The organism is Ruminobacter sp. RM87 (assembly GCF_000701925.1).
Lineage (GTDB): Bacteria > Pseudomonadota > Gammaproteobacteria > Enterobacterales > Succinivibrionaceae > Ruminobacter > Ruminobacter amylophilus.
The window spans coordinates 1-57,671 of the sequence record NZ_JNKD01000008.1 but is presented as its reverse complement, the minus strand read 5'-3'; the positions used below and the strand labels follow the sequence as shown (position 1 = coordinate 57,671).

Sequence of the window (57,671 nt, the reverse complement as noted above, 5' to 3'; positions counted from 1 at the left end):
GGTTTTAAGCTGCTCATCGGAAAGCAGGCCGGTTTCATGCCAGTAGTCCAGAGCAGAACGCAGTACTCTGGCATGTCTTATATTAACCTCCAGAGGTCTGCAATCCGCAGCCTCGCCGGGATTCTTATCTTTGTTTCCGGATTCTGAAACAGTGTTTTCCGTCATAAACTCTCCTTCCTGCGGTTACGGATACGGTAAATCCATGCTCACTCAGGCCGTCAGTGCGCAAAAACCTGACTTTCCGGAAAGCCCGTCAGGACTCTTCCTTAATATAAAGTTTATTGGAAAAAACCTGATTTTCAAAAACATTTATCCCGAAAATGCATGTTAAGTCCGATTTAACCGGAGTCTGCGAAAAAAAGCCTGAAGTGCAAACTTCAGGCTCTGAAAAAATCATCCTTAAACCAGACGTTATCCTACCGCATTCCGACAGAGTTTCCGGTTCCCGGCAGAAGATCAAGGAGATCTGAAAGAGTGTTAACCACCGCATCGGCGCCGGCATTCATCAGAGTGTTTCTGTCATGAACCCCGGTAAGCACTCCGGCGGTACGGGTATGAGCGTTTACGCCCATGCAGATGTCAAGACTTGAATCCCCCACCATCAGACAGCCCTTCGGCGGAATTCTGAGTTCATCACTGAGTCTGTTCAGCATCTGCTGATCCGGCTTTGATCTCACTTCATCCCCGGTTGATGAAACGTCTATGAACGGAGCAATGGAAACATAGCTCATCACCCTGTCATAGCCTCTGCGGGATTTACCGGTGGCGATACCTATCTTGTAGCCGCGCTTCTTGAGTTCAGATATCACATCGTAGGCATCTCCGAAAAGAGTGGTAGGATTTTCGGCTTCAAGACGCAGGTAGGTATCCTTGTATACCTCAACAGCCTTTCTCACCTCTTCCTCATTTCGTCCCGGAAGGATACTGGCAATGGCCTCGCCGAGAGACAGCCCTATAACCGATTTGGAATCCTCGTTTGATGGAACGTCGGCTCCGACCTCTGAACAGGATATTCTAATACATTCAACTATACGGCTTATGGAATCCATTAATGTACCGTCTATATCAAATATAACTGCTTTTACGTCATCAAACATGTTGCTCTCCATCCTCATCTTCCTTACGAATATTTGAAAGCAGATTTTCCAGATCCCCGGGTAAAGGCGCGTAAACGGTTATTTCCCTGTTGATTACGGGATCGGTAAAGGTTATGTGTTCGGCGTGAAGGAACATGCGGTCAAGCCCGAGAGCCTCAAACCTGCGGTCAAACTCCCTGTCGCCGTATTTGTCGTCACCGAGTATCGGATGACTCCTGTAGGCAAGATGCACGCGAATCTGATGCGTACGCCCGGTATGCGGATATGCCTCCACCAGGGTCACGTCCCTGAAATTCTCCCTGATTTTAAAATCGGTAACCGAAGGTTTCCCGTTGACTTCGTCAACACGAACCAACCTTTCACCGCTCATCAACACGTTCTTGGCAAGAGGAGCTCTTACCGTGGTTATTCTTTTGCTGAACACGCCGCGAACCAGGGCAAGATACTGCTTCTGCATGTTCTTTTCCCTGAACTGTTCATGCAGCTGACGCAGCACGCTGCGTTTCTTGGCCACAATCAGACAGCCGCTGGTTTCCCTGTCCAGACGGTGGGCAAGCTCCAGAAAATGAAGTTCCGGTCTTATGGAACGCAGAGCCTCGATTACCCCGTAGGAAACCCCGCTTCCGCCGTGAACGGGCATGAAGCACGGCTTGTTGATCACCATGAGACCGTCATTTTCATAAAGAACGGCATCCTTCAGGGCACTGACCCTGTCAAGATTGGCTGACGGAAGAATCACTTTGGCTTCAGACATTCTCAGAGGAGGAATTCTGATTTCATCCCCGGCCTGAAGCTTGTACTCCGGTTTGATTCTCTTTTTGTTTACTCTTACCTCACCTTTACGAAGGATACGGTAAATCATGCTCTTGGGCACTCCCTTGAGCACTCTTATCAGAAAATTATCAATTCTGGCGCCGGCCTCATCCTCATTTACGTTCTGAAAACTTACGCCCCTGTGTTCTTCACGAATATCCTGCACGGTAATCTCTCTTTCATCACCCTATTTATCTACGGTTCGTATTTTAACTTATTTTCGTGACATTCTCCACATGACAGGAATAAACATTACATGCCTGCCAGAATACATGTTCATAAAGACTTCAGAAAATACAACAGAAGAATAAAGAAACAATTCCGCCCATGCCGTGATCACGCGGAAAAAATTGATCTATAATACTTTCCGGAGGACTTAGACGTCTGCAGATGATTCACCGGCAACACCCCGGAGACGCCGGCACGAGGTTCCTCACCGTAAAAGATAACATCACGGGCTTTACCGCCCCTGCCGGATAATCCGGTTTAAACCATAACTATAACAATCAAATTCCAGAAACGGACTGATAAACGCATTCAGACAAAACCATTCAGCCGGAGCGCCGCGTGAACGAAAAAAACACGCGCGCAAATCACCGGTCGGGCTTCAGAGATTACAGATTATTACAGAATTAAGAGTACAGTTATGTCCGTTACACTAATACAGATGGTCATGATGGTTGCCACCATCAGTCTAATCATTGGCGCAGGCATCTGGTCCGCCAGAAAAATCAGATCCGCAGAAGGCTTTTCACTTAACGGACGCAGGGCATCGGCAGGCATGGTGGCCGGAGCCATAGCCGGAAGCTGCATCGGCGGAGGCGCCACCATAGGCACTTCGCAGATGGCATTCTCCTTCGGATTCAGCGCCTGGTGGTTCACCATCGGCATCGGTACCGGATTTCTCTTCATGGGCCTGTTCTTCGCCCGCAGGTTCCGTGAAAGCGGCAGCGAAACCATCACCCAGCTGCTGATAAACACCTACGGTTCCGGCAGCGGTCCCGTAGCCTCCGTCATTTCCTCAAGCGGCATATTCTTCGCCGCCGTCGCCTCCGTACTTCCGGCCATCTACCTCATATCCCACCTTATGGATATAAACATCTACGCGGCCGGTGCCATCCTGTTCTTCCTGATTATCGTTTACATATACTTCGGCGGAATCAAAGGAGCCAGCGTTTCAGGTCTTTTCAAAAGCGTGATTCTGTGGCTGATGCTGACGGTCATCGGCTATACCGCGTCAAAGGGCCTGCATGAGGTGAAGGACATAGAGTATTTCATTCCCCGCGGACTGGACATGTTCGGACAGGGATACTGGCAGCCTCTCGAAACAGTGATATCCATGTCTGCCGGACTTCTGTGCGCCCAGAACTATGCTCAGGCAATATTTTCCGCAAGGGATGTGAAAGCCGCCAGAATCGGCTGCTTCGTGGCTTCCGCACTCAGTTTTCCGGTGGGAATTCCGTGTGTACTGGCTTCAATGTACATGAAATCCATGCATCCGGAGGTAACTCCCATCATGGCGCTGCCGGAATTCATCATGCGCTATCTTCCCGAACCGCTCGCCGGCACAGCCCTCGGAGTTCTGATTATCGCCCTGATAAGTTCCATTGCCGGACTCACGCTGGGCATCAGCACCCTGCTCACCAGAGATATATGGACCAGGGTATTCAGAATTACCGAAAGCGGAAAGATACTGAGAACCAACCGTCTCACCGTTATTCTGATTTCCGTACTCACCATCACCTTCTCCCTGTGCAATCTTGAATCACAGATACTGACCTGGAACATACTGGCGCTGGCTCTCAGAGCCGGTATCTTCATACCTCTGGTTCTGGCACTGTACCGTCCGAAACTCATTCCCCCGGCCTGGGCCGTTCCCACCATGCTGGTGGGCACTCTGGTGGCGGGACTTGCCAGACCGGTGCTTCACAGCACCGTTCCGCCACTCTTTCTCGGTTTTGCGGCCGTAATCATCATGATTGTCATCGCCCGTATCCTAAACAGAAAAACACTGTCACCGAGTGTGGAAAAAGCAGTCGAAAGGTAACCCGGTTTTCAGGAAGCAGGTCTGAACAGACTGAGTCTGCGGCCGGTCCCGAAACGCCCGCACTGTCCCGCGGCGGTTTATCCGCCCGTGCCTTTAATATTGCGTTCGGCTGTTTACGGTTTCACCGGCGGTGAATAAATTGTGGATAACAAGTGTACAACCTGATTATAAATAAAACGGGATTTCCGGAACCGCCGTAATTTTTTCCACTCCCGGAAATAATGCGTTTTTCATAATCCGACATAATTATTCCTGATGTCCGTTTCTGCATAATTATGCAGAATAAGTGTTCAATATTCGCCTAAACAAACATTTTTTAACATTATTTCTGCTTTTTTTATTGCCACTGAGTAATTAATAATGAGATAATTAGCGCGGATTATTTCCAACCAGAAAGGTACCTTCCGATACCTTCCGGAAATATCCACAGGACATGCCTCCAGGTGATTCACACCCTGCCGGCGTGTTAAATGAAAAATAGATGTATACAGGTACGGATTAACTCTTAGAGACGTATGAAAGGCAGAGTAATCGACCCGAACTAAAGATTGCATAAGAACCGGGATAACATCCGGGTTCACATTAAGACACGGTATAAGACCAGGAGATTCCGGTTTTCCGATGGATTTTCAGGCAACCGTGAAAATAAGTTCAGCATTCCCCCTTTTACGGGCCTTCAAGTGAATGCGGTTGAGATATAGATAAGACTCAGGCATGTGCCATGTTCTGATAAGACTTGCTATTAATTCTAGTACAAGCTCGGACGGCATATTCTACGTATTCTGCTGTTAATACTGTACCATAACCAGATAAGAGCAGTAATTAATGAAAAGAATGCTAATAAACGCAACTCAGGAAGAGGAGATGCGTGTTGCCCTGGTTGATGGTCAGAAAATCTATGATTTAGATATCGAATCAGCCGGACATGAGCAGAAGAAAGCTAATATCTACAAAGGCGTAATCACCCGCGTTGAACCAAGTCTGGAAGCCGCATTTGTTGATTACGGTACTGACAGACACGGTTTTCTTCCACTCAAGGAAATAGCCAGAGAATACTACAAGCCTGGTTTTTCTTACACCAACAAATCCACCCTGAAAGATGCGATCGCAGAAGGTACCGAAGTTATCGTTCAGATTGAAAAAGAAGAACGCGGACTTAAGGGTGCCGCTCTAACCACCTATATTTCCATTGCAGGTTCATACATCGTTCTGATGCCAAACAATCCTCGCGCCGGCGGTATTTCACACCGCATTGAGGGTGATGACAGAACCGAGCTCAAAAAAGCCCTTGATTCTCTCACCATTCCTGAAGGCATGGGTGTTATCGTCAGAACAGCCGGTGTAGGCAAGAGCCCTGAGGATCTCAACTGGGACCTTAATATTCTTGTAAAGCATTGGGAAATGATCAGGCAGGCTGCCAACGACAGACCTGCTCCTTTCCTCATCCATCAGGAAAGCAACATTGTTCTCAGAGCCATCCGAGACTACCTGAGACAGGACATCGGTGAAATTCTGGTTGATGTGCCTGAAGTATTTGAACAGGTCAAGAAGCATGTTTCCATGGTTCGTCCTGACTTTATTTCCAAGGTTCATCTGTACGAAGGCAGCGACCCGCTGTTCAGTCACTACCAGATTGAATCACAGATTGAATCCGCATACCAGAGAGAAGTTAAACTTCCTTCAGGCGGTTCAATCGTTATCGATCCTACCGAAGCAATGACCTCAATTGACGTTAACTCGGCAAAGGCCACCAAGGGCGGAGACATTGAAGAAACCGCACTTCAGACCAATATTGAAGCAGCCGAGGAAATCGCCAGACAGCTCCGTTTACGAGATGTCGGCGGTCTGATTGTTATCGACTTCATCGATATGAAGCCTGTTAAGAATCAGCGTGAAATAGAGAACAAGATGCGCGAAGCAACCAGACAGGACAGAGCAAGAATCCAGTTTGCCAGAATTTCCCGTTTCGGTCTTCTGGAAATGTCCAGACAGCGTATCAGACCATCACTCGGTGAATCAACCTCTCACGTATGTCCGCGCTGCGCAGGCCTCGGTTCAATCAGAGACAACGGCTCTCTCGCCCTCTCAATTATCCGTATCATTGAAGAGGAAGCCATCAAGGATTTCACTGCCTCAGTATGTGCAAGAGTTCCTCTTGAAGTGGCAGCCTACCTGATGAACGAAAAGAGACATTCTCTCGACGGTATTGAAAAGCGTCACGAAGTACGCGTTTACATCATACCTGACAGAACTCTTGAAACTCCTAACTACGAAATTGCCCGTATCAGAAGCGGTGAAGATGCTGAAATCAATACCTTCAACTTAATGAAGCGTAACGCTCCTCAGTTCAACACCCCTGCTCCAAGCAATTTCCCTGCGGCACATGAAGACCAGACCGTAATCAGCAGCAGAAACCGTTACGAACCGCAGAAACCTGCCGTAAACCTTGAAGCAATCAGCGAAAGCATTGCCAAGCCGGCTCCTGCGGTAACTCCTGTTCAGTCCGTAGGTATATTCAAGCGCATGCTTAACAGCATCGTCGGTCTGTTCCGTGCCGAAGACAAGGACATCAATGACGCTACCGTCAGCAAGCCTTCAATCTCCAAGGTAAACGTGAACAGAAAGGACAGCTCTACAGCCAAGCGCGACCGCAACGGCAAGAACCGTCCTGCCGGAAATCAGGCCGGAGCAAAGAACCGCAGCACCCAGGCAGGCAGAAAACCTGCTCAGAACACTGCTGTTCAGGCACAGAAACCTGCAGGAAACAAGTCCAAGAACAGACCTGTTATCGAGGAAGAAATTCAGGTTAAGGGAAACCGCAGCGCCAAGAAGAATCATCCTCAGGAAGGAAAGAACGCCAACCGCAGGGAAGAAGCAGTCAAGACTGAACATACCGCAGTTGAAAACACTGCTGAAGTTCAGCAGACTCAGAAGTCTGAAAAGCCTGCAAGAAACGGCAAACAGCAGCAGAAGAGAAACCAGAACGGTGAAAACCAGAGAAAGGAACGCAAGCCGCGCCAGAATCAGCAGGCTGCCAAACCTGAAACCGCGGTTGAAACCGAAGCTGCGGCAGCAGAAACCGCTGTGACGGCACCTGCAACTCCTAAGGCTGTTCCGTTTGAATACAGAACTCCTGCCAGGATCGGCTGTATCTCCAACGTAAGTTTCGTGGCTGTAGCCATGACTGAACCTGCACCTTGCGATCTTGACGAGGTTGCTCCTTCAGCCGGTATTGAAACCGAAACTCCTACCGGAGCATGCGGCAGACATGCAGGCTTCAGTTCCATCAGCAATCTGGCTCACGTTGAAATGACCGAACCGGAAGCAGGTGAACTTCCTGTCGTTGAACCTTCATCAGGAACCGAACAGAATGAGCTCTTCAATGAAGCAGCCGGTTTTGCCGGAGTAAGCTCCATCAGAAACCTCACCACTGTTCCAATGACCGAAGCCGGAGCCGGAGCAAAGGAAGAATCAGTACCTGAAGTTTATGCTGAAGCAGAAGTTAAGACAGAAGCTCAGGCAGAAAACGTTCAGAGTGCTGTCGAAGTCCAGCAGGAAGTAAAGGCAGAAGAAGAACAGGTAAAACCTGAAGCGGCTGAAAGTTCAGAAGCATCGGAACCGCAGGTTCTTCCTGAAGAAAACGGCAAAGCAGAATAATTAAACGCAGACGCGTTTATTTAATCTGACACAAAAGGCATGAATCATATTCATGCCTTTTTTATTTCATTTCGGGAAGAATTCAGAAACAGCGGTATTCAGCTCTTTTGACGGTCTGCCGCATCTGATGTTCATTCTCCGTGAGACACTGTTAAACTTAAGGCATGAACTCTGCTTTATGAATCATGGACTTTCAGCTTCTTTACCGAATGAACATGAAAATCCTGTCTCCGGACAGTTTCATCCCGGATTATCCTTACGGATATCCGGGGAAATCATTTTTACTGTTATGACAGAACCTTACTGAACCCAGTGATAATCAGGGCATTTACGAAATCAATAATAAGCGAGCCCACAATTGAGACTACAAAAAAGGCTCTCGGTGCCTGACCGTAAAATCCCGTAAGAGTAGACATGTTGGCCAGGGCATTAGGTGTGGCTCCCATGCCGAAACCGCACTGTCCGCAGCAGAGTACGGCGGAATTATAGTTTCTTCCCATTATTCTGAAGGTAACGAAATAAACAAACAGTATCAGGAACAGACACTGAACAGCCAGCGTTACCGCAATCGGACCCGCCAGAGACTTGAGTTCCCATAAATGGAGATTCATCAGGGCAAAGGCCAGAAAATACTGCAGAGCCAGATTGCCGGATGTTGCTATCGCATGATCGGGAACGCGGTGTCCGGTACAGTCAACGATATTTCTGATGAAACAGGCCACAACCATCGGTCCCAGATAGGCGGGCAGTACAAATCCTGCTGATTTCAGCCAGTCCATCAGCAGAGTTCCAACTGCCACCGCTGAAAAAATATATATCAGTGCAGCTCCCAGCGTATCCTCGCGAAGATGCTTTACGGTCTGTTCCTGTTCACACTCATCTGATAAAAACTCCCTGCGTCCGGGATATTCGATGCTGTGCCTTTTTATAATGAATTTTCCGAGAGGTCCGCCGATGAGAGAACCTGAGATGAGACCGAAGGTGGCGCAGGTTACGGCTATAGAGAGACCGCCGGCAAGCCCCGCCTTCTCAAGTTCAACACCGAAGGCCGCCGAAGTTCCGTGTCCGCCCACAAGAGAAATGGATCCCGTCGCCAGTCCCAGCAGAGGATTCTCATTGAAGAGGCAGGCCATACCGATGCCTGTAAGATTCTGTCCCGCAATCATCAGTACCGTACACAGAGTAAACAGCAGAACCTCCTTTCCTCCCCGGAGAAGCAGTCTGAAGGATGCCATGTAACCTATTCCGGTGAAGAACATCATCATTGTCAGATCCTTCAGCTGGTTATCAAAATGCAGTTCATGATTCCAGTATTCATGAGCAATCAATGACATTATCGCGAAAAAGATACCTCCGGCAACGGGTCCGGGAATGAAGAATTTTCTGAGAAAAGGCAGGATACTCTTGACCGCATGCCCCATTATAAGAACCAGAGTGGCGCAGATAAGAGAGTTCATCATGTCAAGACTGTAAATTACGGTTTGAGATTGCATAATCGTATGGATTTTCTGTAAATGAAACACTTTTTTAAATTACCCCGTAATCATACAGTAAAATGCAGGAAATATGCTAATCTGATGTCACGCTTAAGACAAAGATCCTTAATAAAACGACATTACATGCTCATGAATATGTTAATATACATGACCGGTTATGAACCTAGTCGATATAAAGGGATAAAACAATGACTGACAGATTATTGAAAGGCTGTTTTACCGGCCTCATTTTAAGTTTGTTCACCGCAGGCATCGCCGAAGCCGCACCCAACATCTGGAGCAGCGAATTCCAGCAGCAGTGGTGGGAATACACTATTCATTCTCCAAAGAATAAAATCAAAATCGCCATCGGCTGCATGGGTGAAGTCAATAAAAATGCCGATGATGAAGATGAAGGTGAAGAGATTCATCGCAACCTGTACGTTTACGCGGACGGTGAGGATTTAATCGAGAAGGAACATGCCAACAAGGTTGAATACTACAAAAACGAAGAGGAAAACACTCGGGACGGCTATGATCAGGTTGAGTTCTACATAGACGGCAAGCTCTACACCTTTGATACCGAGATGAAAGACAATTTAATTGAGATTCCTACGGAATACAAATCCACCGGCCTTGCCTGGACTGAATTTCTGGAGAAGCTGCAGAAAGCCACAAAGATTGAAGTTTTCTTTGCTGAAGAAAAGATCGGTGAACTCAATCCAAGAGAAGACAGTCTGAAGAATCTCAAGGACATCACCACCACCTGTGCTTCCGTATACTAACGGTCTGCACCGGCATTTCCGACATGCGCGGTCTTTTTCCCCCGACGGGCCGAGAAAAGGGCCGCGCATAATCCTTACCGTTTTTCCTTCAGCGTCATATGACGTCTTACGGCCAGAGTGAGTCGTGCGGTATTTACCTGCTGATTCCGGCTGTTGAAGGCATCAATCTGCCATACCTGAACGGTATTTCCTATGTGAACCGGTCTGGCAACCGCCCTTACCGTATCCCCGATTTTTACGGCTCTGATGTGATTTATGTTGAGATCAAGTCCGAGACATGAGTAATCCCTGTCGCAGGCGTAGTTACCCGCTATGGAGCCCACGGTTTCCGCAAGCACTGCTCCGGCGCCTCCGTGAAGCAGTCCGAAGGGCTGGCATGTTTTCTGATTCACCGGCATGACGGCCTCAAGATAATCATCCCCAATGGAAGTGAATTTGATTTCCAGAAATTCCACCATGGAATTCTTTCCGAGAGCGTTTACCGCTTCCAGGCTGCACTGTTTTTTCCAGATCATGTTCCTGTCCTGCTATTATGAATACTTATGAAATGATGTTATTTTACTATCATTGAGCCGGGACCGTAACCTGACGCTCTCAAATAATCGGCATTCAGCACCTAAACGCTGTGTGCTGATGCTGATTACCGGAGTCTGAAACGGAAGAAGCCTGATTCATGGCATGAATCAGGCTTCCGTAATCACGAACCGTGAAGACTAGGTTCTCTGATTGTTTGAGGACTTGCTGTTTCTGTTCGCTCCCAGCTTGTTCTTAATCAGTGCGTCAATAAGTGAGGCGTTGCTCTTGGTGTTTTCCGAAGAAACGGTACCCACCTTGGTATTGTCACTGTTCTCGCTTTCGGCAGGTGTTTCAGGCAGATGGGATATGAGCTTGTAGTTTCCTTCCTTGAGCTTCTGTCCGTATTCCTCGATTACCCCTTCGAGATCGTCAAGCAGAACCTTGAGGGTCTGAGTGGTAACCGGCTTGGAGGCAATGCTCACCATGCCTACCTTGCGGCATTCGATACGTTCCTCATCCGAGTTGTTGGCGGTAAGAGCCACAATCGGCAGCGGAGCAATGGTACCGAGAATCTGGCGCGTTGCCTCGATACCGTCCATAACCGGCATGCGGATATCCATAAGCACCAGATCCGGAAGTTCCTTTCTGATGGCGTCTATGGCCTCCTGACCGTTGTTGGCCAGAGTCACTATGTGGCCGAGTTTTTCCAGCATGGTCTTGATGACAAACTGGTTGATCTGTGAATCTTCAACCAGCAGGATGCGGTAGTTGTGGTCGCGGTGCTCGGTCTTGTCGCGTCTTACGGAGTTGGCGCCGATAAGAGGAGATGAAGGCACCTTGCACGGTATTTCAAACCAGAAGGTTGAGCCCTTGCCCTTTTCACTGCGGATACCGATCTTGCCGCCCATGTGTTCCACCAGGCGCTTGCATATTGAAAGTCCCAGGCCCGTACCGCCGTACTTGCGGGAAATGGAACTGTCCACCTGCACAAACGGCTTGAACAGGTTGCTGAGATTTTCCGGTTCGATGCCCGGACCGGTATCGGTAATGGAAAACTTCAGACGGTTCTCGAAACGTTCCGCATTCACGGTTACGCCGCCTACCGAGGTGAACTTGATGGCGTTGTTGATGAGATTGAACAGAATCTGTGACAGTCGGTGCTGGTCCCCGTAAATGAGTGTAGGGAAGTTGTCGGCAATGTTGAGCTTTAGGCTGATGTTCTTTTCCAGAGCCTTGTCGCGCATCTGGATGATGGTTGAGTTGAGGGCGAACTTGATGTCGAAGCTCAGATTTTCCAGAGTCATTGCCTTGGAGGTTATGCGTGACAGATCCAGTACGTCATGCAGAATGGTCTGAAGCAGTGAGGCACTCTGATGCACGTGCCTGATGTATGAGGTCTGAACCTCGTTGAGCTGAGTCTGCTCCAGAAGGTCAATCATCCCCAGGATGGCCTGCAGCGGAGTCTTGATTTCATGAGACATCACGGCCAGATATTCAGTCTTGGAACGGTCAGCCTGTTCAGCTTCAATCTTGGCATTCTCAAAATCCTGACGTTCCTTGTGTTCTCTGGTTATATCCTTGACTATGCCGCGGTATCCGAGATATTCGCCGTTCTGGCCGTAGTATGGTTCGCCGCTGATGGCAACCCACAGGGTTCTGCCGCCCAGTCTGAAAGGCAGTTCAATATTGGAGATGAAGGCATGATCCTTTACCAGCTTCACCAGATCCACCATGGACTGACTGTGCTTGTTAATCTGTTCACTGTCCAGAAGATCGTATACCGTCTTGCCTATAAAGCTTTCGTATATCGGAAGATTGCGCTTGTCGTTGGAATCCAGAAAATGGATGTTGCCTGATTCCACGGACACCTGAACCAGCTTGTGCTCGGTATCGGTCTGCCAGAATATTTCATGGGAAAGATTACGGAATGACTGGAGTTTGCTGTGATAGTCCACCATTTCATTGGTGTGTTCGGTAACAATCTTTTCAAGCTGTGTTCTGTAGCTGATACAGGCTATGGACTGTTCAATGAACGGAAGATAGTTTTTCACGTCCACGCGACTGCGCATGTCAAGACGCAGAGGCACGTGATGAGTGCACACGAACAGCAGATGCTGATGTTCGAAGATAATCGGAATCACCATCACAGAACGCACCAGACTTGAAAATTCCGGATCCGTGCTTTCAAATCCCCTGGCGACGCCGGGGTTGGAAAGAATGATGATGTCCTGGGTTTTCAGGGCTATGCTGAGAGGTCCGGCAAGCACCCACTGATGATCTCTGAGAACCTGATGGGAGGCATAGATAATCTCCATGTTGTCCGAGTCCTCGGCCTCCATGCTGTGACTGATGAGTACGACCTCTTCGAAAGTGATTATGTTGTGCAGGGCGGCAATCAGGGTGGCAAACTGCTGTTCCTGGCCGTTGGCGGTAAACAGTTCGTAAAACACGTTAAAAATGTTTTTACGGTTGTCCACCAGCTTCATTTCACGGTCACGCGCAAGTTCCACCTCAAGTCTGGCCTGACGTAATTCCGCTTCAAGTTTGGCTATGCGTTGCTCTATGGAAATCATAATCAATTACCCAACCTGTTCTAAAAATGATACGGTGATTACGGTACAGTTCGCCAGCCGGTATTCCTCGTCCACGGTACCGACGTTTTCCCCGGCAACGGAACAGGTCATGAATTCAGCGCCGGAATGATAATTTCTGACACGTTCAACAATGCTGTTGAAATTCTGAGCCTTGGAACCCTTGCAGAAGGATTCGCACATGAAGTGCAGTCCCCCTATCGATCTGTAATTCAGGGGATAGTGGATCATGAAGCAGTTGGCCATGTCCACGTTGTGAGCCTTCATCAGATATACCTTCTCTCCCTTCGGAAAGGCCGAATTCAGTTCAACCCCGCGGTTTCTGGTAACGCTGTTTACCACTGACACGTTATAGCGGTTGCCGTACTCCACGTCATAGGAATCATATGCCAGGAAGTAATCCCTGTTTACCCCGGTAAGCAGTCTCTGCATTTCATCCGTATCCATGCAGGTACTGTCAATATCGATATTGGTGAAAAACATGTCGGCAGCCGGCTTGTTGTCAATTTCACTGATTACGATGTCATCGGTGGATGTAATCTGCCCCAGTTCCCCGAACAGCTTAACCTCGCTGAGGGAATTAATCTGGATGGTGCTGTTGGTATAGAAGGATACCACCAGATACGCCTCCTCGGCGGTAACCGATTCCCTGTCGGTAAAGAAGGATACGTGCTCATGGGAATTGTCTATAATTCCCCCCACTATGGAGGCTGATGATCCCAGAATATTCTTCACCTCGTTGCCGAATGCCGAAGTTACCTTTTTGGTGTTGAACAGCACGATGAGGTTGGGCATGATTCCGGCTCTGTCCGCCTGATTCTCCACCTCATGCAGTGTTTCATCAAGATTCATCGGCACACCGGGACTGAAAGTCTTGCAGGCACAGCCGAAAGCCGATGTCGGATCGTAATATGCCTGAACAAAGAGAGTTTTGCTCAGACTGGTGTTTTCAGAAAACTTTTTTACTGAAAATCTGGATTTGGCGGAGCCTGATCCGCTGCCGGCACCGCCGTTTCCTGAATTCTGAGTCTGTTCAAAACCTACCGAAAGCGTATTGCTGAAACAGCCTTCCTTTGCCGGAATGCCGGCAATCACGGTATCAGGGAATGCGGAGACAAAAGCCTGACGCAGTTCCTCGACCTCGGAAACGGATGAAAAATAAACCATCAGAAAGTTCGGTGCTTCGGAATCAAAGGACCGGAGCTGGGTTCTGATGTCCGAAACCGCTCTGGCATTGTCTTCAACCTTTACACTTACAACCTTTATTTTCATATCCGTTTCCTAAAAACACCTGACTTTCACGTCTTTTAAACTTACAGTCCGGGGAATTTCTTCAGCCGAACCGTTATGAATTCTCTCTATACAGGCTTTCCTTCCAGCACATCGGACTGAATCTGCCTCATTTCCACGTTGGTGGCCCTGATAACTTCTATAAGCCGCATGATCTCACTCTTTAACTCTGAAAGCTCTTCACCTTTCTTGAACCTTCCGTCAAGCTCAACGGCAAGCTCCCTGATTCTGGTGGCTCCGTAGGTACTGCCCACGCCCTTTAAGGTATGCACTTCCCTGGCCAGGGATACGTAATCACCCGATGCCACGGCATCCGTGATTTTCTGAATGGTATTCTCTGAATCTGACAGATAAACATCAATAAGTGACGGAAGGACTTCCGGTCCGAGATCCCCTAGAAAAAACATCAGTTCTTTTTTGTCAATCAGCATTTTATTATTATCACTGTCTGTTGTTAATTATTTATAATCGTCATTTTCCCACTAAAGATTATACAACAGCCTCAGAGATAATATATATTCCTCTATCGCAATTTTGAAGACTGCCTTTTTCAGCCGGAAACAGGTCCGCTGAAGCGGCTTTTATACAGTAACTTATATTCTGGTATACTGACGTTACGCGAAACACTCTTCTGAACATTCGCCAAATCAGAACATATAAGCGCCGAGACCGGTACGATCCGGTTAAAGCCATAAAATTTTCGGTTATTATTTACTCTTTCCGCTCATAAGAAGTTTAAATTCAACTTGTTCTGATTCACATTCATCTGCGGTCAGAGCCATATTATTATGTGCTCTGCAGCGATCTCAGCGTGCTTGACAATATTCATCAGAATAAACAGACTCTGACACTGGTTTTGATTCGCCGGGACTGAGTTTTTTCCTCAGGTCCGACTGTCTGATTTTCGACATAAACACCTCAAAAAACCCAAAAAGAATACCCGAATATTTTATAAATTCCGGGAGTCTGCATAACATCAGTTTTTTGGTGATATGTAAACTCCTTGATTTTTCAAGGTGTCATGCCGTTTTTACAAAAATGTTCTAATTACCTGCTCTTAACATCAATGAAAGGCAGGCTGCTTCCCGGAACCATGGTTGAAGGAAGTTTGCCGTCCCACTTTTCCGCAACGGTGAGTCTTACGATTTCACTGTTTTCGCGTAATGCCTCACCTCTTAATCTGATGGCTGCGGCATTTGCCTCTTCAGTCTTGAGGATGGCATAAGCCTGAGCGTCGGCACGCTTCTTTACAGCTTCTGATTCAGCCTCGGCAATCTTTACCTTCTGCTGGGATTCAAGCTGCACGCGTTCAAGTTCAGCCTTGGCCTTTTCAACATCGGCTCTTGCCTTCATGGCATTTTCAACAGAAGTTTCATAAACCTTGGAGAATGAAATATCTTCCACCTGAACGGAACGGATCTGCACCGGAATATCAGTCATAAGCTCCTTGAACTGAGTGTTCAGAAGATTTACGAATTCAGCTCTCTTCTGAATTACCTTCTCGGCGTTGTACTGACCGAAAATAGTCTTGGCACAGTCAATAAGCTTCGGAGCAATCACGTATTCGTAAATGTATTTTTCATCACCCTTGTAGTTTACGTAAATATCCTCAGCCTTGGTGCCTACAAAATTCCAGATTACGTTGATTTTAAGAGTGGCGTTCTGCTGATCAAAGGTATATGCCTCTGTTTTCACGCTGCCGCTGTTTGACTTGAGGTCAATAAACTTCACCTGCTGATAGAAAGGCACCTTTGAATGCATGCCCGGCTGAGATACGGATGAAATCTTACCGCCTGACAGTACCACGCCGACCATTGACGCGTTTACGGTGTAAAACAGTTCGGCAAAAAAGAAGACAACAAAAAATATTATTGCCGCGCCGATCACTGCCGCGAAAGTGAATCCTCTGCCGTGTCCGCTGCTATGACTTACCTGACTCATTTGATAATCCTTTTATTAAGTTCATGTAACATATAAAACAATTTTCTGCTAAATGTATCACATGTTCGCCCGTGACATTGAGTATTATCTCAAATAAATTCAGATCCGCTCACTGTTTTTTTGCATCATTTAACGGCTCATTTTCTCCCGACCTGATTTTTCGGAAAAAGTGCGTTACGCATTGTAAGGTTCCACCTATTTTTTAGTTAAATATCCTTTTTTATGGTAAAGTTATGCTATGTGATTCATTTTTTCGATCTGATGTTCAATGACCTCATTCAATGTTAATCAAAACGAACTGAAAACCCGAGTGCTGGTGGTGGAAGACTCCCGGCCCCTTAATTTTTTCTATAACGCGGTAGTCAAAGGGCTGAATACCGAGGTTCGTTCCGCCTATACCGGCCGTGAAGCCATTGAACTTCTGGACACCTTCGCGCCGGACATCGTACTGCTTGACCTTAACCTTCCGGACATTCCGGGAATGGAAATTCTCAGCATGCTGGGACAGCAGTATCATCAGGTCATCACCATCGTGATCACCGCAGATGAAAGAGCCAACCTCCCGGCTGAAGCCATGCGCCTCGGTGCCTATGACTTTCTGGTAAAGCCTGTTGACAGCAACCGTCTGCGCACCACAATCAACAACACCATCGAAAAGCTTGAGCTCGACGCCAAGGTCAACGGTGAACCCGACAGCTCAATCCATCTCGGAAACTTCATCGGCGCTTCAAAGGTCATGCGCGACATCTACGACAAACTCTGCCGCATCAGAAACTCCAAGGCTTCCGTATTCATCACCGGAGAGAGCGGTACGGGCAAGGAAGTGACCGCCAACACCCTGCATGAGCTCAATACCGAACGCAAAGGCAAGTTCATGGCCATAAACTGCGCCGCCATACCGAAGGAAATAATGGAAAGCACCATCTTCGGTCATGTCAAGGGTGCGTTTACAGGTGCCGTGGCCGACCGTACAGGCGCCGTGGCCGAAGCTGACGGCGGTACCCTGTTCCTCGACGAAATCTGCGAAATGGATCTGGAACTGCAGTCCAAGCTTCTCCGCTTCCTGCAGAGCAGCAAGTACCGCATGGTCGGTTCTCAGAAAACACTGTCGGTTGACGTAAGGGTAATCTGCGCCACCAACAGGGATCCATTCAATGAAGTCAAGCTCGGAAATTTCCGCGAGGATCTGTTCTACCGTCTTTTCGTAATTCCGATTCACCTGCCTCCTCTGCGTGAACGCGAGCATGACGTACTGCATATCGCCATGCACTTTCTGAAAAAATACGCCGAACTCGAACACAAGGATTTTCTGTACATTTCCCACGAAGCTTCGGAAATCATGCTGAAATATCCATGGCCCGGCAACGTCCGCGAACTGCAGAACGTCATCCACAGTACCGTGGTTCTCTTTGAAGGTCCGGTAATCACCGGAGAGATGCTTCCTGCCAATATTCTCAAGGCTGTCGAGGACATCGTGAAGAATCCGGAGCACTACCAGAAATACGTGGGCCGCAATTCAAGATTTCTGATTGACGGTTCAGACGCGGTCATGCCTCCGGCTTTAGGCGCTCCTTCCGTCGCCGCACCTCAGCCGGTACCAGCCGAAAACAGGGTGCCGGGTTCCCGGGCCCCCGAAGAAAACAGGGCCGAAAAATCCGAACCGGCAGGCAGTGCCGTCCCTGAAGCCTCCGCTGATGCGGATGACTCGTCATCACCGGGGCTGACCGTTTCCCCTGCCGGAATGATAAATCTTCCGGTGAAAGAAGATGAAATCCAGACTCTCGAAGACGTGAAGCGCATATACACCGTGGCAGCCATAAACGCCTGCAACGGCTCGGTGGCTCTGGCTTCAAAACTTCTCGGAATCAATGTCACCACCCTTTACAGACAGATGGAAAAGTGGAAGGAAGACGGTTTTATCGAAAAGTGCAGCGTATTCATGAAGCCGGCAAAACGCGGACGCAGACCTTCAAAACAATCCTGAGCATTCATCCGGCACTGACCGTTTCCGGAAAATCTTACGCTTTGAAATCATACCGGTGCAGTCAGAACGCACCGTTCATCCTCCGGATATTGAATTGTTTTTTTCCGGTATTATAATTTCCTGAAATAAGCCTCCGTGAAAGCCGCTGACTTTCCTGACGGCATCTGACGACTGATACTGAAAATGACGACAGGAAACAGAATGAAATCTTCCATCCCCAGAAAGATAATTGCGGTATGTCTTACGGCAGCCATGGCCGGACTGGTACTCGGCATAGACATAGGCGTAATAGCACAGGCCAAGGACTTCATACAGTCCGATCTCCATGTAAGCGATACGGTTTTATCGGTCATTGCAGGAGCCATGATGGGCGGAGCCACCATAGGAGCACTCTGCGGAGGCGTTCTGACCAGAAAACTCGGCAGAAAATATTCTCTCATCATCAGCACCGTCTGCTTTGTCATCAGTGCTGCCTGCGGAGCCCTGGCATGGAACGGCACCGTTCTCGTCACTGCCAGAATCCTTGTGGGTATTTCACTCGGCGTGGCGTCATTCACCGCACCGCTGTATCTCTCCGAGGTGGCGCCAAAATCAATAAGAGGCACCATGATTACGCTCTATCAGCTCATGATAACCGTCGGTATCCTGATTTCATTCATCGTCAATACCATGATCCGGTATGGTACCTTCACCGGAGCAGAAGGACAGATCGCCTCGGAAATGATGTTCGGTTCAGTCTCATACGGATGGAGAACCATGTTGGGCGTCACGCTGATTCCCGCCACGGCATTCCTTATCGGCCTCATGTTTCTGCCTAAATCACCGCGCTGGCTGATTTCCACAGGCCGCATGGATGAAGCGCTTGCGGTTCTTGAAAAAATCAGAGGTTCCGGAGAGGAGGCCCGTGAAGAAGCTGAGGAAATCATCAGTACCGTTGCGGCACAGACCGGCGGAATCCGCGGCTTCGGGCTGTTCCGCGGTAGCGTATTCTTCAGAAAAGCGGTTTATCTCGGAATTGCCCTTCAGCTCATGCAGCAGCTCTGCGGCATCAACGTAATCATGTACTTCGGTCCGGAGCTTATCAAAAACGCGGGGTTCAGTTCTGAATTCGCCACCAATCTCGGGACCATCATCATCGGCCTTACCAATGTGCTGGCAACCTTCATAGCCGTGGCCTTTATTGAAAAATGGGGACGCAGAATCATCCTGCTTGCAGGATACTCCATCATGTCTCTGTCCATGATCTGCGTTGCACTGTTCATGCATCTGAACATGAGTATGGCGGCCATAGCCTCGGTGCTGGTGTTCATCATCGCCTTTGCCTTCTCCGCCGGCCCGGTTGCCTGGGTTCTCTGTTCCGAAATTCAGCCTATTGCCGGCCGTGACTTCGGCATAACCTGCTCCACCGTGGCCAACTGGCTGTCAAACATGACCGTGGTGGCGACCTTCCTTCCTCTCATAAAAGCACTGGGCAGCGCTGAGACCATGGTCATATATGCTGCCGTATCGGTAGTATCAGTGATCCTGATTCTGCTGTATGTTCCCGAAACACGCGGCGTGTCACTTGAACGCATTGAGGATAATCTCATGAAAGGCAGAAAACTCCGTGACCTCGGACAGACCGGAGAATAACCTTTCCGCATAAGGAACGGCGGATCGGAAAAGGCAGCCCGTAATACTTTACGCGACTGCCTTTTCCGTTTTTTCAGATAACACCGTTACAGTGTAAGTCTGGCAATGACCAGTCCCACAAAACACGCTACAAAGGTTCCTATAAGTCCGGGGATCATGAAGGAATGGTTGAAGTACCATTTACCGATTCTGGTGGTACCGGACATATCGAAGTTCACGGTTGCTATGTCTGACGGATAGTTCGGAATAAAGAAGTAGGCATAGGTTGCCGGCATCAGACCGATGACGGTATGCGGAGGAAGTCCCAGAGCCACTGCCACCGGAAGCATAATCTTGGCGGTTGCGGCCTGTGAATTGACCACGACAGATACCGCAAAGAGGGCAAAGGCAAAGGTCCACGGATACTGGGTAACCATACCCTTAACCGCATTCTCAAATGACGGCATGGCATAATTGAAGTAGGTATTGGACATCCAGGCGATACCGAATATGGCCACACAGGCGGTCATTCCCGATTTGAATACCACCCCCTTGGGTACTGCGGAGGCCGGAGTTTTGGAAACAATCATCACCACGGCTCCGAATGCCAGCATTATCATCTGAATAATGACTCCCATGGATATCGGCTTTGCACCTTCGCCAATGGTTCTCACGGCAGGAAATGCGGCGATTATCAGAATGGTCACGATGGATATCAGGAACATTACCACTGACAGTCTGGCTCCGAACGGAAGCTGTTCATTAAGGGTGGTCTGTGACGTGGCGTTTATCATCGCCCGAAAGTCCGGATTCTTCATGCGTTCGTGAAATTCCGGATCGTCATCAAGCTCCTTTCCTCTGAAGGTTGAATATACCGACATGGCAAGAACCCCCAGCAGAGTAGCTGGCAGAGTCACAATCATGATATTCATGAGACTGAGATTTTCAAGTCCGGGAATGCTTAAAACATCCCTGCCGAGATAACAGGCGGTAACGGCTGATATCGGTGAAGCGGTAAGAGCAATCTGCGAGTCCACTGAGGATGCGGCCATCGGACGTTCCGGACGAATTCTGTTTTTCAAAGCGATGTCGCCTATAATCGGCATAATGGTATAGACCGCGTGTCCCGTGCCCAGCATCAGGCTGAGGGTATAGGTTACCAGAGGTCCTAAAAAGGTAATGCCCCTGGGATGTCTGCGCAGAATTTTTTCAGCTATCTGAAGCATGAATTTCAGGCCGCCGGCCGCTTCAAGCACGGAAGCACAGCCCACCACGGCTATAATAATGAGCATTACGTCAACCGGAGGCGTACCCGGCGGCATTCGCAGAACAAAAACTTCCACCGCCAGACCGATTCCTGATACCAGACCGAGGCCAATGCCTCCGTATCTGCTGCCTGCGTAAAGTATCAGCAGCATGAAGATAAATTCGGCTATCAGCATGATTTCCTCCTTTGATGCGGAAATTTTCGGGAATTCCGGATATTCTCCTGAAAAAGCACTCTGAAACACGTTCATTCCGTGACCGGAACGGCCAGCCCGTCGGCTTCCCGAAAAAAAAACGGAGACGACATACCTTCATTCTATGATCTTTGCCGGATAAAATATCGGCGGTGATTAACAAAACACCGATCACCGGACCGAAAGCTTCCCGGAAGAAATAATGACATAAAAAAACGGCCTGAACATTCAATGCTCAGGCCGTACCGTTCATTACCGGTATTTTAGAATACCACGGTCTTGTTTCCGTGAATGAATACCTTGCCGTCAACCACGCGGCTCAGGGCTCTCACCAGAACCTGACGTTCCACGTCCCTGCCGGCCTTGGCCATGCTTTCGGCACTGTAGTTGTGATTAACCTTGATTACGTCCTGAGCGATAATCGGACCTTCATCCAGATCATTGGTAACAAAGTGAGCGGTTGCACCGATAATCTTCACACCGCGGTTGAACGCCTGCTGATACGGCTTGGCACCGATGAAGGCAGGAAGGAATGAATGGTGAATATTGATGAGGGAACCGTTAGGAAAGCTGTTCACGAAGTTAGGGGTAAGAATACGCATGTACTTTGCCAGCACCACGTAGTCGAACTCGAACCTGCTGATTGCTTCAAGCATTCTGGCTTCGTGTTCTTCACGGCTCAGGCCTTCATGACTTACGGTCACGAAAGGAATATCAAACTTTCTGGTAAGATCCTCAAGCTTGTCGTAGTTGCCGATAACACCGACAATGTCAATCGGCAGAGCACCGGCGTAGCTCTTAATCAGCAGATCACCGAGCACGTGAGCTTCCTTGGTTACCAGAACCAGAACTTTCTTTCTCTGAATTGGCATCAGCTTGCAGATACCTCCATCAGGGATAACGTGTCTGAGTTCTTCAATGAAAGAATCTGCAGTACCGAAATCCCCTTCAAGCTCGGTTCTCATAAAGAATCTGCTGTCATCGAAGGTTGAAAACTGATCGTTCTTGATAATATTGTACTGATATTTAAAACAGGTACCGGTAATACCGGCAATAAGTCCTTTCGCATCAGGACATTCAGTACGAAGAATACGGCGTTCCATTTATTAAAAACCCTACTTTATGTTCAATGTTGACATGCCAACTCAAAAAACCGTCAGAAGTGTATCAAATATATGAGATTTTATCAATGACGGAGCCTAAATTCACCTCCTCAGGCCGTAATTTTTTACCGACTGAAGCCGATAAGCGTCAGCCTGACGGACACGGGCTCAGAAAGTTCTCCGTAAACTCTCTCCGGGTTTTATCCGCAGGCCCGTATTTCCGGTAAAAATTTAACCGGTAATTTTTTCAGTAAAGCCCCCGAAAAAATTGCAAACAGCATGTTTTTTGTATATATTTCACATAGAAAAAAAACAGCATACAGGTGTAAAGTCATGGATAAAAAGTTACTTGTGCTTACCGGAGCTTTTCTGCTGGTGGGATGTTCAGTCACATCAAGCTCTTCACAGCAGAAAATCGACATAAAAATGGCCAAAGACAAGTATGAACAGTCTCTTGCCAACCATATAGAAGTAGTCGTTGACGACAACGTTAAATTCGTCGGTCAGCGCAGTATCAACGTTCGACGCACAAAAACCGAACTTAAGGTGAAATACGGTTCTCTGCCGGGAGACAATCCGCAGTGTATAGTTACAGACACCATGGTGATCCAGCAGCATGACAAGCAGAAAAAAGGTCTGCTTCAGCCTGCAAACGCCATTGTGAAAACCGGAGCAGCAGCAGTGGACACCACCAGCCGCTTCCTGATATCCACACCTTCAAGTTCCATGACCGGCAGTGCAACCCAGTTCTCATCAACCTCTTCGGAAGTATCCAGCGCGGAAGACACCAACTGGTTCTACGGCTATGATCATAATGAATACATGTACTCTCCGCGAATCGTTGACAGTGACGAATGCCGTGAATGGATCAAGCCTTACCTCAAGGACGGCACCTCTCTTGACGCCAGCGTTGATCTGATAAGCCCTGAAACCGTAAGGGACCTCAACTTTGCCGATCCTGCCGAACAGATTAAGCAGTTTGATCCAACTGAGCAGATAAGACAGCTTGATCCGACTGAACAGATAAGACAGCTTGATCCGACTGAACAGATTAAGCAGCTTGATCCGACTGAACAGATAAGACAGTTTGATCCGGCTGAACAGATAAGACAGCTTGATCCGACTGAACAGATTAAGCAGCTTGATCCGAGTGAACAGATTAAGCAGCTTGATCCGGCTGAACAGATTAAGCAGCTTAATCCGACTGAACAGATTAGACAGCTTGATCCGGCTGAACAGATTAAAACAATCAATCCGGTCAATCAGATTAACACGATTAATCCTGCCGGTCAGATTAAGAAGATTAATCCGGATGACCTGAATACCGCCGCGGATCCTGCCGACGGCATCAGAGTCATCAACCGCCGGTAAGGTGCTGATGACAGGGTCTTTTCTCAGAAAAAGACGTATCTGTTTTATTGAACGGAAAATGTTCCGGAAGAAGCCTTCAAGGCTCTCCTTACGGAACATTTCTGATATTTATGGCTCTAAATTTTCCTTAGGATTAGATTAAACGGTTAACTTGCGGTTACAGATAATGTTGAAGTACGGTACTCTCTTACTTTGTATTTATGCCTCCATGCTTTCATCGGCGGCGACTGCCGGTGATTCCTTTCAGAAAGTATCTGAACTTAATGATTCCGAAGTAACGGTTACGGAAGCCGTCTCCCCGAAAGTCCCCGGAGAACCTGTTCCCTACGACAGCCTTTCACCTCAAAAGCGGCATCTCTGGAAAAAGCTTCTTCACTATGACATGAGCACGGACACCAGCATCATTTCCGAAGACAGCAGCTTCTTCCTGTCAGAAAAAGGCAGAACGGATCCCGAAGCGGAATACGAAGAGACCATAAAATTTTTCCGAAAGGATCCCCACAACGCCTGTTACTACCCTGCAAGATTCTATCTTATTCACGACGGTGACATTCCCGAGGAAATCATTAAAGATCCGGAATGTAAAATCTTCAGTGATTTTCTTGACAACGTGGGACTTGACACCCTGAAAATCATTTTTGTGGCCGAGGATGCCCTGGTGCCGATTTCCGCAGCCGGACATATTTTCGTGAAAGCGGAAGGCGTCAACAGAAAGGGAAAGTTCCGTGAATACTCCTTCACCTTTGCCGCCTATGAGGAAAATGAAATCAATCTGGTGCTTAAATTCTTCAGCAACGGCATCAACGGCATCTACAGTCTGCAGCCCTACTACATGAACGTGTCCGAGTACATGGCCACCGACAGATCCCTGTGGGAATTCGAACTGAATCTTACCGAAGAACAGAAGAAGATATTCTACCTGCACATGCTGGAGCTTAAAAATCACGGAACTCTGTATTCCTTCTTCAGCATCAACTGCGCCTCGGGCATGGCCAAGGCCCTGGCAGTTGCCGATGACCGTCTGGACAGCCGTGACATAGTGTTCTTTGAAACCCCTCTGGAATACATATCCGAGGTCTACCATAAAAAGGGAATTATATCGGACATTGAACTCATTCCGTCAGAAAGTGAGAATCTGTACTTTTCCTGGAACAGATTATCCACGCCTATAAACAGCTATCCGAGCAACCGTCTGGAAATCACCGGTCTGTACAATTCGAGATATCACGCCGGAGCTCTCTTAAGATACGCTCCGACCCTGAACAACCTCAAGGATGACAATATTTCATCCCCTTCACTTTCAGAATCAAAGCTCATTGAAGTATCGGCTAAATACATGGACGACCATTTCTATCTGAATGAGATTGAACTGCTGAACCTCAACCCGCTTCCCGATGCGCGACTGGGCAGATTCACCTCCATGAACTACCTTGTCGCCCTGCACGGCAGCGTGGACTCCACTCACGTGGGGCTCTATCCGGAATTCTCCCTCGGCAATGCGGTATCCTTCCGCATGGGCGACTTCATTCCGTATGTTCATCTGCGCTACGGATATACCGTTCCGCACAGCAACAATCACGTTTTCGTAAGACCTGAAGGAGGCATCTTCTTCTGGAACCGGGACATCGGCAAAATAAATCTCTCATACGAAATTCCCCTGACCACCCACCGGTACTACCGCAACTACATGTACAGGTATCAGGCAACCTGGAGCAGATACATCTCCCACAACTTTTCAGCCAATGTCGAATTCACCGATTACAGGCTCGGGAACAATGACGGCAGCCACAGTCAGCAGCGCCACGGAGGGAATCACATGACCGAGGCCGGAGCCTCCATAGTGTTCTATTTCTAAAAGGAACGGAACCCGCAGTCTGGCGGAATTCCGTCATGATTCATACAAAGAAAAAGGCATAACCGCCTGCGCGGTTATGCCTTTCCTTATAAGTCAGTAATCAGCTGATTACTTCTTTAACAGATACTTGCGGAGAACAGCGAAGTCTGCATCCATGTTGTCTGATAAAATCCTGAGATCAGCTCTTGAAGCCAGAGCTTCCGGTAAAGGTAAATCGATACCGAGGATTTCATCAACGCTTTCCTTGAACTTGGCCGGAGCCGCGGTACATAAGAAGATACCGGTATCGCCGGCTTCCATGTTGTTCTGGAGAACCTTGTAAGCAATGGCTCCGTGAGGTTCAGTGATATAACCCTTGGCATGGGTTTCCTTCATTGCTTCTCTGGTTTCAGCGTCGGAAAGCTTGCCGTAACCTAATTCGGCGAGATTCCAGCCCTTAACCCTGAAGAGTTCTTCTACGCGAGGCCAGTTGTTAGGCTTGGAAACGTCCATTGCGTTTGAAAGGGTTGCAACGGTTGCGTGAGGATCCCACTTGCCGGTTGCAAGGTAGCGAGGTACTGTATCGTTGTCGTTGGTTGATACCACGAACTTCTTGATGTTGAGACCCAGAGCCTTGGCGATGAGACCTGCGGTGATGTCACCGAAGTTACCGCTTGGTACAGACACAACCACACTCTTGCGCTTTTCGGCAGGAAGCTGGGCTACTGCTTCGAAGTAGTAGCATACCTGAGCCAGCAGACGGCTGATGTTGATTGAGTTTGCACTGTTAAGACCGATGGCCTGCTTTAATTCTTCATCATCGAAGGCAGCCTTAACCAGAGTCTGACAGTCATCGAAAGCGGCGTTAACGGCTACGGTACGGATGTTACCGCCTAAAGTACAGAACAGCTTTTCCTGAAGGTTGCTGATCTTTCCCTTCGGATAGAGTACTACAACTTCAATGTTAGGAAGGTTGTAGAAGGCGTGAGCCACGGCGGCACCGGTGTCACCGCTGGTTGCGGTCAGAATGGTGATCTTCTTGCCGTTGGCAACCGCACCGAGGCACTGAGCCATGAAACGGGCCCCGAAGTCCTTGAATGCGAGTGTAGGACCGTGGAACAGTTCAAGAGCGTAGTTGTTTTCGTCAACCTTGTGTAAAGGAGCACCGAAAGCGAAAGCGTTCTTTACGAGTTCTTCAAGATTTTCGATTTCGTCGGCACCGATGAGGTGACGGAGAATTCTGGCAGAACGTTCTACGAAAGGAAGAGCCAGAAGAGCATCAACGTCCTTCAAAGGTTCGATTGATGCAGGGAAAAACAGACCCTGATCCTTTCCCAGTCCCTGCTTTACGGCCTGAGCATAAGAAACTTTTTCTTCATTATGTTTAATGTTATAAAGCTGCATATAAATCACCACTTAATCTGACACGGGCTTTCCCGTGAATTTTCAAACTCTGTTTATGCCGGAATTTCCCTGTTCGCCCTTTCATGACTTTTCCGGAAACTCCGATTATTCATAAAAGCTTAAAACACCGGTCTCGACAGACCGGTGTTCATCTCAACAATTAGATACTGGTTACCACGGTACCGTCAGTATCGATTCTGCAGATATTGCAGAAGCCGTCATCATTCTGGATGAAGTTCTTCTTGAGATATTCCTGAAGTTCTTCAGCCTTGGCAAGATCCTTCATTACCACGAAGATTGAGGGACCTGAACCCGAAATACCGCCGGCAAGAGCGCCTAATTCCATGCCCTTGGCCATGGCATCGTCATATCCGGGAATAAGTTCCTTGCGGTAAGGTTCGGCAAGGACGTCCTTAAGAACGGCGGCTGCCAGCTTTTCGTTGCCGGTATGGGATGCCTGAATGAAAGAAGCAATCTGACGACCGAAGGTGATACAGGTTGAACGGCTGTATTCCTTTGGCAGAATGGCACGTGCGGCAGCGGTGCTTACGGTGATTCCCGGATAGCATGACACCCAGTACCAGTCAGCAAAGCTTGGTACGGTTTCAGTGATGATGCCGGCTTCCTCAACCATCAGCTGGATACCGCCGAGGTAGCATGGAGCCACGTTGTCAAAGTGAACTGAACCTGAAATCTTGCCTTCAAGTCTGCCCATCAGCATTAAAGCTTCATCCTTTGATAAAGGATAATCATGGAAGGCATTGAGAGCTTCAACGGCTGCCACGATTGAGGCGGCAGATGAACCTAGGCCTGAACCGATAGGAAGATTCTTCTTGAGAACCATCTTTACCGGCTTAACGGCGATCCCCTTTTCAACAAGAAGATCCTTAAAGCCCACATAGGCGTCGTAGCAGATGTTCTTCTTCGGATCAGCAGGAAGCTTGGAGGCGAACCAGCCTTCAATACTTAAATCAAATTCACTGTCCCCTGGATAAACATCAACGTTATCACCCAGAATCTGACCGTCAATCGGCTTCAGGGCAGCGCCGAGAATATCAAAACCGACGCTTACATTACCGATTGAAGCAGGAGCGAATGCACTAACACCCATTTTTAATTAAGCCTCTCTCTTCCAATTTAAAGTACGTAAAATATCTGCGAATACACCGGCTGCGGTAACTTCAGTACCCGCGCCATAACCGCGGAGAACCAGTGGAATCGGCTGATAGTATGCGGTAAGGAAGGCAAGCGCGTTTTCGCCGTCCTTAACCTTGTATAACGGATCGCTTTCCGGTACGGCCTTGATGGCAACGTGACACTTGCCGTCAACGATGCTGCCTACGTAACGGAGAACTTCGCCTCTTTCTTTGGCTGCTTCAATTTCCCTGCGGAAATATTCATCGGCCTGAGGCAGACGTGCCAGGAATTCTTCAGTGGTACCTGATGCGTCAAATCCCGGTGGTAAAGCCATCTGAACATCGATATCGGAAAGATCCAGTTCCATGCCTACTTCACGGGCAAGGATAAGAATCTTTCTTGCAACGTCCATGCCGTTTAAGTCATCACGAGGATCCGGTTCGGTGAAGCCCTTGGCTCTTGCGGTAAGGGTTGCTTCGCTGAATGACAGACCTTCTTCGAGCTTACCGAAGATGAATGACAGAGAACCTGAAAGGATACCGTTGAATTCCTGAAGGTTATCACCTGCGGCAATAAGATTCTGCAGGTTTTCGATTACAGGAAGACCTGCACCGACGTTGGTTTCGTAAAGGAACTTGCGACGGCGTAACTGTGCCGCCTTGCGCAGGTCACGATAGTATTCCATGGTTCCGGTGTTGGCCTTCTTGTTAGGAGTTACAACATGGAAACCTGCCAGCAGGAATTCCTTGTACTGTGAAGCCACGTTAGGATCTGAAGTACAGTCTACAATCACCGGATTGATCAGGTGAGTATCGGTGATGAACTTCTTGGCTTCAGCCAGAGAGAATCCGATAGGAGAAGCGTTGAGGGCGGTCTTGTAATCTGAATTCAGATCGATGCCTTCCTCGTTGAGCAGCATGTGCTTTGAATTGCACATACCTACAATACGCATCTTCACGCCGTGCTTCTGCTGAAGAATCTGCTGCTGTCTTCTGATCTGGCCGACAAGAGCACCGCCTACACCGCCGATACCGATAAGAAGCACGTCGATGAACTGCAGTGAACTGAAGAAGTTCTGGTGGCAGATTCTGATGGCTTCACTTACCTTGTTCTTGGAAACAACGGCAGAAATTGATCTTTCTGATGAACCCTGGGCAATGGCGTTAACATTGATGTTTGCAAGTGACAGTGAGGTAAAGAACTTAGAAGCGATACCTCTTGCGGTGAGCATGCCGTCACCTACTACGGAAATAATGGCCTTGTCATGGGTAATGTCGATACCGTCAAGCAGACCTTCCTTGAGTTCGAGCTTGAATTCATCGTTGAGCACCTGCATTGCCTTTTCGGCATCACTGGTATGGATACAGAAGCTGATGCTGTATTCTGATGAAGACTGGGTAATCAGGGCAATAGAGATCTTGGCGCGTGATACACAGTTGAAGATACGGCCGGCCATACCGACCATACCCTTCATTCCGGGACCGCAGATGTTTACCAGAGACATATTGGTAAGATCGGAGATACCCTTGATAGGAATATTGAGGTCGCCTTCTTCCGCAATGGTGGTGCCTTCGTAATCAGGATTCATGCTGTTCTTGATTACGCATGGAATACGGAACTGAGCAATAGGAGCAATGGTACGAGGGTGCAGAACCTTGGCACCGAAATATGAAAGCTCCATGGCTTCCTTGTAGCTTAAACGCTTGAGCAGCAGAGCATCGTGAACGATTCTTGGATCACAGCTGTATACGCCGTCAACGTCAGTCCAGATTTCGCAGCACTCGGCGTTCACGCAGGCGGCGAGACATGCGGCTGAGTAGTCGGAACCGTTACGGCCGAGAAGAACCAGCTCACCCTTTTCATTACCGCCGGTAAAGCCCATCATTACATAGATGGTGCCGTCGTTTCTGGGACGCTTTGCGAAAAGGCTTCTTGATAAATCGATGTTAACGGTTGATTCAAGATAGTCACCTTCGGTGGTCTTGAGAACTTCAACCGGGCATAAACGGGTAACATTTTCGCCTCTTGCCTTCAGCAGGTTTTCCATGAATACGGCTGAAAGCTTTTCACCGCGGCTTAAAATGGTAGCCTGAACATTGTCAGGGCACTGACCGAGAAGCATGATACCCTGAACTCTCTTTTTGATGAGAGTGAATTCGTCATTTAAAATCTGATGGAGAGCCACATCGTCAACATTAGGGTACTTCATCTTGATACCCTGAATAAGTTCAACGTAAATAGCTTCAATACTGTCCAGAATATTCTGAACATCATTACCCTTGACAGCTTCGGCAACAAGTTCCACCAGGAAGTTTGTCACCTTTGCAGGAGCTGACAGAACCAAAGCCACCTGCGACTTTCTATGGGTTTTCACAACAATGTCTGACACATTTAAAAAACGTTCAGAGTTAGCTAAAGAGGTACCACCAAACTTTAAAACTCGCATTAAAATCTCCATTGCAACAAAAAAAGCCCGTGATTCACAGAATCCTGGGCTTTCTGAATGTCAATCACGTAACAGAAACTAAAATTAACAGCCCTTTCCAGAAAATGCTGTTGTAATTGTTGTAATCACGATAGTTTCTGTTGTAATCGACATAAATATCCTATGTATGTGCACCATGCAGTAAAATTTTTCTCATGATCCCAAATTCAAGGTAAAAAGTCAAGTACTACAGCCATTTACAGTATATTTTTTAACCAAAAAATCAGTCATTACGGTAATAACCGGGAAGAAGCCTGAAAAAGCATTTTGAAACACTGTTCCGCAACTGCCGCGCAGTTCATTCCGGATCAGCCGCTACCGTTTTCCTGAAGCGATAAGTTCCAGCTTTTCACTGCGGCTGAGCCGCTTTATGTGCCACTCACGGCTCATAGCCTCGCTTCTGCTCTCATACTCTTCAGAATATACGAGTTCCGCCGGCAGACGGGAACGCGTGTATTTTGCGCCGCGGCCGCTGTTATGGGCCGTCACTCTCGCCTCAAGATCATTTGTCCATCCGCAGTAAAGCGTATCATCGGAACAGCGCAGGATATATACATAATTCATTATCACCTCGGATAGCGGGAATCATTTCTGAAGTTTATTTTACGTAACTCAGACATACGTTACGCGGCCGTCAATGCCGGAAGCGGAGAGCGGAACTCAGGTTCACTGAGTTTTTCAGAGCGGATGAAAAAAAACATCCCGAAAATACTGCCAGGAGTCTTTCCGGGATGTCACGCGTAAACTCAGTCTTTTCAGTCTCTACAGTGAAATCTTGTTGGAAAGACTTATGTATTCGTTTACGTGAGAATGCTTCGGATTATTGATGGCTTCCTCAAAATCGGTTGCTATCAGAGTGGTACCGTCTATACCCACGCACTTGCCGTATACTCCGTCTATAAGAAGTCTTACCGCATAATCTCCCAGACGGCTGGCCAGAACCCTGTCATATGCCGTTGGAGATCCGCCTCTCTGAATGTGTCCGAGAACGGTGGCGCGGCATTCAATGCCGGTAGTGGCTTCAAGCTCTGAAGCCAGGGCATCGGCATTCACGATATTCTCACACAGACAGATAAGTGCATGTCTCTTGCCGGAGGCAAAGGCCTGGGCAATCTTGCTGAACAGATCTTCTTTTACAAAAGGCTCTTCCGGAGCAATTATGTAATCCGCCCCGCCGGCAATTCCGCCGACCACGGCCAGGTCACCGCAGTGACGCCCCATAACCTCCATGATGGTTACACGGTGATGAGAACTTGAAGTGTCTCTTAAACGGTCCATGTTCTGCATGATGTTGTTCACCGCGGTGTCAAAACCGATGGAGAATCCGGTTCCGTGAACATCATTGTCAATGGTTGCAGGGATGCCGATACAGCGTACTCCCATTTCGTGAAGACGCAGAGCACCAGTATAGGTACCGTCTCCGCCAATCAGAACCAGGGCGTCAATGTTTCTCTTCTTCAGATTTTCAATGGCCTCGCGACGTACCGACTCTTCCTTGAACGCGGTAAATCTGGCCGTTCCCAGAAAAGTACCGCCTTTGGTGATAATGTCATTCACGCCTGCTCTGTCGAGATCAATAATTCTGTCCTGATGCATTCCGAGAAATCCGTCGCGGATACCGGAAACACTAATACCTTCATTTATGGCGGCTCTTACTACAGATCTTACGGCCGCATTCATACCAGGGGCATCGCCGCCACTGGTTAAAACACCTATGCGCTTAATCATATATTTAACACAAACAAATAAATCCGTATAACGTATACACTGCCCGGACGACGAAAATCATAACCGTGTCCGGCCAGACCGCACTCACACAAAACGACATTAAAGAAGGCGTTTACGGAACCTTCCTTAAAATAAGCGGCGGTTAATCCGTCCGGCAGTTTCCTTTTACAACTCAATAAACTGGAATCTTTTCTATCACGCTCCGGTTATTTTTACAATAGAAATCCGCCTTTTTAACCATAAGTTAACGTTCATGTCATATATTTAGCGTTCTGACTGATAATGCAGGCTTTTCAGGAAAACCGCTGATTTTAAGAAAAATCAATGTTTACGGCGACTTCAGGCAGCATATGTTTCATAAAAAAAGACCTCCTGATTTTACTCGGGAGGTCCTTCCGTCATAAACCGGATTTACCGGAATCAGACTGTATTACTTGGCAGCTTCGATGATAGCAGCGAAATCAGCAGGCTTTAATGAAGCACCGCCAACTAAACCGCCGTCGATGTCTGGCTGCTTGAAGAGTTCAGGAGCAGTCTTGGCATTGCATGAACCGCCGTAGAGAACCTGAACCTTTGCAGCAACGTCAGCATCGAATGAAGCAAGGAATGCTCTGATCTGTGCGTGTACGTTCTGAGCGATTTCAGGGGTAGCGGTCTTACCGGTACCGATAGCCCAGATTGGTTCGTAAGCGATTACAGCCTTTTCGAAAGACTTGATACCGCACTTGTCGATAACAGCCTTGAGCTGAGTCTTAACTACATCAGCGGTTTCACCTGCTTCGAACTGAGCTAAAGATTCACCGATGCAGAGTACAGGGATGAGGCCTGCAGCCTGAGCAGCTTCGTACTTGGCAGCAACAACTTCGTTGGTTTCGTTGTGGTATTCACGACGTTCGCTGTGACCAACGATAGCGTACTTACAACCGAATTCCTTGATCATAACAGGTGAGTTTTCACCGGTGAAGGCACCGCTGGTGTGAACGTCACAGTCTTCTGAACCGTACTGAAGAGCAGAACCCTTGGCTAAAGCCTCTACAGTACCGATAAAGATTGCAGGAGCGCATACTGCAACTTCAACGTTGGTAGCAGCATTTACTGGAGCAAGAAGAGCGTTAACAAGAGTATTAACTGATTCTTTGGTACCGTTTAATTTCCAGTTACCCATTACGAGCTTTTGTCTCATGATTTTGACCTTACATTAAATATTTGTGAAATTGATTAAAACACGAAAAGAGCCGTCTGAACCCGAATGAAGTCTACTGAAAAAAAATAATCCGTGTCAGAATGCAACTTTTTACCACCGCTAAATATATCACAAAGCTCAATCCGTGGCAATTACAGACAGTGAATGGTTCAGATACAGCTCCGCACCGTGATGAATCCTGCTGACACACCCGTCACCGGAACAGGCTTCTCTTGAGTTCATTAAAACACCTGCTCCGCCGCTGCCCGTTTTCATCCCAAAAAACGCAAAATGCTCCCCATATGTATCACACCTCACTGATTTTCAGGTTCTTCTGCTAAAAAAATAGACAGAAGACTCTCAAAAACAAATAATACAGCTGTAAATATTGCTTATCATCACTGTTTTCACATCCGTGAAAGTTGCATACACGTTTTGCATGTGTGAATTATTTAAGCTAAAATTAAAAACGTTAATTTACAGTGTATTCTGCATAATTTACGGATATTTAGGTTTTATTCAATCTGAATTTTCAAAAGCCGTGCAGAACACGGGAAACCGTGCTTTCCAGATTCAAAACGTTCTTTTGAAAATTCATGCATCAGGAGAAAAAACATGGCTGTTGCTGAAAAAGGTATTTCCTTATTAAAAGAATTCAAAGACTTCGCAATGAAGGGTAACGTTCTCGATATGGCTATCGGTGTGGTAATCGGTACTGCATTCGGCAAGATCGTATCATCACTGGTTGCCGACGTTATTATGCCTCTCGTGGGCGTTATCTGCGGCAATGTCGATTTCAAGGATCTTGCCATCACCCTTCAGGAAAAGACTGACACTGCCGAAGCGGTTGTACTCAAGTACGGTGCTTTCATTCAGACCATCGTTGACTTCATCATCATTGCCTTCGCAATCTTCGTATCAATGAAGCTCATCAACAACCTCAAGCGTTCAGTTGTTAAGGAAGCCAAGGAAGAAGCCGCAGAAGAAGCTGCTGCAGAACCGGCTGCCGACATCAAGCTTCTTACTGAAATCCGTGACCTTCTCAAGGAACAGAAGAAGTAATGAATCATCTGCCGGACAGATATTCCGGCTTCAGCTCAAAGCCCCGGATCTAGCATGAACCCCGTTATCAATCAGGTGATCAATAACAGGGTTCATACTAGATCCGGGGCTTTGTTTTTTTAATTTCCGCATTTTTCACCCGAAACAGGAAACAGAAAACGGCACATTAGCATGGCCGCATGACATCCTGACACGACAGCCGTTTTTTCTGCCGAAAAGAATTTCTATTTTCTCAAAATGTTACCTCCGTACATTCCTCCGCAATCAATAAGACACTCACATATGATTAAATTCACGTGAATGTGCTAAAATCATGCAAACGATTATTGAACAAATTATGCTGTCCCTTTCAGAAAATTATTATAACTATGCGCAAATTATCAATTCTGCTTTTTTCATGTCTGTCCTGGATGATTTTCACCGGCACTGCAGCCTTCGCCGATGAAATTCAGGCGTCAATGTCAGCTCTGGCACCTGAAGCCGAGATTTCTGCGACCGTGGAGGAACCTCATTATCTTGACGTCGAGGATGCCTTCATTCCGAGTCTGGAACAGAACGAACGCGACATATCAATAACCTTCAGAATCGCCGAAGACTACTATCTCTATCTTGAAAAATTCAAAATCACCCCCGTAAACTGTGAAATCACGGACATCTCCTTCCCTGAAGGCATCTACCATGAAGACGAATACATGGGGCCCAGTCATGTCTTCTACAAGGAAGCAACCGTAAACCTGAAGGTTCAGAGCACGGCTCCGTTCCCTAAAATCAACGTCCAGTATCAGGGCTGTACCGAAGGCATGTGCTATCCTCCGGTGGTCAAGAAAATCGCCATCGACCGCCTTACTGAAAACGTGGATTCCGACGCAGACTCCCCTGCCGGAACTTCCGGCACCGGCAAAGACGTTAAGGATTCCGCTGAAACCGACGGCGACGTTGACAGAATTCCGGGAGCCGACTTCACCAGTCTGGTGGATGTAAACAATGACAGCAGTTCCATCTATAGACTTGTCGGAGGAAACATTCTTTTCGGGCTGTTCGCCTTCTTCTGTTTCGGAGTTCTCCTGAGTCTTACTCCATGCATGTTCCCGATGTATCCCATCTGGAGCTCCATCATTCTCGGAAGGAAGCAGAAGAGCATGAAGACCACCGCCGTCTATACCATGGTATACATTTTCGGCATGGCCATAGCCTACATGCTCGCGGGATTCGGTATCGCCTATGCCGGAGCCCAGTTCCAGATGTTCATGCAGCAGCCGGCCGTACTGATTGCCATGTCGGTAATCTTCCTGATTCTCGCGGTATCCATGTTCGGTCTTTTTGAAATGACTCTGCCGACCGCATGGATTAATAAACTGCAGCAGATTAATGACAGACAGCAGGGAGGCACCGTCACCGGTGTATTCCTCATGGGCGTAATCAGCGCCATCATCGCATCTCCATGCACCACCGCCCCGCTGGCCGGAGCCCTGATGTTCATCATGAAGGACGGCAACATCCTCAGAGGCGGCGCCTACCTGTTCATTATGGGACTTGGCATGGGAGTGCCTCTGGCCATCATCGCCGTTCTGGGACAGAAATTTCTGCCTAAATCAGGCATGTGGATGAAGAACATCAAGGTAATCTGCGGATTCATCATGCTCACCATTCCTCTGTATCTTCTGAGGGCTTATCTTACTCCGAGCATCATCACGGCCATCAGCATTCTCATGAGCGGTTCCATTCTCTGTTACATAACCCTGCTGGTGCTTAAAAACAGAAGAACCCTGTTCGCCATGACCACCATGATTATCACCGCGGTAATTGCCGTTGCCTCGCTGTTCATCACCACCGACGCGAAGAACAGCGACATCTTTGAACCTGTTGAAAACCTGACACAGCTTGAAGACCTGATAAAGGACAACAAAATCGTAATCGTGGATATCAGGGCAGACTGGTGTGCCTCATGCAGAAAATATGAAGAGACAACCTTTGCCGACAAAAACGTTGTCGCCTACATGTCTCCATTTAAAAACGTATATGTGGACATCACGGATCCCGATGCTGAAACGGGAGAAATCGTCAGCAGATACAAGAAGGAGATCACCGGGGCCCCTACCATTCTGATATTCAGGGATCACCGTCTGATTTCTTCCGTAAACGGCTATCTGCCTGCTGATGCCTTTATAAAGAGAATCAGCCGGGCACTGGAAAAGTAGACAGCCGTTTCCGGCAGCGTGAGACTGTCAGAGTATACCGGCGTAATGCCGGTATACTTTTTTTGAGGTTTTGAGAATACATGCATTACGCCTGAAAACCAGAATCAAAAAAAGGGCAGCTACCAGGGAAGTAACTGCCCATACTAAGAAGGAAAAGTTTTCCTCATCTCATCAGTTCTTTTCTTCAGCGAATCATGTTCTTCAGTTCTTCCTCGGTAAGAGGAGTATCTGAAAGAATACACAGATTCAGGGTTCCCTGAGCCCATTCGGCTGTCTTATAGCCATCACCGTTTCCCTTTACGAGAATGCTTCTGCCGTTTATCATCAGAGTGCGGTTGACAGCATATTTGTTGTAGTCACCGTTAAGAAGCTCGGGGGAGAATTTTTCCGAAACGCGGTAGACAATGCGTTCACCGCTGTCCAGGGAGCTGTAGATGAACTGAACCATTTCAGTCTCGTTCATCATAAAGATATCAGGGCTGGGATTGTACATCGATGGTATGAATTTCAGTACCGGAATCTTCTTTCCAAAGGCTTTCTCTACATCTTTCAGGGAATCCACCTGAACAAACGGATTCGGTAATCCGACAAAATTATCTCTATCACTCATAATATCATCATCAACAGTTATACCGTTTAAATTCATCTTCTGATCATTGTCTCTGTGACACCCGCCGAGCATCACCAGTGCTGCCGCCACCAGCACCATTCTGCCGAATCCACCACTCATCTTATTACCTGCACACCAAAACAACCTACCTCCCAGAGAATGATAATCTTCTTATCATCCAGTGCCTTTAATAAATATTATGAGAGCAGAAGTCGTTTCTAATCAAGATATGACAATCAACATTTTTCATAAAAAATAATTTTTTTATAAAAATCGTTAACCACATCTAAAAACATCCAAGATATTTTTAATACTTTCATTTATTTACATACACATCATGCTTTTACGCATCACACTTTCAGACAAATATCAGAAGAAAACATACTTAATTTTATTAATAGTACTCTTATCATTGCAAAATATAACTTTTTTAAATCTTATATATACATTCAATATTATATTATAAAAACATCTCCGCGTACGATATATAAAAATCATGGTTATTAAGAAATAATAAATTTCTCAATAATTGGATAAAAGCCCCGGCGAACATCATGTATAAATTTAACACTCTGTTTTGTCCGGTTTGCCTGAAGCATGAAAAAGTCTGATGCTCCATGTTTAAAAAGCACAAAAAAATCCCCGCCGCAGCGGGGATTAATATGTATTCTCCGGACACACGACATCCGGAAACATCAGGAGGATCCGGCCTTAGATCTGAGCCAGAGCCTGATCAATATCAGCAATCAGATCTTCCGGATCTTCGATACCGATGGTAAGACGAATCAGCTCTTCACCGATACCGGCATTCTTAAGCTGTTCAGAGTTAAGCTGTCTGTGAGTGGTGCTTGCAGGATGAGTTACGCAGGATCTTGAATCACCGATGTTTACCACACGCTTGAAAAGTCTGAGCGAATCATAGAACTTCGCACCGTCTTCCTTACCGCCCTTGAGACCGAAGGTTAAAAGACCGCTCTGGGCCCCCTTGGTGTATTTCACTGCCAGTTCATGGTATTTGCTGTCAGGGAAGTGAGCACTGTTAACCCATGCCACCTTAGGATGCTTCTTAAGGAATTCGGCGATGGCAATGGTATTTGATACGTGCTGTTTCATTCTTAATGACAGGGTTTCAAGACCTACCAGAATCATGAAGCATGACTGAGGAGGAAGAATTGCACCGGTGTTGCGGAGGAATACGGTACGGATACGGGCTGCATAGGCAACGTCACCGAAGGAGTCGCAGTAAACCACGCCGTGATATGACTTTTCAGGAGCGGTGAACTGTGAGAACTTGCTGCCGTACTTCTTCCAGTCGAATCTGCCGCTGTCAACAATGATACCGCCCATGGTGTTACCGTGACCGCCGCAGAACTTGGTCAGACTGTGAACAACTATATCGGCACCGAAACTGATTGGCTTGCAGAGTGCCGGACTGGCCACGGTGTTGTCAACAACCAGAGGCACGCCGTGTCTGTGAGCCACTTCGGCAAGAGCTGAAATATCAACAATGTTGGCAGCCGGATTACCGATGGTTTCACAGTAAACGGCTCTGGTGTTTTCATCTATGAGAGCTTCAATGTCTGCCGGACTGTCACTCTTTGCCAGACGGCCTTCAATACCTAAATCAGCGAATACGCTGGTAAGAAGAGTCAGAGTACCGCCGTAAAGCTGAGGAACGGAGACGATGTTGTTACCGTTTTTGGCAAGGTTCAGCAGAGCATATTCAATGGCTGACTGACCTGAGGCAACTGCTACCGCAGCCTTACCGCCTTCAAGAAGAGCCATACGCTTTTCCAGCACGTCGGCAGTAGGATTCATCAGTCTGGTGTAGATATTACCGGGTTTAACCAGATTAAACAGATCGGCGGCATATTGGGCATTGTCGAATTCATATGCAACGGTCTGATAAATAGGAGGAACAACAGCGTGTGAAGTAGGTTCGGTGGTATAACCGCCGTGAACCTGTATAGTCTGATCTTTCATGTTTAATTCTCTGAATATCCGGCTGAAACCGACTTTTAGTCAGATTAACAGCCACCTAAAAAATCCGTCTGCCGCCGGCCATGCCGGAAAACAGACCTCTCATAAGCCTTCCGCTAAAAAATAAAAAATCACCAGAAAAATGATGATTTTTTATTAATGCAGTAATCCGGCGGATCACTGCCGGCAACGATATAATTATATCATAATGAGTGAAAACGGAAACACCGGTTTTCTACCGGTGTTTCCGCACAGTCAGACCTCAGACTGTCGGAGTGGAATTAATCCACTTCGATAATCTTGAGTTCGTTGGTCATACCTGCCTCTTCGGTATCACCGTGGGTTACGATTACCCAGTCACCGTGAGAAAGATACCCCTTTTCCTTCACTACCTTAACGGCGGCTCTGGCAGCGCTTATCATGTTGTCATAGTTGCTGGTTTCAAACTTAACCGGATAAACACCGCGGTACAGATTACACCAGTTAAGAGTCTTTTCGGAATGAGCCAGGGCGAAAATCGGCAGATTTGAATGCAGACGGCTCATGAGAAGCGGAGTCTGTCCTGACTGGGTAAGGGAAATGATACCCTTGATTCCTGGAAGATGGTTGGCTGCGAACATGGAAGCCATGGCGATGGTTTCCTCACTGTTGGAGAAGGTCTTGTCGGTTCTGTAGGAAGATACCACCATTACCGGATTCTTTTCGGCACCGAGACACACCTGAGACATGGCTGCCACGGTTTCAACAGGATAATCGCCGGCTGCGGTTTCGGCGCTGAGCATTACGGCGTCGGTACTGTCGAGAACGGCATTGGCCACGTCCATAACTTCGGCACGGGTCGGCATAGGAGACTTGATCATTGATTCCATCATCTGGGTTGCGGTGATAACCGGACGGTTCAGCTGACGGGACTTCTTGATAAGTCTCTTCTGAACGCCCATAAGTTCACTGTCACCTATTTCCACACCGAGGTCACCGCGGGCAACCATTACCGCATCGGAGGCTTTGATTACGTCTTCCATGGCTTCGTCTGAAGCCACTACTTCAGCTCTTTCCACCTTGGCGATAATCTTGGCGTTTGAACCGGCGGCTCTCAGGAGAGAACGTGCAAGATTGATGTCCTGGCTGGTTCTCGGGAATGATACTGCCACGAAATCCACACCGATTTTGGCGGCGGTGATGATATCAGCCTTGTCCTTTTCAGTAAGAGCCGGAGCGGAAAGACCGCCGCCCTGCTTGTTGATGCCCTTGTTGTTTGAAAGCGGGCCGGCAACAATAACTGATGTCAGGATTTTGGTACCCTTTACGGAAACTACTGAAAGCTGTACGCGACCGTCGTCAAGCATCAGCACGTCACCGGTCTTCACATCCTTTGGAAGTTCCTTGTAGTCGATACCTACGGCATCCTTGGTACCTTCGCCTTTTGCCATGCCGGCATCAAGGGTGAACAGGTCGCCGGTATTGAGAAAAATACGACCGTCCTTGAAAGTGGAAATTCTGATCTTCGGTCCCTGCAGGTCACCCACTATGGCAGTGTAAACACCCAGATTCTTGGAGATTTCACGAACTTTCTGAGCTCTTGCCATATGTTCTTCAGCGGTTCCGTGAGAGAAGTTGATTCTCACCACGTTTGCACCGGCCTTGATAAGATCTTCCAGCACGCCTTCCTTGTCCAGTGCCGGTCCCATTGTGCATACTATTTTGGTTCGTCTGAGCATTCTATATTCCTTATCTTCCACTGAAGACTCTAGCCACATAAGTCCCTGTCGGGGATGAATTTCTTAATTCATCACCTTCTGATTATTCATTCCGTACCTCATCCGTATGGTGCATAAAATTAAAGAAGTTTTCCCTACGGACATCTTCAGCAGGTATTCATCACGCATTGTTTAAGGCTTTTCTCTGCAAAATTCCTGCCTTTTTTCGTTTTACGCCCGAATTACATTCGCATACACGGAATATTCCCGGTCCGGGCCCATGAAAATATTCTCCGGAGTTTGCCGCAGTCGGAAACCTTATGAGCCGGCTGCCGCTTATAGACTCCATCTGCACCGGAACGGTCCACCTACCATTGTAGTATATTTTCCGTGGTTTTTGTTTGAATTGCTCAAAATATTGCCTTTATTGAACCGTCCAACGCAATCATCAGTGTTCAGCGGATAAGAATACTAAGGCCGCCCCCGAAAGCTTCATCCGCCTGATAACTTCCGGGTTCATCATTCTGTACAAAACTTTATAAATCAGCTACATTGTTTCAGTACCGGGAACAAACATATAAACAGAACAGGAGAAAAGATAACGGAATGTCATCAGATAAGGAATATCTGGACTTTGTCCTTGAACAGCTGTCAGACCTTGACGGAATATCATCAGGAGCCATGATGGGAGAATTCCTCCTCTATTACAGAGAGAAAATTTTCGGAGGAATATATGACAACCGCCTTCTGGTAAAACCGACGGCGTCGGCAGTGTCCATGATGCCTGATGCTCCAAAGGAACTTCCGTATGACGGAGCAAAGGAAATGCTTCTGGTGGAAAACACTGACGACAGACATTTTCTGGCGGAACTTGTCAGAGCAATGTATGACGAACTGCCTGCCCCCGGAAAGAAAAAAAGAAACTCATGAATTTCACCACGTGGCCGGCGGAAATTCCGATGAAAAAATGCTTAAAATTTATCCTGTACGATTCTTAATACTCTTTAATATCGTTAAAAGAAAAAATATCGGGATTATTTCAGAAAAAACCATGCCGGAAAGAGCGCAGCCTCTGTAAAGATACAGAGGCTGCGACATCTAAGAAGGATGAATTGACATGATTATACAGCAATAAAAACAATCTTTAAACTGTTTTATGTTTTATTCACGCAATTTCTCCATAATTTTTCATTATTTCAAGATTTTTACTGTAAAAACCAGTATTTTTTTGATCAAAATCAGCATTAAACAGTTGTTTGTTGCTTTTTTAAGCAAATGAAAATATATTCTTTTTCCCAGAAAATAAAACCTTCGTAATGCATACGAAGGTTTTACAGAAGTGACAATATAGATTGTTTATTTTTTAAACTGAATAAACCCTGTATTACTGAATGCCTGCTTCCTGTCTAATCTGTTCCACCCATTCGGCTGCTCTGTCCGGAGTGAGTTCAGGCTGATTATCCTCGTCAAGAGCAAGGCCCACGAAGGAGGTGTCATCATCGGTAAGAGGAAGCTGACTGGCAAAATCATAACCTTCGACAGGCCATCTGCCGATAAGCTTTGCCCCCTTCTCCTTCAGGAAGGTATAGAGAATACCTATTCCGTCCACGAAGTAATCGCTGTAATCAACCTGATTTCCGAGACCGAAAAGAGCAAAGGTTCTGCCTGAAACGTCAATATCAGCCAGACTGCTCCGGAAATTATCCATGTCGGCCTGAAGCTCTCCGAGATACCAGGTTGAGGTTCCGAGAATAACCAGATCATAATTGTTCACAACAGATACGTCCTTAACCTTGGCAACATCAAACAGATCCGCCGTATCCTCTCCGAAAAGCTGCTGAATAAGAATGGCCGCATCCTCGGTGTGGCCTGTATCCGAACCGTAAAATATACCTACTTTAGCCATGTTAATCTCCTGCATTTAATATTGTTGTTATTGTACCGGGACGGATCACCTGAAAAAACTCCGTTCACTAATCCCGGGGATTTCGGGATGTTCAGGCATCCGGTTTTTCCATGATAATTCAGACCATGGCAAAAATACATTTTTTAAAGTGGGAATTTTTTCGATTTTCAGGCAGAAAAACATCAGGCTCCGACAATTACTGCCGGAGCCCGTGCTATTTAATAATGAATACGCAGAGAAACTAAATCATTGACGGAACGGATACGTCGTCAGTTTCACGTGCGGTTTCGGTGGTATCAGGCTGATCCTCGGCAAAACTGTTGAGGAAACTGGCGTACTTAACAGCCTTTCCCCTGGTGTCGCATACCTGAGCGGCAACGGAATCGAGAAGTCTGCGACCTTCATTCTCACCTTTCAAAACAATAACATCGGTACCTGCGTCAATAAGGTTGTAGACAATCACGGTGCCGCTGTCAACACTCGGCTGGAAGAGAACTGCGGACTGAACACTTCTTGCAAACTTGGACAGGGCTGTCTTTACGGCATAATCTTCGTTAAGCTGTGAAATCCAGCTGTCCACCCTGTCGGATACCCCGTTGAAGTTGTCGTCCACACCGGCACTCAGGGAAGAAGTAGAAAGCATTGAGGCTTTGGCAATCTCATTGGGTGAGTACAAATTATCCACAGTCACTTTTTCCGGAGCGGAAACAGTGGTGGTACAGGCTGAAACCATTGCTGAAACAATTAAAAGTTTCAAAGATATAAATAAATTTTTAAACATTTTATATGCCTGATATAAAAGTATATTACTGCGGAATACCGTAATTTCTCTTCAAAGCCTTGATTAAAGGGATTGCAAGGCTTATCGGAACCCTTTATCTGGCGCTAAATTTATCACTAAAAATTTTTGACTTCAAGCAAAATATTTAATTTTGATCACATTTTTTCTTTCGATAAAATATGACATTTATATATTTTTAATAAATATATTTAACTTAAATAAAGTAAGCAATATCTTATATACAGCTATAAACTTTACATACACGAAAAACTGCCGATTAATTTATGAATCTCCCTGCATAATACGTCACTTACAGGATGCACAGTCACTGCTAATCGGCTGTGAACCGAAAATGAAAACGGGGCGCTTCAGCGCCCCGTCAGGAGAGATTAGTAACACTCGTACTGAGAGTTGCCTGAATACATGCTTTCATAGCCGTTAAGGATAAGTTCATCCTTATGTTCAACCAGTTCACGCGGCAGATGCCTCTTTACGCCGTTATCGTCAACAGCCACATAGGTGATACCGCATTCTGTTACCTTGACTCTGCTGGTTCTGGCCTCGTCATTGTGCTTGGTCCACATCTGAAGCTGAATCTTGAGGGAGGTATTGCCCACGTGAATTACCCGGCAGTACACGCAGACCACGTCTCCCACATGCACCGGATTTCTGAACACGATTTCGTCCACGGCCACTGTCACCACCTTACCGCGACAGAGTTCGTAGGCCATCATGGCTCCGGCAGCGTCCAGCTGAGACATCAGCCAGCCTCCGAAGACATCACCGTTCGGATTGGCATCCGCCGGCATGGTCAGAGTTCTCAGCATCAGCATGCCGCGAGGCTTTTCAGCCGGCACTTCATCAACATTCTTTATATCTGTCATAACTGTTCTTTCCGTAAATCCTGAAAATAATGAAAATCTGTCCTAATTATAACCTATTATTGCCTGAATCAGACAAATGCCTGTCGCCATTAAGTTCCCAGACCTGAATACTGGGTCTGATAAAGTTCATAATACTTTCCCCGGGCTGCGAGAAGATCCCGGTGATTTCCCCTTTCCACTATTCTACCCTGCTCCATGACAATGATTTCGTCAGCATCACGGATTGTGGATAAACGATGGGCGATTATCAGTCCGGTTCTGTTTTTCAGCAGACTGACCATGGCTTCCTGAATATGCTGTTCGGTTCTGGTATCCACACTGGAGGTAGCCTCGTCAAGAATCAGTATTCCCGGATAAGAGAGAAATGCACGGCAGATGGCAAAAAGCTGGCGCTGACCTGCGGAAAGTCTGGCCCCCGCCTCATCAAGTCTGGTATCGAGTCCCTCCGGAAGCTGTTCGATAATGGTGTCCGTATTACTGAGTTCCGCAGCCATCCCGATTTCCCGCTCATCAGGCTCCCTGTCAAGTGCATAGGCCAGATTGCTTTTAACCGTTCCGCTGAAAAGAACCGTATCCTGCAGAACGATTCCGATGCTGTCTCTCAGGGATTTAAGTGACAGACAGCGTATGTCATGTCCGTCGACGGTAATAACCCCGCTGTCTACGTCGTAGAATCTCAGCAGAAGGTTGATGATGGTGGTTTTACCGCTTCCGGTGGCACCCACCAGCGCAATCTTCTTTCCGGCCTCGATTTTCAGACTGAAATCCCGTATGACCGGTTCTCCTTCGACGTAGGAGAAGTTTACGTCTCTGAATTCTATCTCCCCTCTGATTTCGGCAGGAAGATTTTCACCGGTCTCATCTTCTGATTTCTCATCCATGACGCCGAAGATTCTTTCGGCCCCCGCAAGAGCTGTCTGAATCTGACTGTAAATCTGTGCCAGTTCGTTTATTGGTCTTGAAAGCTGTCTGGAATAGATGATGAAAGCTGAAATCACGCCGACGGAAATACTGCCCTTAAGAGCCAGATAACCGCCGCACACCGCCACGATAAGAAAGGTCAGATTGTTAAGGGTATTCATCACCGGTCCCATCATGTTGCCGATGATTTCCGCAATGATTCCGGTTTTTCTGAGACTGTTGGAGGTTTCCTCAAAGGACTTTAATGCTTCCGCCTGCAGATTGTAGGCGGCAACCGTTCTGTAGTTGGTGACAGTTTCCTCAACCCTGCCGTTAAGCTCTCCCAGAAGCTCCTGCCTTTTCACAAAGTACCGGCGCATGTATACGGTCATTATTCTGGTAACGGCCAGAGTTAGAACAATGGTGACGCAGGCGCACAGGGTAAGCGGAATACTGAACCACAGCATCATGGAGAGTGTGGCAATCAGAGTCAGCACACCGTTGAACAGAGTCCCCAGGGACATGGATATGGTATTGGCGATGTTATCGGCATCATTGGTCATTCTGCTGATGAGATCCCCGCGGGAATGACCGTCAACATAACCTATGGGCAGACGCAGAATTCTGTCAAAAAGTCCGGTTCTCAGTCTGGTAATAATCTTTCTGCTGAGCCCGGCCCCGACGCAGCCCTGCAGATATGAGGCGGCACTCAGAAGAATGAACATGACCAGCATCAGCAGCAGACAGACGTAGAGACTGTCGTATTCACCTCTTACAATGGCGTCTATGGCCTCACTCTGAAAGGCCGGAGCGGCCACGGCTGCCACTGCCGATATCAGCACGCAGACCAGCATGGCGACAAGGCTCCACTTTTCCGAAACAAGATATCCCGAAAATCTCTTCAGGGTTTCGGCTTCGTTGCGGGCTTTTTCGGGAACAGCCACAAACCCCGCTCCCGGTCCTCTTCTGAATACGGATGAAGGAGATGCGGGAGTACCGGTATTTCTGTTACTCATGACATTTCCTCCTCGTTCTTTAACTGGGATGTGTAGATATCAATATAGGAAGGACAGCTTCGCATCAGATTCTCATGGGTATCACAGGCGATTATGCGTCCGTTCTCGAGCACCGCAATGCGATCCGCGTTTCTGATGGAGGCAATGCGCAATGCCACAATGATTTTAGTTACCCCGGCATAGTCTTTTTTAAGAGCATCCATGAGTTTTGATTCAGTCTTGAAATCAAGTGCGCTGGTGGAATCATCCAGAATCAGAATTTCCGATTTTCTGACCAGGGCTCTGGCAATGGCTATTCTCTGTCTCTGTCCTCCGGAAAGGGACATGCCTCCCTGAACCACGGGCGTATCATACCCTTTCGGCTGTCTGAGAATGAAATCTTCGGCCTGTGCGGTTCTGACTGCTCTTGCAATATCCTCATTTCCTGCATCCGGACTGCCCTTGGCGATGTTTTCCCGAATGGTACCTCCGAAAAGCTCGCTTTTCTGCAGAACCACGGAAACACGTGATCTCAGTGATTCAAGGGTATACTCACGGACATCCTTGCCGTCCACCTCGACATAACCGTCGGTGGCGTCATAAAATCTGGGGATGAGATTTATCAGAGAACTCTTACCGCTGCCGGTGGCACCGATAACCGCCAGAGTTTCTCCAGGATTTACCGTCAGACTGATGTCACTCAGCACGTCGGCCTGCTGTTCCGGATATCTGAAGCGCACATTATGAAAAACTATTCTGCCGGATGAATCCCCGGCCACCAGATTGCCGTCCTTTACCGCGGGAGTTTCACGGATGACCTCACGGATACGCTTTTCTGAAGCAAGACCACGGGTTATGGACTGAAAAATCATTACCAGCATCATCATGCCGTTAAGAATCTGAGAAAGGTAGGTAACCGCGGCCATGATGTTTCCGGGAGCCATCTCCCCTGCCTGAACCCTGACGGCGCCGAGATGTATCACCGCCGCCACGGCCAGATTGAGAATTATGTTCATTACCGGATGCATTGAAGCGATTATCAGCAACACTCTGAACTGGATATCGGTCTGCCGTCTGTTGGCTTCGGCAAATTCCCTGCTTTCCTTTTCTTCCTGCACGTAGGCCTTGACCACTCTTAGACCTTTAACACTTTCCTGAACCCTGGTGTTCATTACGTCAATGCTCTGCTGCAGACGGTCAAAAAGAGGACCTGTCTTCCAGAAAACCAGAATGACCTCAAGAAGAATCAGGGGAAGAGCGACCAGAACAACCATTCCGAAATCGGAGGTCAGGGATACGAGGGCTATACTGCCGGCGACAAAGAACATGCCGCAGCGGACACTGCCTCTGATTATCTGCGCCCACATGTTCTGCACCTGGGTAATGTCACCGGTGGTTCTGGTAATCAGAGAACCCACTGAGAATCTGTCATTCTGAGTAAAGGAAAAACCGAGAATCTTTTTAAAGCAGAGCTTACGGACGTCATTGCTGTAGTTCTGACTGAAAAGATTTGTGAAAACACCGCTGAGGATACCGCACAGGCATCCGGCCAGTACGATTACCAGCATCCATATGCCGGTGCTGATTATTATGTCCTGCTGAGGAACTCCGCCACTGCCGAGACCAAGAATACCCTCATCGACTATTCTGGCCATCATTCTCGGCTGATACAGGTCAACCAGAACTTCAAAGACCATGAAAAGTGACGCCAGTACGGCAAAATACCAGTATTTCAGAATATACTTAATCATACACCATTCTCTGTCGGTTCCAAAAAACGTATCTGACCGAACACATGCATCATGAAAAAGCTTCTGCCGTTCCGACGTCAGTCAGAAATTCCGTCAGTTCTTGCAGTACCTTTCATGAGCCACCGCCTGCCCATCGGCTGATGCACAGGCTCCGTCATTCTGCGGAAGAACAAGTTCTCTTCTGCCTGAAACCACGTCATCGAGAATTCTGTCGATGTCTGCCTGGTTCTCCTTCTGACAGATCTCCCTGAAAAACAGATTGACCTCAGGATTGCTTAGACGGACATAGCTTAAAAACTGCTTGGTTCTTGCCATCTGATACTGTTCGGGAAGCAGCTTCTTCATGATATCGATAAAATGAATCACCGCTTTAACGGATTCAACAACCGTGAACGGTTTATCATTGTTCCTGATAACTCCCTCAAGGTTTGGTACCGCAAGCGCGTATCTTCCCACCATCAGATTGCTACAGTGGGTAACCTCAATGCATTTTGCCGCTGATGCCGCGTCCCTTACCTCGCCGTTTGCCACCAGCGGAATCTCGTTTCTGTCGGCAAGAGGTGTTATGTATTCCCATTTAATCGCATCGGCTTTATATCCGTCCATGCGGGTACGGGCGTGAATGATAATCCTGTCGGCTCCGCCTCTCACGATCTCTTCATATATACTGAAGATATCATCGGGATTCTCCCATCCGAGACGAATCTTGACGCTTAAGGGAATGTCGGCAGGAAGCAGATCTCTGGTTCTGCGTACGGCCTCTCCGATTACCGCAGGCTTTTTCAGCATGGCGGCACCGCCGCCCGAACGATGCACGAATTTGGAAGGACAGCCGAAATTCAGATCAACCCCCGGTGCCCCGCACCTTGCGGCCACCAGTGCGTTTCTGGCAAGGATATCCGGATCGGTTCCCAGGATCTGCACCCACACCGGAGTGCCGTTTGCGGTTCTGCCCTCGTGTCTGAGTTCAGGAACCTCACGTCTGAACACCTTTCCCGGAAAAACCACGTCCGTAACCCTGATGAATTCACTGACGCAGTAATCATAACGGTTGTAATCCGTCAGCGCCTCTCTGAGCGGATAATCCAATACCCCCTCCATGGGGGCCAAAATAATTTCACCAACTGACATAAGCACCTCAAAAATCCGGGATGATTATATCAAAAACGTGACATAAATAATAAAAAACACTGTTTTATCCGGTGATTTTAAAACCTGAAATCAGTCGTATATTACCAGCTTCGAGGTACATGATTTCAAAGAAACCAGACTATAGGAGTAACTCTTTTCTGTTACCATCGTACACCTGTCGACATCCGGGATATCAGGAAAGAATTTATCAGTTATCATTCTGATCTGAAACTGATCCAGAGGAATGCTTATCTGCCCGGCCCTGTCACTTATGAAGCGGATTTCAAACTGATATTCGTCTCCGGTATAGGTTTCACCGTTCCTGCCGCGTGAATAAACCATATAACGTTTCAGAATGGTTTTTACCCTGACCACTCCATCTCTGGGAATGGTATAAAAATTCACTCCGTCAAACGCATGAACATAATGCCGGCTGATGACCACAATGAAGCAGAAACACTCGAACATGTATCCGTTCAGATATGATTTTATGATATCGTCCTTTCTATCCGCATACTGAGGATGCGCATCCAGCCATCTGCCGAAAGGACGCAGTGAGAGGAAAATCAGCAAGGACATTACTGCCATAATCACTGTAAAAGCCGTCAGCAGATAGTTTTCCCAAAAACCAAGACCAAATATTCCACCGCCAGTGCAAGACATAAAAATTGCATTAACCGGGAAAGCGAAGGCAATCGGAAGGATTATCAGCCAGAGGTATAAATTTTTTAATTTTCTCTTAAGATAGCGAAAACAGAGATCCGTTCTGAGAGAAGAAGCGTTAAGCTGTTTAACAGGGTGCTTCGCGCAGTAGTCTCTGTATTTCCGCTGCCATATCTTTCTGCTGAAATACTCTCCGCTTTCAACAAGCTCTCTTATAAAATTTGACCTGTTATTATTCTTCTGCAGTCTGTAATCCGACCAGATTGAAAACAGTGTTACGAACAGAATAATAACACACAGAAATGACATGCTCTGCAGGATATCTTTAACCCCGTCATGTGCGTGCCAGCTTAATACGCCGCTTATGCAGAGTCCGGCTAAACATCCTGCGAGAAGAACCGCGTTTAAAGTACTTATCCCTCTGCTCCTGAACAATCGTTTATCGTAATGTTTCATGCGAAACTCCTGCGTAACATCATATCGTTACTGAGCATTATCGTCCATTACAGGCTCTGAAATACAATTCCGCATGGAAGCAAAGCTGCTGTAATAAGTTTTTCTCTCAGTAAAAGCAACTCTGTCTTTCCAGGAAACATCAGGGAAAAACTTATCCATAATCATTTTTACCTGAAACTGATCAAGAGTTATGCCGTATTCCTTTAAAATATCACCTTCACCGCAACAGAAAACAATTCTGAAATGATATTCATCTCCAACGTATATTTCACTATGCCGTGAGTGTGTGTAAATCATTAAACGTTCGACCTGAACCTTCACGTCTTTCAGATTATCTTTCTCTTCCGTGAAAAAATCAATACCGTCAAATGCATGGTGGACATATTTCTTGCCGACAACCACTGAGTTGCATGAACAGGTGAATGCATCTCCTTCAAGATAGGAATTTTTGATTTCATCCTTCTGTTCCCTGTACTTCGGATGGGTTCCGAGCCACGAAGAAAAAGGCCTGAACGACAGCAGATACAGAAATTCCATAATTCCGGCAGCAAACATGCAGGCAAAAGCCAATACCGTCCCGAAGAACTTAAATCCGAATAATCCGGCATGACACAGGGCTGTTATAAAAACAGAGCATGCTAAGGATATGAACGAAATCAGAACGCAGATCCAAAAAATCTTTAACAGTCTTCTCAGATAACGGCAGCTGATATCAGACTGAAATGATAAGGCAGAAAGTGATTTGAGAGGATGACCGGCACAGTACGAATCATATTCATTCTGTCAGGATTCCTTATTGAAATACTCTCCATTCTCAATCTGTTTTCTGAAACCGTCGGCGATGCTGTTGTTTCCTCTGTATCTGCTTTCATTGGAAAGGGATAACGCGATGAAAATAATTATGAACAGACATATAACTGCTCCCAGCATAACCAATTCAGTTCTGACCGCATCAGAACCAGATACAAATAGTCCTATCAACACCAGAAAAGCTGCCAGAGTCACGACCATTGCAATAAACCTCTTACTGCCGATAATCCAGTGCTGCTGTTTTTTGTCATTACTCATCTGATTCTTCTACCGTTTCAATCAACAGGCCTTCTTCAGAATCTGCACTGGCCTCAGGTCAGGATACGGAAAAAAACATCAGTCCGGTACAGGCAGACCTTATACCGGCAGGTGATTCCCGCATTCTGCAGAAACAGTATATACTTTAATCGATGTTACGAACTTTTTTCGTAAATATCAATTACCGCATATCACTTAAGTGAAATGGTTAAAGTTATTGCCTCTCAGCCTGTTTTTTCCTCATTACCCGTCAGTTTCATGACGTTTCATCCGGAGTTTTCCACATGGACAGCAATTCACAAAATAAACAAAAAATATAATCTATCTGACATACAATGGTATTTTATTTCATAAATGTGCTTTATCCTTGACATAGACGCAAAATCATTTAAATTTATACCTAGGTGTATAATATTTAGGAAATAAAGAATGATAATTGCAACTCACAGTGGCTCCTTTCATGCTGATGAAGTCACTGCATGCGTGATTTTCAAGCTTCTGGATGCCACGACAAAGATCATCCGATCAAGGGATCCTGAAGAACTTGAAAAAGCAGACTACGTTATTGACGTTTCAGGAAAATTTGATTTACAGAAACATTTCGATCATCATCCGGCAGAGTTCAATCTCTCCCGCAGCAACGGCATCAGATATGCCACGGCCGGTCTTATCTGGGACAGGTTCGGTCGTGAACTTCTGGAACTTATCCGCCGCTGTCTGCCCAACCCTGATGAAATTTCGGATACCGTAATCAACAAGGCCTGGAAGACCATTGACCGCAACATCATGCAGTATACCGACCTTACCGACAACGGACAGCTGGACAGCTATACCAGAAGCCTCTGCAGTCTGAATCAGTCCGAGGAAAATCAGGTTTACGCCAACCTCAACAGATTCTACATGCACATACCGGTAGTTCCTTATCTTGTTGCCATGCAGAATGATCTCAACGGCACCGAAGAAACACAGTATCAGAACTTCATTGAAACCGTGGACAGTCTCAAGGTTCTCTACAAGAAGCTTTTCATCAACACTCTGACCAACGCCAGAGACGAGGAAAAGGTGCTCAAGAGCTATGACGGTTCCGAAATTCTGCGTCTTGATGACAAGCTTCCATGGTTTGAAGCAGTGCTCAACAACTGGAACTGCTTTGAAAAATGCAGGATTGCCATCTACCCTGACCACAAGAAAAAGGGATACAGAATCCAGTCTCTTCCGGGCTCCCAGTCATCAAGATTCAAAAACCGCTGCGGTGCGCCTACCGCGTGGAGAGGCAAAGAGCTTGAAGAACTCAACAGAATTATCGGCATCAAATCGGCAACCTTCGTGCACAAAACAGGTTTTACCGGCGGAGCTCTGACCAGAGAGGATATCGAAATCATGGCGAAACTCTGGCTTGAAGGTTCCGAACCTTAAGTTCTGAAATTCATCACTGAAAAAAAGCACTGAAAATCTCATTTTTCAGTGCTTTTTTTCAGTCTTTATTTAAATTTTCAGTGTTTTAAACGATTATACATAATACGATTCACAGTATGAAAACACTGATACCTGAACTCATATGATTTATCAGTGTCCAATGATAGTATTGTATGTGTAAAAATTTTTCAAAAACAGATTTATAGCGTAGAATTGTCGCTTATACAGATTTGATTTTTCAAGGGGGTAAAAAATGCGTAAATGGCAGATCGCAGTACCATTGGCAACCATACTGGTCTTCGGTGCCGTAATAGGATTCAACGTATACAAAGAAAAGAAAATACAGGAATACCTGGCAAACATGAAGCCTCCGGTTAATCCGGTAACCACAATGAAAATTGACAAAGCTCCATGGCAGGAAGCCGTAAGCGCCATAGGTTTCATCGAACCTAACCAGGGTATCGACGTATCATCTGAAGTATCCGGTAGCATCACAGGACTTTATTTTGATTCCGGCGACGTGGTAAAACAGAATCAGGTACTTGTACAGGTAAACGATTCCGTTGAAAAAGCGAACTACGAAGCATCCAGAGCCAAGGCGGACGTGGCAGAAAAGAAGTTCATCCGCTACTCAGCCCTCATCAAGAAGGGAAACGTATCCCAGATGGATCTGGACAATGCCAAGGCAGACTATGAAGCGGCCATTGCCGATGCAAAGTCCATCAAGGCAAAAATTGAAAAACTGCAGATCAAGGCACCTTTCGAAGGCAAGCTGGGTATCCGTAACGTATACGTCGGTCAGTATGTTCAGCCCGGTTCAAAGATAGCCCACCTTGAAGATAATTCAAAAGTAAAGGTACGCTTTACCGTATCACAGAATGATGTTGAAAAAATCAAACTGGGTCAGAAGGTTGTGCTTAATGTTGACGCCTTCCCTGATGAAACATTCGAAGGTGAAATCTCCGCAATTGAAGTTGTAATGAATTATGAAGCAGGTATTCTGCAGGTTCAGGGCACCATTCCGAACCCTCAGTCAAAACTCATAACCGGCATGTATGCAAAGGTTAACGTAATTCTGCCTTCGGAAGAAGAACAGATTGCCATTCCAAAGACCGCGATTTCATACAACCTTTACGGTACTTCCGTATACCGCGTGAAGACCGATGACAAGGGACAGAAGATTTCCGAACAGGTAAACGTAACCACCGGTAACGAAAACGGAGACAAGGTTGTCATCACCTCCGGCCTCAATCCCGGTGACGTAATAGTTACTGAAGGTCTGGTAAGACTCTCCAACGGCAGCTATATCGAAGAAAACGACAAATACAATCTTGATAAGGTTGAAAAAGTACCGGAGCTCTAATAATGTTTACTGATATCTTCATTAAAAGACCGGTACTCGCAGTATGTATCAGTCTTCTTATAACACTGCTGGGGCTGCAGTCCCTGAAAAACATGGCCGTGCGTCAGTATCCGGACATGACCAACACCGTAATCACCGTAACCACCAGTTACTACGGTGCCGGTGCCGATCTTATTCAGGGCTTCATCACCGCTCCTATCGAGCAGGCCGTTGCCCAGGCAGACAATATTGACTACATGACGTCAAGCTCCAAAATGGGCTCATCCACCATTACGATCTACATGAAGCTCAATACCGATCCTAACGGGGCCCTCGCAGACGTCATGTCACGCGTTAACTCCGTAAAATCCCAGCTTCCTTCCGATGCACAGGATCCGACCATATCCCTTTCTACAGGATCCACCACATCAGTGCTGTATATCGCCTTCTCAAGCGATGTAATGGACGGTCCGCAGATTACCGACTACCTTAACCGTGTGGTTATCCCACAGCTCTTTACCGTAAACGGTGTAGCCAAGGTTAACCTGTACGGCGGTAACGAATATGCTCTGAGAATATGGATTGACCCGCTCAAGCTGGCTGCTCATCAGCTTACGGCACAGGATGTGGTAAATGTTCTGAAGGCCAACAACTTCCAGACTTCATCAGGACAGATCAACAATTACTATACCCTGATGAACACCAACACCAACACTCAGGTTGCCAATGCTGATGAACTGTCTGAACTTATTGTTGCATCCAAGAACGGTGCCGTAGTCAGAATGAAGGATGTTGCCAAGATCTCAATGGCAACCAGCCACGACAGTTTCAGATCCATCGCCAACGGCCAGAAAGGTGTCGTAGCCGCAATCGATGCAACCCCAACAGCCAACCCTCTGGATATCGCAGCAGGTGTAACAGCCCTTATGCCTACCCTGGAAAAGGGACTGCCAAGCACTCTTAAGATGAACACCATCTACGACAGTACCATTTCCATTGATGAATCAATCAACGAAGTTATTCACACCATCGTTGAAGCGGCAATTATCGTACTCGTGGTCATCACCCTCTTCATGGGGTCTTTCAGAGCCGTTGTAATACCTATCATCACAATTCCTCTGTCCATGATCGGTGTAATCATGCTCATGAGTCTCTTCGGATTCTCAATAAATCTGATGACTCTGCTCGCAATGGTTCTTGCCATCGGTCTGGTTGTGGACGACGCCATCGTGGTGGTTGAAAATGTCGACCGTCACATCAAGAACGGACTTTCACCGTTCAAGGCTGCCATTATCGGTACAAGAGAAATAGCAATTCCCGTAATATCAATGACCATAACCCTCGGTGCGGTATACTCACCGATAGCACTCATGGGCGGTATCACCGGTTCGCTCTTTACCGAATTTGCACTGACTCTGGCAGGTTCCGTGCTGATTTCAGGTATCATTGCCCTTACCCTGTCTCCTATGATGTGTTCAAAGATGCTCAAGGCTGAAGAAAAGCCTGGTAAATTTGAAAGCATCGTGAACAGAATCCTCAACAGGATAACCGAAATCTATACCGGAATGCTTGATGCGGTATTAACCACAAGAACCCCTATCGTAATTGTGGCCATTGTCATCATGGCGTCACTGCCTCTGCTCTTCAAGTACTGTTCATCAGAACTTGCTCCGTATGAAGACAGCGGTGCATTCATGATGATGGGTAAGGCTCCTACCAACGCAAACCTTGACTACATCGAGGATGGTATCAAGAAGCTTAATAACGAAGCCGCCAAGGATCCTGCAGTACTTAACACTCTGGGCATGATCGGTACCCCAGCTTCAAACCAGGGTATGGCGATTCTCGTACTGAAGGATTTCAATGAACGTGAAAAGCAGTCTGAAGTTATCAAGAGAGTTTCACCTTTACTTACCAAGAGTCCTAACATAAACGCTACCGTATTCCAGATGCCTCCTCTCCCTGGCAGCTCAAGCGGTCTTCCTATGCAGTTCGTACTCATGACTCCGAACAGCTTCGAAGAACTCTATGACGTGTCCGAACAGGTTATGGAAAAAGCAAGAAAAAGCGGTCTCTTCGTATATTTCGACAGTGACTTAAGCTATGACTCCCCTACCCTTTACATCGATGTTGACCGTAAAAAGGCAGGTGCTTACGGTATTACCATGAGTGATATCGGTCAGACTCTTTCAACAATTATCGCCGACGGATATGTAAACCGCGTATCCATCGACGGCAGATCATATGAAGTTATTCCTCAGTCTGAACGTATTGAAAGAATGAATCCAGATTCGCTCAACAAATACTTTGTAAAATCTCAGAGCGGAGACATGATTTCATTAAGATCAATTCTTAACGTAAAGGTTAAGGCTGAGCCAGCCACTCTTTCAAAGATGTCACAGCAGAACGCAGCCACCCTGAGCTTTGCACTGAGTCCGGGAGTTAACATGGGTGAAGCCGTAAGCTTCTTTGAAAACGAAGTCGTACCTACACTTCCTGCCGGTTACACTCATAACTACAAGGGTGAATCAAGACAGTTCACTACGGAAGGCAGTTCACTTGCTTCTACCTTCGCACTCGCAGTGTTCATAATCTTCCTTGTACTTGCATGTCAGTTTGAAAGCTGGAGAGATCCTTGCGTTATCCTGATTGCCGTTCCTCTGGCAATTTCAGGTGCACTGCTCTTCCTGTCCGTAGGCATGGCTTCTCTGAACATTTATACCGAAGTAGGTCTGATAACCCTTGTGGGTCTTATCTCAAAGCACGGTATTCTGATCTGTGAAGTTAGCCGTGAAGAACAGCTTAAGAACGGATGTTCAAAGATCGAAGCAGTTAAGAGAGCAGCCTCAGTAAGACTTCGTCCGATTCTGATGACCACCGCGGCAATGGTTGCCGGTCTGGTTCCTCTGCTCACAGCAGCCGGTGCAGGTGCGGAAAGCAGATTTTCAATCGGTCTCGTAATCGTTGCAGGTCTGTCAATCGGCACCATGTTCACTCTGTTTGTGCTTCCGGTTATTTACTCATTTGTCGGTGAAAACCACAAGCCGCTTCCTGAGTTTACTGAAGAAGAACTTAATGCAGAACTCAAGAAAACTGAATAAGATATAACTCAGTCTAAAGGTAAAAAAACAGGGCTTATGCCCTGTTTTTACGAGCATGTGAAAATCTTTCTGTAAATAGAAAAATATCCTGAGAAAATTTTTTAAGCAGTAACCAGAAGGTCACTGCTTTGGTGTTATTAATATTACCTGTTTGTTTTTATAAGTCAAGATTTATGTTTTATAAATAAAATAGTCAATTATTTCTATTGAAATTTAAC

General features: G+C 47.0%; 42 protein-coding genes (1 of these 42 running past the window's edge). 13 read left to right on the top strand and 29 right to left on the bottom strand.

Going from position 1 to position 57,671, the window contains the following annotated elements:
• From T489_RS0103640 to rluC, 3 genes are all read right to left on the bottom strand, one after another.
• Positions 1 to 165, bottom strand: partial view of a hypothetical protein gene (locus tag T489_RS0103640; RefSeq protein WP_031578685.1) — the beginning only. It extends 918 nt beyond the left edge of the window; only the first 165 of its 1,083 coding nucleotides appear in the window; the start codon lies at positions 163 to 165; the stop codon falls past the left edge of the window.
• A 251-nt stretch (positions 166 to 416) separates the two neighbouring features.
• Positions 417 to 1,109, bottom strand: a complete 693-nt coding sequence (locus T489_RS0103630; protein ID WP_051621763.1) for an HAD family hydrolase — start codon at positions 1,107 to 1,109, stop codon at positions 417 to 419.
• Complete coding sequence (rluC, locus tag T489_RS0103625) at positions 1,090 to 2,067, bottom strand: 23S rRNA pseudouridine(955/2504/2580) synthase RluC (RefSeq protein ID WP_031578683.1); 978 nt, start codon at positions 2,065 to 2,067, stop codon at positions 1,090 to 1,092. The genes T489_RS0103630 and rluC overlap by 20 nt, the downstream gene beginning before the upstream one ends.
• A 489-nt stretch (positions 2,068 to 2,556) precedes the next feature.
• On the opposite strand from rluC, the gene T489_RS0103620 reads away from it, so the two are divergent.
• Complete coding sequence (locus tag T489_RS0103620; RefSeq protein ID WP_031578682.1) at positions 2,557 to 3,957, top strand: sodium:solute symporter family protein; 1,401 nt, start codon at positions 2,557 to 2,559, stop codon at positions 3,955 to 3,957.
• A gap of 825 nt (positions 3,958 to 4,782) precedes the next feature.
• Complete coding sequence (gene rne / locus T489_RS14565) at positions 4,783 to 7,614, top strand: ribonuclease E (RefSeq protein WP_084155388.1); 2,832 nt, start codon at positions 4,783 to 4,785, stop codon at positions 7,612 to 7,614.
• 287 nt (positions 7,615 to 7,901) lie between these two features.
• Here rne and gltS read toward each other — a convergent pair whose 3' ends face one another.
• Positions 7,902 to 9,107: a sodium/glutamate symporter gene (gene gltS, locus T489_RS0103605; protein ID WP_031578679.1), complete on the bottom strand. Its 1,206-nt coding sequence runs from the start codon at positions 9,105 to 9,107 to the stop codon at positions 7,902 to 7,904.
• Positions 9,108 to 9,298: 191 nt separating this feature from the next.
• On the opposite strand from gltS, the gene T489_RS0103600 reads away from it, so the two are divergent.
• Complete coding sequence (locus T489_RS0103600; protein ID WP_031578678.1) at positions 9,299 to 9,874, top strand: hypothetical protein; 576 nt, start codon at positions 9,299 to 9,301, stop codon at positions 9,872 to 9,874.
• 74 nt (positions 9,875 to 9,948) lie between these two features.
• Here T489_RS0103600 and T489_RS0103595 read toward each other — a convergent pair whose 3' ends face one another.
• The 5 genes from T489_RS0103595 to T489_RS0103575 form a co-directional block, all read right to left on the bottom strand.
• Positions 9,949 to 10,389: a hotdog fold thioesterase gene (locus T489_RS0103595; protein ID WP_031578677.1), complete on the bottom strand. Its 441-nt coding sequence runs from the start codon at positions 10,387 to 10,389 to the stop codon at positions 9,949 to 9,951.
• 198 nt (positions 10,390 to 10,587) lie between these two features.
• Positions 10,588 to 12,963, bottom strand: coding sequence for an ATP-binding protein (locus tag T489_RS14095; protein ID WP_051621761.1), 2,376 nt, complete (start codon positions 12,961 to 12,963; stop codon positions 10,588 to 10,590).
• A gap of 6 nt (positions 12,964 to 12,969) precedes the next feature.
• On the bottom strand, positions 12,970 to 14,253 hold the full coding sequence (locus T489_RS0103585) for an FIST N-terminal domain-containing protein (RefSeq protein WP_031578675.1): 1,284 nt from the start codon (positions 14,251 to 14,253) through the stop codon (positions 12,970 to 12,972).
• Between the two features lie 86 nt (positions 14,254 to 14,339).
• Complete coding sequence (locus T489_RS0103580) at positions 14,340 to 14,702, bottom strand: Hpt domain-containing protein (RefSeq protein WP_031578674.1); 363 nt, start codon at positions 14,700 to 14,702, stop codon at positions 14,340 to 14,342.
• A gap of 616 nt (positions 14,703 to 15,318) precedes the next feature.
• Positions 15,319 to 16,212 (bottom strand): prohibitin family protein, encoded by an 894-nt coding sequence (locus T489_RS0103575; protein ID WP_031578673.1) that lies wholly within the window; start codon positions 16,210 to 16,212, stop codon positions 15,319 to 15,321.
• Between the two features lie 268 nt (positions 16,213 to 16,480).
• Between T489_RS0103575 and T489_RS0103570 the strand changes: the two genes are divergently transcribed.
• Both T489_RS0103570 and T489_RS0103560 read left to right on the top strand, forming a co-directional pair.
• Positions 16,481 to 18,196, top strand: a complete 1,716-nt coding sequence (locus T489_RS0103570) for a sigma-54-dependent transcriptional regulator (RefSeq protein WP_051621760.1) — start codon at positions 16,481 to 16,483, stop codon at positions 18,194 to 18,196.
• Between the two features lie 201 nt (positions 18,197 to 18,397).
• Positions 18,398 to 19,828 carry a sugar porter family MFS transporter gene (locus T489_RS0103560; protein ID WP_031578671.1) on the top strand — a complete coding sequence of 477 codons (1,431 nt, stop codon included), beginning with the start codon at positions 18,398 to 18,400 and terminating at the stop codon, positions 19,826 to 19,828.
• 86 nt (positions 19,829 to 19,914) lie between these two features.
• Here T489_RS0103560 and T489_RS0103555 read toward each other — a convergent pair whose 3' ends face one another.
• Together T489_RS0103555 and purU are read right to left on the bottom strand one after the other, a co-directional pair.
• Positions 19,915 to 21,324: an anaerobic C4-dicarboxylate transporter gene (locus tag T489_RS0103555; RefSeq protein WP_198020408.1), complete on the bottom strand. Its 1,410-nt coding sequence runs from the start codon at positions 21,322 to 21,324 to the stop codon at positions 19,915 to 19,917.
• Between the two features lie 206 nt (positions 21,325 to 21,530).
• Positions 21,531 to 22,370 (bottom strand): formyltetrahydrofolate deformylase, encoded by an 840-nt coding sequence (gene purU / locus T489_RS0103550; protein ID WP_031578669.1) that lies wholly within the window; start codon positions 22,368 to 22,370, stop codon positions 21,531 to 21,533.
• A 333-nt stretch (positions 22,371 to 22,703) separates the two neighbouring features.
• Between purU and T489_RS0103545 the strand changes: the two genes are divergently transcribed.
• Entirely contained in the window at positions 22,704 to 23,741 is a 1,038-nt protein-coding gene (locus T489_RS0103545; protein WP_031578668.1) for a DUF4573 domain-containing protein, read from the top strand.
• Between the two features lie 166 nt (positions 23,742 to 23,907).
• Positions 23,908 to 25,596 (top strand): lipoprotein N-acyltransferase Lnb domain-containing protein, encoded by a 1,689-nt coding sequence (locus tag T489_RS0103540; protein ID WP_084155387.1) that lies wholly within the window; start codon positions 23,908 to 23,910, stop codon positions 25,594 to 25,596.
• Between the two features lie 108 nt (positions 25,597 to 25,704).
• Here the strand turns inward: T489_RS0103540 and thrC are convergent, their stop codons facing one another.
• From thrC to tpiA, 6 genes are all read right to left on the bottom strand, one after another.
• Entirely contained in the window at positions 25,705 to 26,979 is a 1,275-nt protein-coding gene (gene thrC, locus T489_RS0103535; protein ID WP_031578666.1) for a threonine synthase, read from the bottom strand.
• A 160-nt stretch (positions 26,980 to 27,139) separates the two neighbouring features.
• Positions 27,140 to 28,090: a homoserine kinase gene (gene thrB, locus T489_RS0103530; protein WP_031578665.1), complete on the bottom strand. Its 951-nt coding sequence runs from the start codon at positions 28,088 to 28,090 to the stop codon at positions 27,140 to 27,142.
• A 6-nt stretch (positions 28,091 to 28,096) separates the two neighbouring features.
• Entirely contained in the window at positions 28,097 to 30,562 is a 2,466-nt protein-coding gene (gene thrA / locus T489_RS0103525) for a bifunctional aspartate kinase/homoserine dehydrogenase I (protein WP_031578664.1), read from the bottom strand.
• Between the two features lie 354 nt (positions 30,563 to 30,916).
• Positions 30,917 to 31,165, bottom strand: a complete 249-nt coding sequence (locus T489_RS0103520) for a GIY-YIG nuclease family protein (RefSeq protein WP_031578663.1) — start codon at positions 31,163 to 31,165, stop codon at positions 30,917 to 30,919.
• Between the two features lie 198 nt (positions 31,166 to 31,363).
• Positions 31,364 to 32,329 carry a 6-phosphofructokinase gene (gene pfkA, locus T489_RS0103515; protein ID WP_031578662.1) on the bottom strand — a complete coding sequence of 322 codons (966 nt, stop codon included), beginning with the start codon at positions 32,327 to 32,329 and terminating at the stop codon, positions 31,364 to 31,366.
• 430 nt (positions 32,330 to 32,759) lie between these two features.
• Entirely contained in the window at positions 32,760 to 33,512 is a 753-nt protein-coding gene (tpiA, locus tag T489_RS0103510; protein ID WP_031578661.1) for a triose-phosphate isomerase, read from the bottom strand.
• A 636-nt stretch (positions 33,513 to 34,148) separates the two neighbouring features.
• Here tpiA and mscL point away from each other — a divergent pair.
• Complete coding sequence (mscL, locus tag T489_RS0103495; RefSeq protein ID WP_031578660.1) at positions 34,149 to 34,574, top strand: large-conductance mechanosensitive channel protein MscL; 426 nt, start codon at positions 34,149 to 34,151, stop codon at positions 34,572 to 34,574.
• A 368-nt stretch (positions 34,575 to 34,942) separates the two neighbouring features.
• Positions 34,943 to 36,772: a protein-disulfide reductase DsbD gene (gene dsbD / locus T489_RS0103490; RefSeq protein ID WP_031578659.1), complete on the top strand. Its 1,830-nt coding sequence runs from the start codon at positions 34,943 to 34,945 to the stop codon at positions 36,770 to 36,772.
• 184 nt (positions 36,773 to 36,956) lie between these two features.
• Here dsbD and T489_RS0103485 read toward each other — a convergent pair whose 3' ends face one another.
• From T489_RS0103485 to pyk, 3 genes are all read right to left on the bottom strand, one after another.
• Positions 36,957 to 37,502, bottom strand: a complete 546-nt coding sequence (locus T489_RS0103485) for a hypothetical protein (RefSeq protein WP_031578658.1) — start codon at positions 37,500 to 37,502, stop codon at positions 36,957 to 36,959.
• A 591-nt stretch (positions 37,503 to 38,093) separates the two neighbouring features.
• Entirely contained in the window at positions 38,094 to 39,365 is a 1,272-nt protein-coding gene (locus T489_RS0103480; RefSeq protein ID WP_031578657.1) for an O-acetylhomoserine aminocarboxypropyltransferase/cysteine synthase family protein, read from the bottom strand.
• A 278-nt stretch (positions 39,366 to 39,643) separates the two neighbouring features.
• Positions 39,644 to 41,080 carry a pyruvate kinase gene (gene pyk / locus T489_RS0103475; protein WP_031578656.1) on the bottom strand — a complete coding sequence of 479 codons (1,437 nt, stop codon included), beginning with the start codon at positions 41,078 to 41,080 and terminating at the stop codon, positions 39,644 to 39,646.
• 585 nt (positions 41,081 to 41,665) lie between these two features.
• Here pyk and T489_RS0103470 point away from each other — a divergent pair.
• Positions 41,666 to 41,989: a TfoX/Sxy family protein gene (locus tag T489_RS0103470; protein WP_031578655.1), complete on the top strand. Its 324-nt coding sequence runs from the start codon at positions 41,666 to 41,668 to the stop codon at positions 41,987 to 41,989.
• A 454-nt stretch (positions 41,990 to 42,443) separates the two neighbouring features.
• On the opposite strand, the gene T489_RS0103460 is transcribed toward T489_RS0103470, so the two are convergent.
• The 9 genes from T489_RS0103460 to T489_RS0103415 all read right to left on the bottom strand — a co-directional run bounded on the left by T489_RS0103460 (position 42,444) and on the right by T489_RS0103415 (position 51,594).
• Positions 42,444 to 42,965, bottom strand: coding sequence for a flavodoxin (locus tag T489_RS0103460; RefSeq protein WP_031578654.1), 522 nt, complete (start codon positions 42,963 to 42,965; stop codon positions 42,444 to 42,446).
• A 241-nt stretch (positions 42,966 to 43,206) separates the two neighbouring features.
• Positions 43,207 to 43,746 (bottom strand): hypothetical protein, encoded by a 540-nt coding sequence (locus T489_RS0103455; RefSeq protein ID WP_031578653.1) that lies wholly within the window; start codon positions 43,744 to 43,746, stop codon positions 43,207 to 43,209.
• 389 nt (positions 43,747 to 44,135) lie between these two features.
• Positions 44,136 to 44,630, bottom strand: a complete 495-nt coding sequence (locus tag T489_RS0103450; RefSeq protein ID WP_051621759.1) for an acyl-CoA thioesterase — start codon at positions 44,628 to 44,630, stop codon at positions 44,136 to 44,138.
• A gap of 89 nt (positions 44,631 to 44,719) precedes the next feature.
• Positions 44,720 to 46,546 carry an ABC transporter ATP-binding protein gene (locus T489_RS0103445; protein WP_031578651.1) on the bottom strand — a complete coding sequence of 609 codons (1,827 nt, stop codon included), beginning with the start codon at positions 46,544 to 46,546 and terminating at the stop codon, positions 44,720 to 44,722.
• Positions 46,543 to 48,276 (bottom strand): ABC transporter ATP-binding protein, encoded by a 1,734-nt coding sequence (locus T489_RS0103440; protein ID WP_031578650.1) that lies wholly within the window; start codon positions 48,274 to 48,276, stop codon positions 46,543 to 46,545. Before T489_RS0103440 ends, T489_RS0103445 begins: the two co-directional genes overlap by 4 nt.
• A 93-nt stretch (positions 48,277 to 48,369) precedes the next feature.
• Positions 48,370 to 49,407: a tRNA-dihydrouridine synthase gene (locus T489_RS0103435; RefSeq protein WP_051621758.1), complete on the bottom strand. Its 1,038-nt coding sequence runs from the start codon at positions 49,405 to 49,407 to the stop codon at positions 48,370 to 48,372.
• A 90-nt stretch (positions 49,408 to 49,497) separates the two neighbouring features.
• On the bottom strand, positions 49,498 to 50,526 hold the full coding sequence (locus T489_RS0103430; protein WP_031578648.1) for a hypothetical protein: 1,029 nt from the start codon (positions 50,524 to 50,526) through the stop codon (positions 49,498 to 49,500).
• Between the two features lie 27 nt (positions 50,527 to 50,553).
• A complete protein-coding gene (locus tag T489_RS0103425; protein ID WP_031578646.1) occupies positions 50,554 to 51,096 on the bottom strand; it encodes a hypothetical protein in 543 nt (180 codons plus the stop codon).
• Positions 51,097 to 51,309: 213 nt separating this feature from the next.
• Positions 51,310 to 51,594 carry a hypothetical protein gene (locus T489_RS0103415; RefSeq protein ID WP_031578645.1) on the bottom strand — a complete coding sequence of 95 codons (285 nt, stop codon included), beginning with the start codon at positions 51,592 to 51,594 and terminating at the stop codon, positions 51,310 to 51,312.
• A 429-nt stretch (positions 51,595 to 52,023) separates the two neighbouring features.
• On the opposite strand from T489_RS0103415, the gene T489_RS0103410 reads away from it, so the two are divergent.
• The 3 genes from T489_RS0103410 (at position 52,024) to T489_RS0103400 (ending at position 57,453) form a co-directional block, all read left to right on the top strand.
• On the top strand, positions 52,024 to 53,010 hold the full coding sequence (locus tag T489_RS0103410; RefSeq protein WP_031578644.1) for an MYG1 family protein: 987 nt from the start codon (positions 52,024 to 52,026) through the stop codon (positions 53,008 to 53,010).
• Between the two features lie 253 nt (positions 53,011 to 53,263).
• The gene (locus tag T489_RS0103405; protein ID WP_031578643.1) at positions 53,264 to 54,373 is read left to right on the top strand and encodes an efflux RND transporter periplasmic adaptor subunit; all 1,110 of its coding nucleotides are present in this window, start codon (positions 53,264 to 53,266) and stop codon (positions 54,371 to 54,373) included.
• Positions 54,373 to 57,453 carry a multidrug efflux RND transporter permease subunit gene (locus T489_RS0103400; RefSeq protein ID WP_031578642.1) on the top strand — a complete coding sequence of 1,027 codons (3,081 nt, stop codon included), beginning with the start codon at positions 54,373 to 54,375 and terminating at the stop codon, positions 57,451 to 57,453. Before T489_RS0103405 ends, T489_RS0103400 begins: the two co-directional genes overlap by 1 nt.
• Positions 57,454 to 57,671 lie beyond the last annotated feature (218 nt).

Excerpts from the sequence above, each read along its gene's own strand:
- T489_RS0103630 (WP_051621763.1), bottom strand. The coding sequence starts at position 1,109 with ATGGAGAGCAACATGTTTGATGACGTAAAAGCAGTTATATTTGATATA.
- T489_RS0103620 (WP_031578682.1), top strand. The coding sequence starts at position 2,557 with ATGTCCGTTACACTAATACAGATGGTCATGATGGTTGCCACCATCAGT.
- rne (WP_084155388.1), top strand. The coding sequence starts at position 4,783 with ATGAAAAGAATGCTAATAAACGCAACTCAGGAAGAGGAGATGCGTGTT.
- gltS (WP_031578679.1), bottom strand. The coding sequence starts at position 9,107 with ATGCAATCTCAAACCGTAATTTACAGTCTTGACATGATGAACTCTCTT.
- T489_RS0103600 (WP_031578678.1), top strand. The coding sequence starts at position 9,299 with ATGACTGACAGATTATTGAAAGGCTGTTTTACCGGCCTCATTTTAAGT.
- T489_RS0103595 (WP_031578677.1), bottom strand. The coding sequence starts at position 10,389 with ATGATCTGGAAAAAACAGTGCAGCCTGGAAGCGGTAAACGCTCTCGGA.
- T489_RS14095 (WP_051621761.1), bottom strand. The coding sequence starts at position 12,963 with ATGATTTCCATAGAGCAACGCATAGCCAAACTTGAAGCGGAATTACGT.
- T489_RS0103585 (WP_031578675.1), bottom strand. The coding sequence starts at position 14,253 with ATGAAAATAAAGGTTGTAAGTGTAAAGGTTGAAGACAATGCCAGAGCG.
- T489_RS0103580 (WP_031578674.1), bottom strand. The coding sequence starts at position 14,702 with ATGCTGATTGACAAAAAAGAACTGATGTTTTTTCTAGGGGATCTCGGA.
- T489_RS0103575 (WP_031578673.1), bottom strand. The coding sequence starts at position 16,212 with ATGAGTCAGGTAAGTCATAGCAGCGGACACGGCAGAGGATTCACTTTC.
- T489_RS0103570 (WP_051621760.1), top strand. The coding sequence starts at position 16,481 with ATGACCTCATTCAATGTTAATCAAAACGAACTGAAAACCCGAGTGCTG.
- T489_RS0103560 (WP_031578671.1), top strand. The coding sequence starts at position 18,398 with ATGAAATCTTCCATCCCCAGAAAGATAATTGCGGTATGTCTTACGGCA.
- T489_RS0103555 (WP_198020408.1), bottom strand. The coding sequence starts at position 21,324 with ATGAACGTGTTTCAGAGTGCTTTTTCAGGAGAATATCCGGAATTCCCG.
- purU (WP_031578669.1), bottom strand. The coding sequence starts at position 22,370 with ATGGAACGCCGTATTCTTCGTACTGAATGTCCTGATGCGAAAGGACTT.
- T489_RS0103545 (WP_031578668.1), top strand. The coding sequence starts at position 22,704 with ATGGATAAAAAGTTACTTGTGCTTACCGGAGCTTTTCTGCTGGTGGGA.
- T489_RS0103540 (WP_084155387.1), top strand. The coding sequence starts at position 23,908 with ATGTTGAAGTACGGTACTCTCTTACTTTGTATTTATGCCTCCATGCTT.
- thrC (WP_031578666.1), bottom strand. The coding sequence starts at position 26,979 with ATGCAGCTTTATAACATTAAACATAATGAAGAAAAAGTTTCTTATGCT.
- thrB (WP_031578665.1), bottom strand. The coding sequence starts at position 28,090 with ATGGGTGTTAGTGCATTCGCTCCTGCTTCAATCGGTAATGTAAGCGTC.
- thrA (WP_031578664.1), bottom strand. The coding sequence starts at position 30,562 with ATGCGAGTTTTAAAGTTTGGTGGTACCTCTTTAGCTAACTCTGAACGT.
- T489_RS0103520 (WP_031578663.1), bottom strand. The coding sequence starts at position 31,165 with ATGAATTATGTATATATCCTGCGCTGTTCCGATGATACGCTTTACTGC.
- pfkA (WP_031578662.1), bottom strand. The coding sequence starts at position 32,329 with ATGATTAAGCGCATAGGTGTTTTAACCAGTGGCGGCGATGCCCCTGGT.
- tpiA (WP_031578661.1), bottom strand. The coding sequence starts at position 33,512 with ATGAGACAAAAGCTCGTAATGGGTAACTGGAAATTAAACGGTACCAAA.
- dsbD (WP_031578659.1), top strand. The coding sequence starts at position 34,943 with ATGCGCAAATTATCAATTCTGCTTTTTTCATGTCTGTCCTGGATGATT.
- T489_RS0103485 (WP_031578658.1), bottom strand. The coding sequence starts at position 37,502 with ATGAGTGGTGGATTCGGCAGAATGGTGCTGGTGGCGGCAGCACTGGTG.
- T489_RS0103480 (WP_031578657.1), bottom strand. The coding sequence starts at position 39,365 with ATGAAAGATCAGACTATACAGGTTCACGGCGGTTATACCACCGAACCT.
- pyk (WP_031578656.1), bottom strand. The coding sequence starts at position 41,080 with ATGCTCAGACGAACCAAAATAGTATGCACAATGGGACCGGCACTGGAC.
- T489_RS0103470 (WP_031578655.1), top strand. The coding sequence starts at position 41,666 with ATGTCATCAGATAAGGAATATCTGGACTTTGTCCTTGAACAGCTGTCA.
- T489_RS0103460 (WP_031578654.1), bottom strand. The coding sequence starts at position 42,965 with ATGGCTAAAGTAGGTATATTTTACGGTTCGGATACAGGCCACACCGAG.
- T489_RS0103455 (WP_031578653.1), bottom strand. The coding sequence starts at position 43,746 with ATGTTTAAAAATTTATTTATATCTTTGAAACTTTTAATTGTTTCAGCA.
- T489_RS0103450 (WP_051621759.1), bottom strand. The coding sequence starts at position 44,630 with ATGACAGATATAAAGAATGTTGATGAAGTGCCGGCTGAAAAGCCTCGC.
- T489_RS0103445 (WP_031578651.1), bottom strand. The coding sequence starts at position 46,546 with ATGAGTAACAGAAATACCGGTACTCCCGCATCTCCTTCATCCGTATTC.
- T489_RS0103440 (WP_031578650.1), bottom strand. The coding sequence starts at position 48,276 with ATGATTAAGTATATTCTGAAATACTGGTATTTTGCCGTACTGGCGTCA.
- T489_RS0103435 (WP_051621758.1), bottom strand. The coding sequence starts at position 49,407 with ATGTCAGTTGGTGAAATTATTTTGGCCCCCATGGAGGGGGTATTGGAT.
- T489_RS0103430 (WP_031578648.1), bottom strand. The coding sequence starts at position 50,526 with ATGAAACATTACGATAAACGATTGTTCAGGAGCAGAGGGATAAGTACT.
- T489_RS0103415 (WP_031578645.1), bottom strand. The coding sequence starts at position 51,594 with ATGAGTAATGACAAAAAACAGCAGCACTGGATTATCGGCAGTAAGAGG.
- T489_RS0103410 (WP_031578644.1), top strand. The coding sequence starts at position 52,024 with ATGATAATTGCAACTCACAGTGGCTCCTTTCATGCTGATGAAGTCACT.
- T489_RS0103405 (WP_031578643.1), top strand. The coding sequence starts at position 53,264 with ATGCGTAAATGGCAGATCGCAGTACCATTGGCAACCATACTGGTCTTC.